Origin of the sequence: Hymenobacter armeniacus, from assembly GCF_014699055.1 — a bacterium.
In the GTDB taxonomy this organism is placed as follows: domain Bacteria; phylum Bacteroidota; class Bacteroidia; order Cytophagales; family Hymenobacteraceae; genus Hymenobacter; species Hymenobacter armeniacus.
In genome coordinates this window covers 515,488-573,158 of the sequence record NZ_JACXAC010000003.1, presented here as the reverse complement: position 1 = coordinate 573,158, position 57,671 = coordinate 515,488, and the positions used below count along the sequence as shown (strand labels likewise).

The following is a 57,671-nucleotide window of genomic DNA, read 5'->3' as shown; positions in this document are numbered from 1 at the left end:
AAGGACGGCTCAAAGGCCGCAGCCCCGAGAGCTAAAGCGCCGGCCGCTGGCTCACTAAGGGGACGCAAAACCTCACTAGCTGACATAACTCAACAGGTGAGCCGTGAAGCTGAGGCACCCTCAATCGAGTTTCCTGCTCCGGACGGTTCGCCTTCGGAATAAAAAGCACTTACCAGCAGCGCTCCTCCCAACCCATCCCATCCGACTACCAGCCATAACCGGCCATACCTGAGCCGAGAAGTACCCATGTCCGACATAGCCAATTTCATTTTTACCGTAGCCAACAAGCTGCGGGGACCTTACCGCCCACCCCAATACCGCAAGGTGATGTTGCCGCTCACGGTACTGCGCCGCCTCGACTGCGTGCTGGAGCCTACCAAGGACGCCGTACTGGCGGAGTTTGCACGCCTGACCGCCAAGAGCATGTCAGAGCCGGCGATGCGGCCGGTACTGGCCCGCGTGGCTGACCCTTCGCGAAAGCAGGCCCCACTGTATAATGTGAGCCCGTTTACGTTCCGGAAACTGCTGGATGACCCGGAGAATATTGCTGCCAACCTGACCAACTACATTCAGGGCTTCTCGCCCAAGGTGCGCGAGATTTTCGAGATGTTCAAGTTTGAGTTAGAGATTGAGGAACTGGATAAGAAGGACCGGCTGTATCTCATCATCAAGGAATTTGCGAACATTGACCTTCATCCGTCGACGCTTGACAATGCCGATATGGGGCAGTTGTTTGAGGAGTTAGTGCGGCGCTTTAATGAGCAGGCCAACGAGGAAGCGGGGGACCATTTCACGCCCCGCGAGGTAATTCGCCTGATTGCAGACTTGGCGTATACCGGTGACGAAGAACTATACCGCCGTGGCATTGCCCGCACCATTTATGACCCTACCTGCGGTACTGGCGGGATGCTTTCTATATCGGAGGAGCACATTAAGGCGCAGAACCCGGATGCGGAACTGACCTTGTTTGGCCAGGAATACAACGAGGAATCATACGCTATTTGCTGCTCGGACCTGCTTATCAAAGATGAGCCGGTGGACAACATCAAGTTCGGCAACACGCTGGGCACGAAGAAGGGCGGCGGCGACTTGTTGGCCGACCAGTTGTTTCATTACATGCTGGCCAACCCGCCTTTTGGTGTGGAGTGGAAGCCCGAGAAAGAGACGGTGGAAGCAGAATACCAGAAGCTAGGATTCTCGGGCCGTTTCGGGCCAGGACTGCCACGTATTTCTGATGGGGCGCTGCTGTTCCTGCTGCACATGCTGAGCAAGCGGCACCCTGGCCCTGATGCGGGGGGACCAGGCTCAAAAATCGCCGTGGTGTTCAACGGCTCGCCGCTGTTTGCGGGGGAACCGGGCTCGGGTGAAAGCAATACGCGCCGCTGGATAATCGAGAATGACTGGCTCGATGCCGTGGTGGCTCTCCCCGACCAGCTGTTTTACAACACGGGCATATATACCTACATCTGGCTGGTGAGTAACCGCAAGCCAGCCGTGCGCCAGGGAAAAGTGCAGCTCATTGATGCAACTGGGCAATACGTGAAGATGAAGAAGAGCCTGGGCAGCAAGCGCAATGAAATTGGCGACGGCACAGAGGGGCGGCCCAATCAGCTGGCGGAAATTACGCGCTTGTATGCCGAAAACAAGGATGGTGGCACCGCAATGGTGGACGGCAAGGAGCGGGTGTGCAGCAAAATATTCGACAACCACGAGTTTGGCTATCTGCGGCTGACGGTGGAACGGCCGCTACGCCTCAACTTCCAGGTAAACGAGGAGCGAATAGCCCAATTGAAAGAGCATAATGAGTTTAAGAAGCTGGCGACAAGCAAGAAGAAACCTGGAACTCATGCCCACGATGAAGAAGTGTTTCATGGCCAGCTACATCAAGAGTACTTACTAAGGGTGCTAGAAAGCTTCGAAGATGGGCGGATATTCCGTAATCAAGCTGACTTTGAGGCTGAGTTGGACGCAGTTGTTGGTCGCATGCATGCGGACAAAAAGAAAAAGATTAAGCTGGACCTTTCAGAAAAGAAGGTGCTTGTGGCCGGCCTTTCGCAACGCGACCCAAAAGCCGATATCATTCGCAGCCGCAACGGGGCACCCGTGGCCGATGCCGAATTGCGCGATTCCGAACTGGTGACATTACCCGCTGGCCTGCCGGCTAAGCTGCCGTTTGATTATGCGAAGGATGCTGACCCAACCGACCTGCTGCATCTGGCACAGTCTCACTGTGAAGCTTACTTCGAGCGTGAAGTAATACCGCATTGGCCTGATGCTTGGGTTGATTATACCAAGACCAAGCTTGGTTATGAAATCCCATTGACCCGCCACTTCTACTCTTATGCGCCTCCCCGGCCACTGCCAAATATTGAAGGCGACATCAAAGGTCTGGAAATGGAGATATTGGGACTGCTACGTGAAATGGTGTAAAAACAAACAGTACTCCTTTGGCTACGCTCTGATTAAAAGCAAATAAGGAGGAACAGACAAAATCATTTACGGCAGCACTTACCGAGTTTATGAATTACCCCTCCTACCAAGAAACAAGGGAAACTGGATTGCCCTGGGTGCCAGTGGTGCCCTCGCACTGGAAAATAAAACGACTGCAATTTTTGGCAACCTGTAATGACGATGTGTTGCCCGAAGATACCAACCCATTACAGGAAGTCGAATACGTTGACATCTCTAGTGTCAATTTAATTGACGGTATAACAGCAACTGACAAATTTATTTTTGATGTAGCACCTTCACGGGCACGTCGGCGTGTACAGAATGGCGACACAATAGTTTCGACAGTTAGAACTTACCTAAAGGCCGTCGCGACAATTAAGAATCCACCGGAAAACTTAATTGTATCAACCGGATTTGCCGTGATTAGGCCAGGGGAAGAATTAGCGCCTGAATTTCTAGGATACTTCTGCAAATCAGAGTTTTTTGTATCGCAAGTTGTTGCCGTCTCCACAGGGGTTAGCTACCCTGCAACAAATGCTTCCGACATTATGAGTTTGCCCATGATGTATCCGTCAATAGCCGAACAAAACTTAATTTCTGTGTTTCTAGACGAAAAAACGGCACACATAGATGCTTTACTAACCCGCCAGAAATGCTTATTGGCATTGCTGACAGAAAAGCGAACGGCTCTCATCACTCAGGCTGTAACTCAGGGGTTGAATGCCAATGCGCCAAAGCGTCAATCGGAGGTGGCATGGCTGGGTGAGGTGCCAGCACACTGGGAGGAGAAACGATTACGCTATTTAAACAAAAAAGTAAAAACAGGAGGTACCCCATCCTCTGATGGCCCTGATTATTTTGAAAATGAAGGTGTAAGCTGGTATACTCCAGGTGATTTTGACGGAGCATTACCACTTAAACCAGGGGCTAAAAAACTCTCAACTGCTGCATTTGCCTCCGGTGATGCTGTGTTGTTTCCGGCCGATAGTGTAATGCTAGTTGGCATTGGAGCTACGCTTGGAAAAGTAAGCGTTAGCGAAAACTCTTGTTCAGCAAACCAACAAATAAATGCTGTAGTACCCATTGCAGAATTAAGTAGCTACTTTCTAGCATACTTTTTAATTGCTAGTAACAGCGAAATAAAATTAATGTCCAATGCAAGCACAATCGGAATTTTAAACCAGGAAAAGACCAAGCAGTTAACAATACTACTCCCTCCTAAACAGGAGCAGGAGGCTATTGTACAATTTTTACAAGTAGCAGACAGGCAAATAACAAAGGCAAGAGAAACAGCGGTTCAAACTATTAAATGGCTTAGAGAGTACCGTACCGCCCTCATCACCGCCGCAGTAACTGGCCAAATAGACGTGCGCGCCGCCGTAACGGCCGAGGCGGCATGATACACCGGGAAATAAGTTTCGAAACAGCTATCGAGCAAGCTCTCGTGCACGATGGCGGAGGCTACGAGGCGGGTACCACCGCTTTCGACGCTGAGCGGGGAATGTTCCCGGAGGATGTGCTCGATTTTCTAGCCAAGAGTCAGGTTCCCCGGTGGGAGTATCTGGGCAGACTGCTGGGTGATACCCGGTCTACCGTAGTACTGGATGCTTTGGGCAAGGAGCTAGAAGCGAAAGGGCTGCTGTACGTGCTGCGCCAAGGCTTCAAGTGCTACGGCAAAACCCTGCGGCTGGCCTTTTTCAAGCCCAATACGCAGCTGAATCCGGATGCACAGAAGCACTACGCCTTCAGCCGCCTGCGCCTGCATCGGCAAGTACATGCAAGTCCGGGCCGGCCAGGCCAGAGCGTGGACGTGGTGCTGGCCCTCAATGGTCTGCCGGTGGCCACCATGGAACTGAAGAACCCGCTGAGTGGCCAGAACTACCAGCACGCCCAACACCAGTACCGCACCGACCGCAATCCGCAGGATGCGCTGTTTCGGTTTAAGTCGGGGGCGCTGGTTCACTTTGCCCTCGACCCGGACCAAGCGTGGATGACCACTCGGCTGGCCGGCGCCGACACATACTTCCTCCCCTTCAACAAAGGCTACCGCAACGGGGCCGGCAACCCACCGTCGGCCGATGGCGACTACCGCACTGCCTACCTGTGGAACGAAGTGCTGCAGCGCGACTCGATGATGGACATCATTGCCCGCTTTGCTCACATTCAAACTACCGAACACCAGGTGCGCGGTGCCGACGAGGTAGTGCGCATCGTGCGGCGGGAAACCCTGATATTTCCGCGCTACCACCAGCTGCAAGCCGTGCGGGCCCTGGTAACGGCGGCTCGCGACCAAGGCGCGGGCCGGCACTACCTGGTGCAGCACTCGGCAGGCTCGGGCAAGAGTAACTCCATTGCCTGGCTTGCTCACCGGCTGGCCAGCCTGCACGATGCGCAGGACGAACGAGTCTTTGACACGGTGGTGGTGATAACCGACCGGCGGGTGCTGGACCGGCAGCTGCAGGACGCCATTTATCAGTTTGAGCACAAACAGGGCGTGGTACAGAAGATTGATGAGGACACGCAGCAGCTGGCCAAGGCGTTGGCTGGGGGCGTGCCCGTCATTATCAGCACCATCCAGAAGTTCCCCTACATCGCGCAGGCACTCAATACCCTGGCAAAGAAGGGACCGGCTGTCCGTATTCAGACGGCGGGGCGACGCTTCGCCGTGATTGTGGACGAGGCCCACAGCAGCCAGAGTGGCGAGGCCGCACAGGAGCTACGCAAGATTCTGAACCAGGACGGCATCGAAGCAGCTCTGGCCGGCCAGCTACTCGACTTAGACGAAGATGAGCTAAGCGAGGAAGCCCGGCAGGCACTGCTGCGCGACCTAATGCGACGGCCGCGCCAGCCCAACATCAGTTACTTCGCATTCACGGCCACGCCCAAGTTCCGGACTCTGGCCGTGTTTGATGAACCGGGCCCCAATGGAAAAGCCCCGTTTCACCACTACTCGATGAAGCAAGCCATTGAGGAAGGCTTCATTCTGGACGTGTTGGCCAACTATACCACGTACCAGACCTATTACGGTCTGGTGAAGCGCACGCAGGACGACCCCGAGCTGCCCCGGCGGGAAGCGGCGCTGGGTCTGGCCCGCTTCATGAGCCTGCACCCCTACAACATTGCCCAAAAGGTAGAAGTGATAGTGGAGCACTTCAAGCGCTATGTCATTCACCGCATCGGAGGCCGGGCCAAGGCCATGGTGGTCACCAGCTCGCGCCTGCACGCTGTGCGCTACAAGCTGGCTTTCGACGCCTACGTGAAAGAAAATGGCTACACTAATATTCGCTCGCTGGTTGCCTTCTCAGGCACTGTGGAAGACCCTGACCTAGCGGGGAGCCGCTACACCGAGCCGGGCATGAATGACGGCCTGCGGGAAAGCGAGTTGCCCGACCGTTTTGCGTCGGATGACTACCAAGTACTACTGGTAGCTGATAAGTATCAGACTGGTTTCGACCAGCCATTGCTGCATACAATGTATGTGGACAAGCGCTTGGCCGGCATCCAGGCCGTGCAGACGCTAAGCCGGCTCAACCGCACGGCGCACGGCAAAACGGACACTTTCGTGCTCGACTTTGTGAATGAGCGGGAGGAGATTTTCAATGCCTTCAAGCCCTACTACGAAACCACCGAACGAGGTGATGAGCCCGACCCGCATCAGCTGTATGCCTTGCAGCATCGACTGGAAGAGGCCCGCGTGTGGGAGCCTGAAGAGGTAACGGCCTTGTGCGAAGTATGGTACCGCCGCGGCCCACTGGAACCTTCAGCACAGGACCACAAGCGCATAAATGCGCTGCTGGACCAGGCAGTAGCGCGGTTTGAAGCCTTGCCACCAGCCGACCAAGTGCTGTTCAAGAGCAACCTCGTTAGCTTCCGCAACCTCTACACCTTTCTGGCTCAGATTATCCCCTATCAGGACTCGGGACTGGAGAAGCTGCACGTGTATGCCCGTTTTCTACTCACGAAGCTGCCGCGCCGCGACAGCGACCCGCGCTACCGCGCAGATGACGACGTAGCGCTGAAATACTACCGCCTCGAAAAGGTGAGCGAAGGCAGCATTCCGCTGGGGGTGGGCGAACCGACCCCACTCTACGGGCCGGGCGCGGTGGGCACTGCCGAGCGGCGCGAACAGGTAGTCAACCTCTCGGAGCTGATTGACCGGCTCAATGAGCGGTTCGGAACTGAGTTTACGCTGGCTGACCAACTGTTTTTCGAGCAAGTAGCCGAAACAGCGGTAGCCAGCAGCCGCCTGCGTGAAGTAGCTCAGGCCAATAACCTCCCTGATTTCACGCAAGTAGTCGAAAAAATGCTCGAATCACTCTTTCTGGAGCGCATGGAGGGTAACGAGGAAGTGTTTAGCAGGGTACTGGGCAGCGGAAAGCTGCGCGGCGTGGCGGTTAAATACATTGCTGCTGAGGTGTATAGAAAGCTGCGAACAGGGGCTAGTTAGGCTTTAGTGGAATAATACTTGAAGACGCTGTAAATTTTTTTGCAACTTTTTAGTTGCATTATCTGTAATTATCGTAGCTTTGATACCGCCAACTAAACCGTCCTCCTCCACTCCTCCTTCATTCGAAGAGGTTCGGGCTTTCTTGCAACAGCTCCACGCCAAAATTGAGTCCTATGGTCTTGTCTTTAAAGAGGATGCCAAGAACAAGAACCGGCGGGCGCTGGTGGGCCTGAATGAAATGGGCATTCGGCCAAGCGACCGACGAGGCTACATAATGCGGCTAACACCCTTTGATTACTGCCAGGGACCATTCAATGACCTGGATAATCCTCCACCCGGCAAGGGCGATTTGTGGGTATTCGGTCAACTTATTGGGAAAACCGATTTTTATATAAAAGTGCAGATAGGAGCTTTTTCACAGACTCCGGTTTGTGTTTCTTTTCACGAGGTCGAAAAGTCGCCATTGCGACGCGCCTTTACTGTTTAATATCATGGCAACTAAAACGATGCCTAGCCCTTTCGCTAATGGGATGGCCGAAGAGATTCAGAAAACTGACATCTTTGAAATGCGGGGTCAGCAGATTCAGGTAACTGTGCCAGTGTTCCGCTGCATCGAAACCGGTGAGCAATTCACAACAGATGAGCAGGACGAGCTTTTCTTAGAATTATTGGAGCAAAAGTGGCGTGAGCACAATCATGTGCCCACCGCGGAACAGTTGACTGCACGGCGCGAGGCACTGGGCCTGAGCGCTCGCGAGGCCTCACGGCTGTTAGGCTTTGGGGTAAATCAGTTTCGTCAGTATGAGAGCGGGGAATTACCTTCTGAGTCAAACGCACTATTACTGGGCATGTTTTGCGACCACTCTATGCTTGGCAAGTTGCTTCAAATGCGATTAGCTGCTTTACCTAGCAAAACGGTTCGCAAGCTGCAGGAGTTGACTCACGTGTCGGCTTTGGGACGTGAGATAACAACGATACACCATTGGCCGAGGCATGCTGCAGTTTCGGCAATGTATGCACCCTCAGTGGGGCGGGTGCATTCGGGTAGCGCCAAGCGTCAGGCCGCTAAGCGGCCCGCCATTGCCGATGCTTGGGCCATGCCAGGACCAGATTTGGTGCAGCCTGCCGCTCTGCCTGGGTGGCAGGCTGCGGCAGTCATCTATGGCAAAGCCCCGCGTGCTGAAAAATCAACTTCCTATCTTCCGATAGTCTCCTAAACACTCCTCCATGTCAGCTCCTGCTGCTCCTTTACTTTCATTTGACCTGAGCCGGTTTCGCATGGCTGAGGCAGGTTTTATTCAATGCTTAATTGATAATGGCGCAACTGATGGCGGCACGGCCACAGCTTCCCATGGCTTAACCCGTGTGCTGCTCGAGCCTGGCTTTGAGATGGAAGCCAAGCGCATCTACTATACTCTTTCCCTGGCTGCCGCTGGGTACGACGAAGCGGGTGCCCCTAGCGGAGCCACCGGTCAATTCCAGCTGCGCTTTGTGTTTGAAGTTGAAAACCTAGAGGAATACTCGACCACGTCAAAAGAGTTTGAAGGGTCTTTCCCAATACGTGATTTGATGATAATGCTGGGCGGGGTGGCCTATTCCACTGCCCGCGGCCTGGTGCTCGGCAAAACTGCAGGGACACCACTAGCCGGGTTTGCTTTGCCCCTACGCAGCCCGCAAGAACTGTTTCAACAATCATTACAGGAGCTGGAGGCTAGAGATGAACCGGCGGTACCTAAAAAACGCGCGTCTGCATCAACCAAGCCTAAACGAGTGACCACGAAACGTAAACCAGCCAAGGATTAACAATCCATGCTGGAGTGGTTACAATATGATGTGCTATCTATAATCCTTCCTTTTTTCTGTCTACCCGGCCTATGAAAGTAATTTCTACTGAGTTTCACAACGGGCATTTCTGGCACCGCGACCAAGTTACAGGGGTTGCCAAACGGCTCGTGTTTCATAATGGTAGCGAGGTGGTCGTTACTGTTAACAGTGACCAAGACCTTTATCCTGAAGACCCTCAGAACATCCCATATGCTGAGTTGGAGAACCCAAGTCAAGCAGATGAGGAGCGAGCTGCCTATTTCGCCTCTCTAACAAAAAAGGCAGAGGAAAAAAAGGGGCAGTATTTCGAGGCACTCCGCATTATGAAGCGGGGTGAAGTGCTGTTTTTTCAAATCTCGGCGGGTACCGTGCACACCAATGGTCGCAAGAAGCGCATTGTGTCGTGGTTTGAGGTAGAGTTGCTGGAAGACCTGTACCTGACACGTAAAACACGCACCGGGGCCGGTACGGTGGCCGACTGCAAGTGCGTGGTGCGTCGCGAGCTGGACCAACGGTTGACATTCTTTGAGCCAGTGTATGCGTACTCGCTCAACGATGCGTACTCCAAAACCTATGTACTGTATTTCAACATCTTTGGCAAGGGCACGACCAATGTCTACACCCATTTCTACCTAGGAAGCCAAGAGGCAGGACCAAGCGAGGAGCTACTCGAAAAGCTCCGCAAGTTTAAAAAACAGGAAGCAGCCAGAGCTGACTCGGCATAAGATGCTTAATGCCATTTAAGCATCATCTGTTTTTATAAACTGAGCGAGTCCTTACCTCATGCACGAAGAATTAGCAGCGCAACTGTCGGCGTATGTCGACGAGCTATGCGCACTGTTTGCCCGAGAACTGGAAGAGTGGTACGAGTTGCGGAGCATGAACTTGTCGCGGTTGGGACTGGCAACCCTTTACCTGCTGCACAAGGCACTGGATGCCAATGAGGGCAAACCCGTGACTGAACGAGTTGATTACCTACTTGTGCTGCCTGACCGGCTATTGGATGAACTGGCTTTGGATGGTGCGCTGCTCGGAGCCATGCTGTTAAAGTATCGGGCCAATTATATAGCAGCTTCTCAGGCACCTACTCGCTATGCCGTAGGTGATGTGATGCTACGGTTAAAGAATGAGGGTGAGAGTGAACTTCGTGAAGTACACGAAGTAGATGCTGCTACTGGTCAGATAGTAAAAACCTTCGACCCAGAGAAGCGCCGGGGACGCAATGCTACCACTTTTTACGGTGGCAACGTGCGCAATGGTGTACGGCTCCTTTCGCGGCAGGAATGCAAGCACCTGGGGCTGGATGGCGTGTACACGCATAAGCAGACCCGGCTAGGCTTGGCTGGCAACTTCCGCTTTATCCGCGATACGCTGCGAATTCAGGACTGGGTATCGGCATTCCCACATCGGCTAGGGGTACTCTGCGATGGGCGACTGACTGAGCGCCTGCATGCCACCGCACCCATGCCGCTTCGCCGCTGGTCGAGCCAGGGTAGGCCGACGCTGCAGCTGCCTGTGCCACCGATGGTAGAAGCAGCCAGCAGCTACGAGCGGTTGAAAACACAAGTGTTCAACATGCACGGAGTGCCAGGCGGTGGGCCAGTGGAGGAACTGCTCATTATGGGCCATGAGCGGTACTGTGACGATAATGGCTTATTTGATGCCATTCGGATGGGCCGAAACTGGGGCTATTATCAAAGCCTGCTGCTGGTTGGCTCACGGCCGCCGCGGGCGGCTCATCCATTTCGGGTATGGGAGTGGACTCCTGAAGAAATGGCTCTGTTGCAAGGGCAGCCGGTGCGCTATCCAGAACTACACGAAGTTTACAACGACTCGTTGCACCAAGCTACTGTAGCGCTACAAGATGCCGTAGAGCTTGTGGAGATTGAATACGGAGTAAATCAAAGGGCGCTACTGCATGTGCTTCCGCTGCTGTGGCGGCTGACATTGCCTCCGATGGGTACCAAAGGAAGTGAGATTGAGCGGCAAACTGCCGGGCTACTTCTTTGGGCTCAGGCGCTATTGGAGGATGATGGGCCTTACCGTGATGCATTGCTAACTCTAAGGCCCGCCGAAATGGTAAGCACGCGGCAACTCCTTAAAAAGTGTTTGACTGAAGTGGCAGACTGCTTGCATCACGCTAATGCTAAGTATACAGCGTTACGCGAGTTGGCTTTAAATCATAATGGGCGGGTAGTATTGGTGGTAGCTAGCCGCGAAGTTGAAAGCACTGCAGCCGCTCTCAAAGCGGATTGGCCGACTCGCAAAGCACCGCTGGTAGTAAGCGGCAAAGAACTGCGCGAGAAGCTGAGTGACGAGAAACTGAACCAAACTACTACCCTGTGGATACTGCCAGCACTACGGATAGGCAAACAGGGCGAAGATGAATTGATGATGTACCGACGCGCGTTGCGTGCACGTGGGCGGGTAATTGTTCTGGCTTACTCTGGCCTAGAAGCTGCTCGCTATGCACAAGTAGAGCTGTACCATCGCCGTCGGGTTGCAAACGCACTACATCATCCCGACCGTCCTCATTTTGGAGTACACATTACGCTTCCAGAACTGGTTGAGTCAGCACAAATAGTGAAGGCAACGCCAACTGCGGACACTACTACAGGGTCAGATTCTGCGGCTGCAGCGGTAATTTATTCTGTTCTAGATGAATTATTTGGCAAGTTGAACATTGAAGAAGCTCAACGCACAACGCTAAACACTTCACTAAGCAGCAAACAGAGACGGCCGACCGATGAAGAACCAGGAGTCGCAGATGAGCGGCTACAACTGCGACTCATATTCACCGACAACACCGAAATGCGCTTGGCGCCTAGCACTCGAGTCTTGACTCAAGGTGTAGACGGAGACTGGCTCCTGCGGCGGCCAGGCGAATTGCTGTCAGGTGACCGAGTAATAATAGTCGAAACCGACCCGGCTCAAGTACGCCGCTACTTATCCCAACGGTTTCCCGCCGAGGCCCAAGCTGTGCAGGAAGCATGGGGATGGTGGCGGAACGCCTTGCGAATGCTGCTGGCCAAGCACTACTATGGTAGTTGGGAGCGGCTCTACTACGTGTTGACGAAAAAGGGACTGGCAGTAAAGTTTGTTCGATTTGAGCAGTGGCTTACCGACGAGAATTTTCGTTTTCCGCGCCTCTGGCAAAACCTAATGGCTTTGCATGACCTGGCGGAAGAAAAGCTCGGGGCCAGTAACCCTCTACGTGGTCGTATGGATGCCGTGTACCAAGCACGGCGGTTTCACAACCGGGAAGTGGCCAGAGTTAATCGCCAAGTCAGCGGTCCGCTTTTGGGGGCTCACTTAAGCGGTGACGACAGCCAGTGTCGTGCGCACCTGGGCGAAGACCTATACCTACTACTCCGCGATAATTCTGCCATTCGAGAACGGACGTTGCTTGAAGTACGGCCCGTGTTCCACAATTAGCACTCATCTTTTCTTATGCCCACTACTACTGTACCAGAACTGCTTAAGGACAACGAAGCACGCAACTCGTTTCGCGACTTTCTGTCCCACACTCTTATTGGCCCTGGTACCGACCTATTAGCGGGTACTGACCCAAATCGGGAGCAATTGGCAGACCTCCCCCTGCGACGCTACTATTCGGGCGTACTTTTTCCAAGGCCGACTGCAACAACCACCAGCCAGATGGAGGGTGTTGACACACAGGATGAAGATGGCAATGATGATGAGGCCGATGAGAATGACCAAAAGGTCGAAGACCAACAATCAGCCGAAGAAACAGCCGATGGTGAAGAGCCAGAAGAAAAGTCTGAAGAGCTAACCGACAACTCGAGCACTACGCAAGAGCAACGTAGCTGGACTCAAAACGCAGTAGAATACCCGGCGGCTAATCAGTTTTTCCCTGATAATATGGGTCTGACGTGTTGTGTGGCTGCGGAAGTGCATGAACTAACCGTCGAACTGGAACTGGGTGTATACATCATGCTCGACCCAACCAATACGGTGGGTGCTGAACAGTTCAGAGTTCCATTTCCAGGCGGCCGAAATGTACTTGATGACCTGTTTGCCGCGGATGGCTTTCCTGACAGCTTGCGTGAGCTGGTGGCTTACGATGAGGAACATCATTACCTCACTTTGACTCGGCCGGTAAGTGGACAGCGAGGAGCTGGCCGCACCGGCGACTATGCTGACCTTGAAACTTTCAAACGAGCTCGGCGAGAAAATCGAAAGCTGGTAGCACTACCACAATTTGAGCGGCTTTTCTACCCGCGCTGGCAACGGCATCAAGTACAGCTAAGCAAAACACTGGTTTTGGCTGATGCCGTGCGAGAGCCTATACCGCTCGGAGCAGCAGATGGATTTCCGGGCCATGCTACTGCGCAACTGCATACAAAAGTGCTACCACGAGGGGCATGCAATTATGTGAAGGTGCTGCTAGCTAACACAAGTTATTTCGAGGGAGAAAAATTAATGGCTTCGAGCCAGCCGCTCAACGAGCTCTGCTTTTTCCAGACAACCCTGCGCTTAAGAGTGCCAGCCGGGACAACACTCTTGTCCCACCAGCCGATTAGCGAGCAAGCATTTGACGAAGAAGCACGCACACTTCGCTACCTGTACCGTGACGTGCATTCTTACGGCCAAGGACATAGCTGCGCGGTGCAGTGGGAGAGCATAGACCAAGGTGCGTTGCCACCAGCACGGCCAACATGGCTAGCTACTACCTGGCTGCCGCAAGTAACGGTGCCCGGCATGAGTAATGACTTGCGTGACCGTGATGAATTGACGGACGCCGTAAAGCAAGCTATGGCTCGGACGTGCGAGTTGAAACGGCTATCAATTTGGAGCGAGTTGACAGCCGAAGAAACCGTTGCCGAGTTGTTGGATTTCGCTGGTCAGTACAAGATATGGCTGGATGCTCAGGCTACGGAAGCGCATGAAGAAGAGAAGCGACGAGACGCAACCTCGATGTCGTTTGCCAATGTGTTGGAGCCAATTATCCAGAAACAGCAGGACACCTATGACCGGCTAGTGCGCAACATTAAGCTGCTCAATGAGCCGGAAGCCATGAGCTGCTTCCAATTGGCCAATACAGCCATGCTCATGCAGATGGTGGTATCGGATGACCCAACGTGGGGCAATACCGAAAAAGAGCCTAATGTGCCCCTGCCGGACGGCGCACCGGTTAATCTATACCGGGAGTTGGACTCGTTTGAGAACCATCCCGGCCGGCGTAGTGGAGATGGCCACGCACCTTTTCAGTACCGCCCTTTTCAACTGGCCTTTTTATTGCTGAATCTGGAAGCTATTGTGGACCCTACCTGTGCCAACCGGCGGGAAGTAGTAGACCTTTTGTGGTTTCCAACGGGAGGTGGCAAGACTGAAGCTTACCTAGCTTTAGCGGCATTTACTATAGCATGGCGACGGCGTTTGAACCCGGCCCAAAGTGGTGGCACCTCGGTGCTCATGCGTTACACGTTGCGACTGCTTGCCTCGCAACAGTTTGAACGGGCAGCGCGCCTTATCTGCGCTTTAGACATGCTCCGTTTAAAGCTGCCCCAAGCACGGCTTGGGAATGAGCGAATTTCTATTGGGCTTTGGGTGGGCGGCAGTAGCACCCCCAACCGATTGGAACCAGGCCCCGACAGCGCCATGAGTTGCCAGAATGAAATGAACCAAGCGCTGGCAAACAACCGGAATCCTCCCACTACTCGATTAGCAGGTGCTAGAGATAAGAATCGGTTTGCTTTATCGGCGTGCCCATGGTGCGGCTCGCGCTTATTTGGCATGCACAATGCAACTGGGCGACCTGTGCACGGCTTTGAAGTAACAGGGGGCAACAATGGGCGCTTTGCTGTGCGCTGCCTCGATGAGCGGTGCTTCTTTCGGGGTAGCCCAATGCTCCCCATTGATGTAGTGGATGATTCGCTGTATCGCAATCCCCCTACCCTGCTTTTTGCTACTGTAGACAAATTTGCACAGCTGGCACACCGGGAAGAAGGGTACCGGTTTTTTGGGCTAAACCAGAATGGACGCACCCCACAACGACCACCTGACCTCATCATTCAGGACGAACTCCACTTGCTGAGTGGCCCACTGGGCTCAGTGGTTGGCTTGTTTGAGGCGGCAGTGGAGCTGCTGGCTACCCGAGACGGAATAGCCCCCAAGATTGTAGCTTCGACCGCAACTACCCGCAACACAGAGCAGCAAATTGCCGCTTTGTACGGAGGCAGGCAGGTTGCGGTGTTCCCTCCAACGGGAATAAGATACGATGATAGTTTCTTCGCAAAGGTTACGGCGGGCCGGCGAGTCCATATTGGCTTTATGCCTACAGGCAAGACCGGAGCCGATACACAGGTACGTGTCCAAACCGGCTTATTGGCACAACGAGCATTGTTGTTGCGACAGTTAGCGCAACAACCGGGCTGGTCCAAACTTTTGGATAACTATTGGACGCTGGTTGTTTATTTCAACAATCTTAAGGACCTAGGCAAGAGCTATAATCAGGTAGGCGCTGAGGTTGCCGATTACCTACGCCTTCTGCATGCGCGCTACGGGCTGGATTCTCAGCAGTATCGTTTTGCTTACCAAGGCTTGTTACAACGTACTAGGGAACTAACAAGCCGCATCGATAGCGCTCGGATTAAAGATGCACTCAAAGCGGTTGAGGTTTCATTTCCAGAAATAAAACCGCAGTACGACCCTGAAACTCGCCAATTAACTCCGCGCTTAGAGACCGTTGACTTGGTTCTGGCCAGCAACATGCTGTCGGTCGGCATCGACGTTGAGCGCTTCAACCTGATGTTAATGGTTGGCCAGCCGAAGGTGGTTGCCGAATATATCCAAGCATCGAGCCGAGTTGCGCGTAAAGTGGCTGGGCTGGTAGTGAATCTACTCAATCCCAACCGGGCAAGAGAAAAGTCTTACTTCGAGAACTACGTAGCGTTCAACCAAGCCTATTACCGCTATGTGGAGCCATTGAGTGTAACGCCGTACACCGACGTAACCCTGGATAAGGCCCTCAGTACCTTACTCGTCGCTTACGTGCGGCAACGTGCTGGGGGCATCCCTGGCAAAGCACAGGCTGGACAGTTCACGCCCGCTCAGGCCGATGGTCTCCGAGATTTCCTTAGCCAGCGCATAACTGAGCCTGAACAGCGAGCCCACGCACAGCAACAGCTGGATAGCCTGGTGTTAGACTGGCAGCAGCAAGCTGCCCAAAACGCTGCTATGACGTATCGCGACGGCCTTATCAAACCGGTGGATTCTGATTCACCATGGGCGTTGATGACTTCCATGCGAGAAATAGATACCACTACCATCATTCAAATGAATCCTGCCTAGCCCTTTTATGCAAGGACCAAGACCACCCCGGCGCCGCTACGAGCAGCAGCCCACCCGCAAAGTAGTGACCGGTGCGGCCGCACCTGGTGCCCTTGTTGAAACTACAGATGGCGCACTGCTTGTGCAGCCTTTTGAGCATTGGCCTTATTATACCCAAGAGCAACATTTACTGGTTGACAATGAGATACTGGATGCTCGTTTCAAGCAGCGGTTGCAACTTCATTATTCACGACTGGAACGCCTCGTTCGTGTGCCGAGCAACGAATTACGGCGCGGCTACCAATTGGCTAATAATGATGGAGTACTTCTAGGAAAATACTTTCCTGAATGGGCCTATTGCCCCATCAGCAACCGATTTCAGAAGGTTGCCGATTGGCGTGCAGCATGGACATCCAATGGTAGAGAGGCTAATCAGTTTAATCCACCCAAAAGCTTGGTACCGCGGACTCGCCAACCAGGCAGCCCGGTACGAATGCAGCGCTTGGAACAAGTACGTTTTGTGCTTGTATCACCAGCAGGCGAAGTTGCTGATATACCCTGGGACCGATGGTTGCTAGCTCGTCAACCAGGACGGGTCAGGGTGCAGGAGCGCCATGGAGAGTTGCAGGCTACCATGCTTGACTTTGAAGCAGCACAACCCGCTGGCTTTAGCTTTATTGAATATAGTGTATTTGACCGATTGGGTGACCTGAGTGGCATTTTCTTAACTGCTAAAAATCAGCAGGGTCAACCTCTACAAGATGCCAACGGTCAGCAAATTCGCACAAGCCTGAATGGGCTTTATAGTCTGCGTGTCCGCCGTTCCGATTTGGTACAGTATGGTTTACTCCCTTTTCAGAACGGCACGAGAGGCCAATCCCGGCCAGGCGACGAGCATATTTTGTTTCGGCCAGTTATTCGGAGCAGTAATAGTATCTATTACGCTAACAAGCTGGAAAGTCTTTATATACCGACAAGACTGACTCAACGAAGCACCGAGCTAATTGATTTGATACGCACTAGTCATGAGGAAGGTGATACGGCGGAAAGAATCAGCAGGGATATTAAACGGCATCAAAGTATTGAAATTAGTGTAGCTTATATCACTGCCCTCATTGATGCGGATTTCGAGCTTACGGATGAAGTACTTGATGCAAGCGAGTTATTATATCGGCAAGCGGAGTACGACTATTTAACCCGGGATGAGCAAGGCGAACACCGAAATGCAACCACCGGTCGACCCGAGTTAGTGTTTACGGCAGTACCTGGCTTACAGCTGCCAGGATTAGCAAGGATATATCACCTCGACCAGTTGAAAATGGTAAGTGTGCAACCTTCCTATAGCCGCTTGGACCCATTGCCCTCCGAACAGGCCCTCCAGCCTGACGTGTATTCACCGACAAGCCCTAATCAACCGGTTAATGAGCGAGAGGGCAGCGCTATTCGAAAACACTACATCAGCATATACGGCAATCAAGCCAGGTTTTTGCCTGCATACGAGAGCTATGGCGAAGGAATATTTTTACAATTTGACCGAGACGAGCTGCAAAAGTGGGAGGATGAACACAACGAAGTGGGTGAGCAAGCTCGGCTGATACAGGCCAATTATCTCCAGTCATGGCAACGACAGGCAGGGCGTGTCATAACTGCGTCAGAAGTGATGATACACACCTTCTCTCATTTGTTACTAAAAGAACTCGAGTTTCAGTGCGGCTATCCGGTCACTTCCCTGCGTGAGCGGCTCTATTGTGGTGACGGTATGGCTGGAGTACTCCTATTCACGGTGGCCGGCGCAGAGGGTAGCTACGGAGGACTGGTAAGCCTTTCGAAGGATGGCAGGTTTGAAGAAATCATCCGCACCGCATTAATGCGCGCTACTGACTGTTCATCTGACCCGGTGTGCTGGCATCCTGGTGAACAAGGACAGGGAGTAGGCGGCTTGAACATGGCAGCCTGTTCTTCATGCTCATTGGTACCTGAAACCTCGTGCGAGGAATTTAATTCCTTTCTGGATAGACGGTTAGTAATAGACCCTAAGTTTGGCTATTTCCGCAAGTTGGTTGCTGCCGGATTATGAGTCAACTCATTGCCAAATAAAAAATACGCTGTTAAGGTCTAAGCTAGACGTTGCAGCCTGTGCTGCTCGGTCGTAATGCCGCAGCCCACATTTAGAGGGTGTTTGGGATTTAGTTGGGGCATATCCGATTGAGACACATGGTTGAATTCGCAATGAGCAGCCACGCTTGATGGCTGGCGGGCGTGAATTCGTAATCGACCGCCAAGCGCCGAAAGCAGGCGAGCCAGGCGAAGGTGCGTTCGACCACCCACCGCTTGGCCACGGGCACAAAGCCGCGCACACTCGGCGGCCGACTGGCCAGTTCGTGGCGCAGGCCCAGCGCCTGCAAGTGGGCGGCAAAGCCGCCGCGGTAGCCGTTATCCGTGAGCACGGTGACCAGGCGCTGGCCCCAGGCAGGCCGTTGCGGCAGTAACCCCTGCGTGGCGGCCGTGCCGTCGTGGCCGTTGGCCGCGTGCACGTAACAGGCGAAAATGCGGCCTTCCACGTCCGTGATTATCTGCCGTTTGCGGCCGTTGACGTGCTTGCCGCCGTCGGTGCCCCGGTGTTCAAAAATGCGCGGGGCCAGCTTGGCGCTTTGGCTGTCCACGCACACGAGCGAGGGCGTTGCGGCCCGGTCGGCCGCTAGCCGGTCGGCCCGGTTCAGCGCTTCATTGAGGCGGGCCCACACGACGGGTTGCCAGCGCCGGAAATAGTAGTACACGGCCGTCCACGCCGGGAAACCGGCCGGCAGGGCGCGCCACTGGCAGCCCGTGCGGCAGACGTAGCGCACGGCGTCGAGCACCTGTCGCAAGCACAGGCGCCGGTTGCCGTGCACGGGCAGCAGTGGCTGCATAACTTGCCACTGCGAGTCAGTAAGGGGTTGATAGCCGTCAACCATTTTGTAGCCGGAGCCTTGGAACTCCTGCTGCAACTTACTGACTCGTTTTTATTTAGCCTGCTTTATAATCCCAAACACCCTCTTACATACAAATGTCCCCGCAGTCGGATACAAAGCAATATGAACAAGACTATTAATTCTGCTACCGAATTAAAGAGAATCGTTGAGGTGCTTCATCAGGGGGGACTAAATATGACTCCAGAGGGCATGGCCTATGCAGCCAAAACTGAGGAATATATCCAGCAGTCTTACGAAGGCCGGAGCCTATTCGAGCTAATTCAAAATGCTCGAGACGCGAACCAACTAGCTGGGAAGGCGGGCGCGGTCTGGTTTGAATTAAAGGAAACGGTGTTGACCGTCGCCAATACTGGCTTACCGTTTTCCGAAGCTGGCATCGTTGCTGTGTCGCGGGTTGGCGAAAGCACCAAGCACAGTGCTGAAACAATTGGATTTAAGGGCATTGGATTCAAATCGGTTCGACAGCTTACCGACCGGCCACGGGTGGTAACACAACATGGCACTTTTTACTTTGATGAGAGCGAAACACGTAGGTCATATGCCAATAGCATAGGCAAGGGCTGTCCACTCTTCTTGCTGCCTTATTACTTGAAAGCCAAACTGAGTAAGGTGGACTTGGCGCAAGGTATCGTTACGCGAGTAGAGCTGCCCTTGCGCGACGAAACTGCCACTCAATGGGTACACCGCAATTTCACGGAGCTGAAAATTGAGCAGCTCTTGCTCCTTGACTGGCTAACTGATGTGAGTTTTACAACTACCCAAGGCCACAACCGGCGCTACCACTTACGCAAAGACCGCAATGGCCGGAGCTTGACAACCAAGGTCGACGACCAGCCAGAGAAGCATTTCCGGTTGTATACTCCTAGAAAACCGGTGAGTATTCCTCTCGAGGTAATGGCCGGACTTGGTGAGAAGGAAAAAGCGTTGGTATCAGCCATGGAGCAGGTTGATATCCGGATAGTTTTAGGAGCCAATACCGACGGCAGCTACCGGCCTATACCAGACGCAGCACTTTACCTGTTTTACCCGCTCGGGCTGAAAACGGGCTTTTCCTTTATTATCCACAGTTATTTTCTGGTTAGCCCTTCACGCACCGAGTTGCGGGCAGATGCCAAGTTGAATACATTTTTGCTAGAAGAAATAGGAAGGTATATCGGCGGCGAGCTATTGCAACGGCTAAAGAAAGTTGGGTGGGATACCAATGAAGTATTGTGCTATAACCGTGAGGAAGAAAAGTTGCGGGTGCTGCACAACAGCGTTAGGGACACTCTCCGAAACCAGTCGTTTATCTATTGCGAGGGCGAGTATCTGCAAGCAGCGGATGTGATGACAATAAGCGCAAGTTTAGCTGACCGTCTCCTGTTGCAACAGTTTGACGGGAAAAGGCTGGTTGTAGCGTCAGAAAAAGTCCGTGACTGGCTTAGCAGTGAATTTGGAGTGCGCGAATTGAATCGCAAGAATTTAGAAGCAGAACTTGAAAAGGAATGTGAGCGCCGTCGACAGACAAAGGACTGGCCTTTCTTCGACCAATTCTACCGCTACCTGAGCGCTAAAGATGCTCCCGATATGTCGGACCGGGCGGTGCTGCTCACGCAACATCAACTGCTGGTATGTGGCAAAAAAGTAAACATCTTTTACATTGCCCGAAGCCAACGTAATACGTTGGACTTGCCTATTGAACTGGCTGACGCAGTGCAGATGCTCCATAAACGCTTCTCATTTCCCAATGAAGGCCTGCGTCTTTTTCAGGGGCGCACCGGTTTGCGTGATTTCGAGCGTGCTTCATTGGCAAGCGCACTGCTGGAGCGGATGGGGCCACAGAAACCGCTGAACTGGGAATTACTTGGCGTGCTCTACAGCATGCGAGACGAAGTCAGCGCCGAAGATTTTCAGAGTGAGGGCGTTGTACCTACGTCTGATGGGCAGTGGGTAAATCCGATTCACACTCCAGTGTATTTAGCCAGCAAGGAGTTGCGGGCACTGTATTCTAAACGTGGAAAGTATCTAGAAAAAACTGTTTTCGAGCGACTTAAAATCGGAGCCAATGAAAAGCAGGAATTCATGCAGTGGGCCGGAATATGGCGGCGACCAGGCATGTACGTACAGCGGAATGAGCGGACGTTACATCCGAATGATTCCCGCCATCCGCGAATTGGTTGGAACCAACAGTTGAGTCGCCGAAATATTGAGCTGCGAAGGGAGCGAACAATTGATGAGCCTGAAAACCTTACTTCTTGGTTTGCCACACAACTATTGCATAATTGGAGTTCGTACCGGTATTTTCTTCAAAAAGATATTGACGGGAAAAATCCAGAGTATTACCAGAACAACAGCTATTACCAGTCAATTCAGTACGACAGCAGGGTGACTCTGAGCGGAGCTGCGGAATGGCTGCGCAAGAAATCTTGGTTGAGAACACAACTGGACGAAGTAGAAGGTACATTCAGCAGTATAGGGGAAGTCGTTTTCGTTGGTGACCAAGACCATACCAACGCTCTAGACCGGGCCGTCGTGCAGTATTTACCGGTTGTGGCGGTTCCTTCAATGCAGTTAAACCAATTGGCACTGGACTTGGGCGCGGTGACATGGCCAAGTACTTCGGGCAGTCAGTTCGTATCGTTGTTAAAGCTATTTTATGCACACAACGAAGCACGGCTGGCTACTTTGAAGGCCAATGAAGCTGAGAAGCTAAAACGAGCCTATAATCATGTACTTACCAGGCTTTACGAAGCAACTCTTGGGCGCGGCGAAGAAGTACCGGATGGGCTTGAGAGTGTACATTTTCTAGCAATCAATGGGCTCACCGGTGAATTAAGTTGGTGCGAAGGCGAAGAAGTCAATTATATTGACGACCCGGCTCTTTACGAGCAACTGCCTCCCGATTGGCAAGCTGTACTCCAACCTCAATTTACCAGAGTAGAAAGCAATCAGTTTGGCAAAATTGCCAAACAAGTAGGGAAACGTCTGACGGAAGCATTGAACCGTAAGGTGGTGTTTGGTGAGCTGCAACGCGAGTTCACACTTGCCAAGCTAATGGGCCATAACTTGGTTGGGCTCCTTGCCCTGATGGAGCAAAAGATGGACGAGGCGCTGACTGACCAAGAAGTCGTCAAACTCACCGACATTAAGGTCCATGAAGTAGAAAGTCTGGAGCGGGTTTTATGGTGGGACAACGATGAACAGAACGAACATCATTTAACGCTCACGCACTTTGTTGGCGAGCCAGAGGATGGCGAAGCCGTGCTGTGGGTAACGACAAATTTTGGGAAGCGGCCAGCAGCAGATATTGCTTCGGCACTGGTGCAGATAGCGCAAGAACGGCTCGACAAAACCGAAGTTAACTGGGTGCATGTACAAGCAACTCTTGAGGACTACCTGGATTTGTCGCATACAACGGAATTCTTAAAACGGCACCACGTGGGCAGAGAGCGGATGCTTGAGCTGGAGCAATTTCTCCAAACTGCTGGTAGTAGCCTAATAGCATTCTGGCGAGCCGTAGGCCAAGCAATAGGTTCTCCAATACCAGAGGAGGCAACTACACTAGACGAGGCAACCCTAAATCTTAGCCTTTCTCGTACTCTACTAGCGCAGCTTGCACCCGAAACCTTTCGTTATAGCAGGCTGTCGGATAGCGGCAACCGAAAGGCACTGCTGGCGCTGCTGAAAGTTTTACGATTGCCATTCAGCACGTTACAAAATGTGTTGGAGGAGCCCATTATCCAAGAAGAACTGTGGGGCAATGAGTGGAAAAAAATGCTGACTAAGTACCAAGCTGCATTTCAAGCGTGGCAGTATGAGCGGCTATCCGAGCCGCCTATAACGAAGGAAAAACGAAAGCGGCAGCAAGGGTTTTCAAAGCAACTAGAGAAATACAAGCTATTACCAGCGCGGCCTTATCCATCCGCATTAACCAATAGCTTAGAAACGCATTTTGAGCGGGTATTGCGTGATAATTTTCATGAGCTAGCTGACATTTCGGTGCTGAAACAACAGGAAGAGAAACCTGCACAGTGGTACAATGACCTATTTCGGCAAGCGTTGCTAGTTCTTCAGAAACAAGTACCGCAGGAGGAGCACGCATGGCTTGACGACTTTCTGTCTGGAAGCCAGTTGCGTGACCTATTGTATTTCGGGCATACTGAACCAATAATGCAGGCTTATGAGATATGGGCGGCCCCTCAACGCGTTATTTCTACAACAACTGGGAACAATGAAGGAGATACAGACGCAGAGCATCCTGACCCCTACCGCAATCCAGCAGGTATTTTTAGAGGAACAGCCAATATGCGGGCTACAGCACCAGCCGAGGAGTCCTCTCCTGATGAACAGTGGCGGAGTAGCGGCGGCGGGGGTGGTGGAATGAGTGGTGCAGCCAACAATGAAAATAATACTCGCGTTGGGCTACGTGCCGAACAACGCGTATTGAGCATGTTAGCTGAGCAACATGAGCAAGTGCGTTGGCTTTCGTACAATGCAAAGGATGTGGGAGCTAATGACAAATGGTATAACCCGGATGGTGATGACCGGCTAGGCTACGACATTAGTTATCGTGACTCCAAAACAAATGAGGAAGTACGCGTGGAAGTAAAAGGCACCACTGGGGAGGGCGGCCGTTTCTTCATCAGTCAAAAGGAAGTGCAAGAAGCAGGTAAGAAGACCAGTCCCTACCGCCTACTGTATGTGACAAACGCAGAAGATGACGACAAAGCCCAAATTCACGACTTGCAAAATCCGTTCAGCAATGGACTAAAGTCACTGCACGAAAATCCTGCCTTTACACCCATGTGGCAGAAGATGCAGATTTCTTTTACCTTATCCACAGATGCGGAGGAGCAATAATTAAGATTAAAGTGTGTTTCCAAAATTCCGATTGGCGGGGCCAAGGTCACTGAATACCCCTCGACGCATTGAACAAGCGGCAATGACTTCATCGGTGGCACCATTCCGGTGTTTTGCGATGTCGAAGAGGACGGTATCAGCGGTTGCGGTGCCGTCCTCGTACTCCGCGATGTTGTAGTACTCGCCGCGCCAGAGGAAGACGATGCAGTCGGCGTCCTGCTCCAGGCTGCCGGACTCGCGCAGGTCCGAGAGCAGCGGGCGCTTCTCTCCTCCCCTTTTCTCCACGTCGCGGCTGAGTTGGGAAAGGGCGATGACGGGGGCGTTGAGCTCTTTGGCCAGCTCCTTGAGGCCGCGGCTGATGCTGCCCACTTCCTGCTCGCGGTTGCCTTTGGTGTCACCGCGCAGGAGCTGGACGTAGTCGACCAGGACCAGGCGCAGCGGGTGCTGGGCGTGCAAGCGGGTGCACTTGGCGCGCAGCTGCTGGACGGTGAGGCCGGGCGTGTCGTCGAGGTGCAAGGTGTGGCCGTGGGTGCGCAGGCGCTGGGCCTGCTGGCGGATGTGGGCGACTTGCTCGAGGCCGCCGGGCAGGTTGCCGCGGCGCAGGTCGGAGTTGGAGTAGCCGGGCACTTCGCTGGCCACCAGGCGCTGCATGAGCTGCAGGATGGGCATTTCGAGGCTGAAAATGGCGGTATGCTGGCCGTGGTCGAGGGCGGCGGTGCGGGCGAAGTGCAGCATGGCGGCCGTTTTGCCCATCGCGGGGCGGGCGGCCAGGATGATGAGGTCGGACGGCTGCCAGCCGCCGGTGAGGCCGTCGAGCTGGGTGAGGCCGGTGGGCACGCCGGTGAGGCCGTGCTGGCCGACGGCCTGGGCCAGGTGGGCGAAGGTAGCTTCCTCGGCCGCGGCGGCGGTTTGGCCGGGGCGGGTTTCGAGGCTGCGGTGCAAGGTGGTGAGGTGGGTTTGGGCGTCGCTGAGCAGCGTGAGCGGGTCGCGGGTGTTGTCGTAGCCGTAGGCGGCCATTTCGGTGCCGGCCTTGATGATGACGCGGCGGGCGTGTTGCTCCTGCAGAGCGCGGCAGTGGGTTTCGAGATGGGCGGCGGAATTGATTTTGCTGGTGAGGCCGGCCACGAAGGCGGGGCCACCAGTGCGGGCCAGGGTGCCGCGACGGCGCAGCTCCTGGGTCACGGTGAGGATGTCGGCATGGTCGCCAACCTGCACCAGGTCGCGGATGGCCCGGTACACCTGCTGGTGGGCGGTGCAGTAGAACACTTCCTCGGTCGTGAGTGTGGCCAGCATGGTGCGTTGGGCATCGGCTTCGAGCAGGGCGGCGCCGAGCACGGCCGCTTCGAGGTCGAGGGCTTGCGGAGGGAGCAGAATGTGGCGGGGAGCGGACGTGGTGGGGCGTAGGTTCATGGGAATGATTGGTTAGCTCCAGCGGGAGGGGTCGGTGGGTTTGGGGGCGGTGCGGGCCCGGCTTGGGGCCGGCAACTGGCCGGCGGCCTGGAACTGGGCGCGGCGGCGCATCCAGTTGCGGAAGGCGGCGCGCCAGTTGGCCATGGGGGTTTTGCCGCTCACGCGCCAGCCGTTGCTTTCGTAGTGGTCGTGGAAGGCGGCGGCTTCGGTTTGGGCGTCGGCGCTGGCGGGGTGCTGCTCGGCGGCGTAGGCCTGCACGTCGGCCAGGGTGGGGCGCGGGGCCCCTGGCTTCGGGTCGGTGGCCGGCTTGGCAACTGACTTTTTGGAAGAGCGGGCGGGCGCGGCGGCGCTAGCCGCTCCCCTCTCTTCTTTTGAAGATGTAATTGAAGGTGAAGATGAAAGTGAAGGGGTTGATTTTTGCTTAACCCCGGTGGTTGGGATTTGCTTATCCTGGGTGGTTGGGTTTTGGTTGGCGGTTTGGTTAAGCAAACTGGGATTTCCGCCCTTTTTGCCCGCTTCAGTGCGTACCTGGCGCAGGTGCTCGTCTTTGACCATGCGGCGGCAATAGAGCGCGCCATCGGACTCGCGGCGGCTGGCCACGCCGTAGGTTAGGAGGGTGGTTAGGATTTGGTTGGCACTTTGGTTATCCAAACCGAGGCGGCGGGCGATGACGGCGTCGGGCATGGGCTGGCCGTTGACGAGGAGCACGCCGCGCTCGTCGCTGTCGTGCATCATCAACAGCAGCTCGAACCAGGCCCCGCGCTGCAGCAGGTCGAGGGCCTGGACGCCCTGGTCCTTGTGCCAGTCGCCGGGGTAGAATTGGATAGCCGGAAGCTTCATGCCTGCGGGGGCGTGGGCACCAAAGTGATGGAATCGGGGGCGGGGGCGTCGAACAGGTCGAGCTGGCGGTAGTCGGTGCACTTGCCGCGCAGGGCGGCTTCGACCTCGGTGAGGACAATGGCCAGGGTGGTTTCGAGCAGGCCGGCGTAGGGGTAGGTGGCCAGCTCGTCGTCGAAGGATTGATAGGGCGTGGTCAGGTTGAGCACCCGGCCGCCGGTGAGCTCGCGCTGGCCGATGAGCGTGGCGCCGCCCTGGTGGCGGGCCAGGGAGAAGCCGGTGACGCGGAAGGTTTCGAACAGCGCGGGCAGCTCTTCGGCGTCGTCGGGCCAGTAATCGGACGTTTCGGCCAGCTGCTCGGTGAGCAGGCACAGGTGCGGCACGAGGCGGCTGAGGGCGTGGAGGAGGTCGGGGTGCACCTACTCGGTGCAGGTAAGGGCGAAGGCGCGCGGGGGGGCGTCGTCGGTGCGCTGCTCGGTGAATTCGCAGGTGAGGCGCTGGTCTTTGACTTTTACCTTCTGGATGGTGATGAGGGAGCGCGCAGGCGCGGGGCCGTCAGTGGTGGCCGGGCCGACGAGGGGCAATAGCTGGGACATGACAAGGCGGGTTTAGGCGGCCACCCGGAGCGGTGACGGCGTGGGGGTTGGGGGCCCGTCGAGGGGCCGGCGGTTGTAGCGGGACAGGTAGCGGTCGAGCTCCGACTGGCGGAAGCCCCACTCCTTCTCGTTGAGGCGCAGGCCGGACAGGCGACCGGCGCGGCGGGCATTGCGGACGCCTTCGGGCTTGAGGCGCATGTAGTGGGCAGCCTCGCGCACGGTCAGGATACGGTCGGGCGCGGGCGGTGGAGTTGGCGGGGCGGCCGGGGTGGCGGCCTCGGTGGCTTTGAGGCGCTGCACGTCGGCCAGCAGCTGCCGCCACTCCTGTTCGGGGACTAGCAGGGCGACTTGCATGGCTACGCGGGAACTTGGGGGCTCAAGGCCACGGACTGACCGTTAGCCAAGGTTTCGAGGTCGGCGCGGCGCTTTATTTCCGCGGCCAGCTCTTCGAAGAAGGCCTCGGCCACGTCCATGTTGAAGTAGCGGCCGGACACGACATTGTAGACCTGCTGGCGCGTAAATGCCTTGCCCTTAGCCTCTAAGTTGGCGATGATGCGGGCCGTGTAGTTGCTGCGCTTGCCGAAAAGGTGACGCTGCTCTGAAATTTTCTTTGCTATGTGTTCCATTTTGTTTGCCGATTGTTTAACTTTGATTCCGAAGCAGGACAATTTTACAACAACAAATTTGAACTGCCAAATTAGTTTTAACACTTGTGTAAAACAAAATGGAACAACAAAAGCAGATTGGCGACCGCCTTGCAGCTATAATTGAGCACTATGGAGACTCTGTTTATGGTGCTGCCAAGAAACTTGGACACGACCGGCCGACGAAATTGTACAACTTTATTGGCCACAAGTTCAAGCCTGGCTTTGACACGCTGGTGGAAGTGCTGCAGACTTACCCGGAGGTAAACCCGGGTTGGCTGCTGCTGGGCAATGGGGAAATGCTGACCCCGGCCAAAGCTGCTGAAGAACCCAAAACGACAAAAAAGCCTGCTAATGAGCAGGCACATGTGCACTATGGTGGGATGCACGCTCCAGCGGTCATTACGCTCAACATGGCGGGCGACGAAGGCATCATGCTGGTGCCAACACCGGCGCAGGCCGGCTACCAGTTGGCGCGAGAGAAACCCCAACTGTTAAAAGAAATGGACCTGGAGCTGCTGGCGCTGCCGCAGTTCTCGGGCAAATCGCACCGGGCCTTTGAGGTGGAAGGCTCCAGCATGGAGCCGACGCTGTGGACCAGCGACGTGGTAATTGCGCGCTGCGTGGACGACTGGCGCATGGTGAAGCCCCGCCACGTGTACGTGGTGGTGACCGACGAAACCATGATGGTGAAGCGCATTCCCAAACCCATTCAGAACGGCGACGAGGAAGTAGAGCTGCTGTCGGATAACTCCTACTTCTCCCCTCACTTCATTCCCCGTGAAACAATCTGGGAAATCTGGGAGGTGCGCGGCATCCTGACCACGCGGGTACCGGCCAACAAGGAAGAAGCCTTTGAGCGGGTGGCGGGCCTGCTGGAAATCATGGCGCGGGACTCCTCGGATATGCGCGGCCGGCTGCTGGAAATGATGGAGCGGATTACGGGCCGCAACGAGCAGCTGCGGCTGGTGTAGCCACCTGGAAAAGCAGTTCAGGTGGTTACGCGCCCTGCTACGCCACCTGTTTATTTTCACGACTAATTAATTTTCACACTACCGGAAGTCAATCAAGGAGTTAGCGTCTCGTTTTTGAGGCTGGGCGCTACCCCGGCTCCGGGTACTAGGTAATCGAAAGCCGGCCCCTCTCACGGATGAGAGGGGCCGGCTTTTTTGTTCTATTCGGAGCCGGAGTCGAACCGGCACACTTTAAGCCAGCTCAATAAAAAAGGTGGAGCCTTGCTTTTCGCGGCTTTCGAGCCAGATGTGGCCGCCGTGCAGCTCCACGATTTGCCTGGCGATGAACAGGCCCAGGCCGGTGGTGGTTTCTCCGCTGAGGCCGGCCCGGCGGGTGGGGTTGAATTTGTCGAACAGGTTGTTGTGCAGCTTGCCGGGGATGCCGATGCCGGTGTCCTGCACCGAGAGGCGGGCCCGGCCGTCGTGCTCGCGCACGCCCACCGTGACGGTGCCGCCGGCCGGCGTAAACTTCAAGGCGTTGTGCAACAGGTTGTCCAGCACGCGGCCGAATTTTTCGGGGTGCAGGCTCGCTTGCAAGGAGGCCGGGGGCAGGTCCAGGGCCAGCGCGATGCCCTTTTCCTGGGCCGCGAGGCGGTGCAAGTCCAGCTGCGCGGCGAGGTAAGTGGGCAGGTCGGTGGGGCGTTTCTGCAGGCCGTTTTGGTCGAGGTCGCCGACGTAGAGCACGTCGCGAAGCAAGGCGTTGGCGTGGGCGCACGCGGCCTGAATGAGGCCGAGGTAGTGCACCATTTCGGGCGGCGGCGGGGCCTGGCCGGCGCGGCTGGCCACCTCGCGCTGCAGCAGGTCGGTGAGCAACTCGATGTGGGCCACAGGGCCTTTAAGGTCGTGGGTGGCCAGCTGCAGGATGGTTTCCTGGGCGTCGTAGAGGCGCCGGAGCTTGGCTTCGAGGGTTTTGCGGGCCGAAATGTCTTCGAGGATGGTGTAGCCCAGCTCGCCGCCTTCGTCGGGAAAAAGCACCGAATGCACCCGGCACCAAAACGAGGACCCATCGGCGCGCACCATGCAGGTTTCGAGGGTGAAGGCGGGCATTTTGTGCTCCCACAGGCGCTTTTGCAATTCCTGCCAGTCGGCGCGGTGGTCGGGGTGCGAAAACTCCAGGATTTTGCGCCCCACCAGGTCGTCCACGCCGGCGCAGCCCAGCATTTCCACCACGGCGCGGTTGGCTTGCTGAATCACCAGGTCCGGGGTGATGATTTTTTGCCCCAGCGGCGCATTCTCGAACACCGTGCGGAACCGGACTTGGCTCTGCTCGTAGCGGTCGGGGGCCGCCGCCTCCTGGCGCAAGGCTGCGGCGTCAGCCGCTGCCGAAGCCGCGGGCTGGTGGTGAGCGGGTTCTTGCGGCATGGGGATAAAGGCTGGTGCGCGGGGTATACGCGCGCCGCCGGCAAAGAACCGGACCAATGAGTGGAGCCTCCGCAAGGGGCCAGCAGCGGAGCCTCGTTAAGCCGCCGGCGTTGGGCGGCCGGTTGGCAGTCTATCGAACCGTTCCAGCACCAACGGAAAGGTAATCAGCTTTCCAAATACGGCGTCGGCGATTTTCGTTGCTTACTCCGGCGTGAGGGCTGGGCGCCCCGTTGGCGAGGCCAGGCACGCCGCCACGGCCAACGTCAAAGCCGCCGTGCTGGCCAGCGTCCGCACGGTGTGCCAGCGGTTCCAGGGCGATGCAAACTGCACGCGGGCGGCTTCGGCCGCGGCGGGCGTAGCCGTGGCTAGCGGAAAAGCGGCCAGCGCGTCGTTCAGGGGAATGTTGCCGCCCACCGTGACGCCTAGGCTGCCCACCAGAAAGAGCCCGGAAGCCGCCACCAGCAGCCGAAACCGTTGGGAATGCGGCCGCCCGGCGTGCAACACGGTGGCCAGCGGCAGCAGCAGCGGCGCGCCGAAAAAGCTCGCCGCAAACAAGGGGTTTACAATGACCTCGTTGATGGCCTGCATGGCTGCGATGTAGGCCGGCGCGGGCAACCGCGCCAAGCCAGGGTTGACGGCCACGGAGAAGCCGTAATACACACCGGCAATCAGGCCCGTCGTCGCGGTGGCCAGGCCCAGCACAATGGTTCTGCCTTGCATGGAATGGAATTGGGGATGGGGCAAAAGATTAATAAGATAGGCTGGCCGCCTGCCGCAGGTAAGTGGACTCGTGAAGCTGGCGGAGCATGAAGTCGGCCACGTCGGCCCGCGAAATCTTGATTTTCAGGCCGGACTCGGTGGCCGGGAAGCCGTGCCGGTACTGGCCGGTGTGCGGGCCGTTGGTGAGGGTGGCGGGGCGGGCAATGGTCCACTCCACCCCGCTGTCGCGGATAAAAGCTTCCTGAATTTCCGAATCGGCGAAGGCGCTGCGCAGGAACAGAGGCACTATCAGGTATTTGTAGGCGAAAGGCAGCGCCGGCCGGCTGTCGCCCATGCCCAGGGTGGTGAGGCACACCAAGCGGCGCACGCCGGCTTGCGCCATGGCCTCCAAGATGTGGCGTGTGCCGGCTGAGCGCACGGGTGCCTTGTGCCCGGCCGGGGCGCCGAGGGCCGACAGCACGGCATCGTGCCCGGTCACGGCGGCCCGCACGGCGGCGGCGTCGAGAACGTCGCCGGGCACCACGCGCAGGCGGGGGTGCTGCACGGCCAGCTTGGCGGGGTTGCGGGCAAATGCCGTGACGGTGTGGCCCTGAGCGAGGGCTTGCTCGACGAGCTGGCGGCCGGTGCCGCCGGTGGCTCCAAATACGAGTAGGTTCATTGTCTGTTGTTTTTTTTAACAAAGGACCGAGTCACCCACCCCCAGAAAATAGAATGAATCCGACAGGCTAGCGCAACAGCGCCGGAAAATCAGACAGGCCGGGCTGCGCCTGCTGCCGAAACCGCAGCGGCGACGCGCCCGCGAATTCCTGAAAAGCCCGAATGTGGTGCGACTGGTCGGCGTATTCCTGCTCAAACGCCAGGTCGGACAGCTTCTCGAACCGACTGGCGCGCAGCTGCGTCAGCGAAGCCTGGAAGCGGCAGATGCGCGCAAACAATTGCGGCGAAATGCCCACATGGTGCTTGAATTTCCGTTGCAGGCTCCGTTCCGACATGCCCACTTCGTGGAGCAGGGCGGGCAGTGAAACCCGGCCGCCGCTGGCTTGCAGCTGCGCTAGCGACTGGCGCACGCGGGCATCGACCGGCGCGTGGTGCCGCGCGAAGCAGCTGCGCAGAAAGTCGGCCAGCTGCGCCAGCCGTTCGGCCACGGTTGGGCGGGCGGCCAGTTCTTCGGCCAAGCCACGGGCCCGCGGCGCATCGAGCAGGGCCAGGTCGAGGCAGGTATTGGTGAGTTCCTCGGCATTGAGCCCAAAAACGGCCGCCAGCGCGCTAGGCTCAAAGCACACGCCGAGCGTTTGGAACGGACCGTGCGCCACGATTTCGGTGGCGCTGGTGGTTTGGCCGTAGAGAAAGCTGCGCGGCCAGGGCTTGTTGGCGCGGCCCTGCAGCGGCGCGTCGGGGGTGAGTTGGGTGATGAGGCCCGGGCAGCCGTCGGCCAGCGTCGTGAAGGTTTGGGGTGCCGCAGGGGCTTCGCCCGTGGTTTCCAAGGTCCAGAAGTAGCGCACGTAGCCGCGCAGGTCGTCGGGAGGAGCTAGCTGGTGGAAGTGCATTGCGCAGGAATAGGGCCGGTGTGCCGCCGAACCGTTGGAGCATTGGCTGATAAATATACGCAAGCCGGCGCCCTTGCATTGCCCGCCGTAAACCGCGGGCGGCTCGGTTCAGGGCAGTGCGGTTGTTGACAGCGGTGTGCCGCTGGGCGCACTGGCTTCGGGCGGGTGCACGGCGTGTCGGCCGAATTGTTGCACTTTTGCAGCCACACCCCGCCACTTCCTTGCATGACGTTCCCTAACCGTTTCCGCTTCGCTCTGCCTATTGTTGGGCTTGGTTTGTTTGCTGCCGCGTTTCTGGCCGGGTGTGCGCGGCCCGCGGCCGGCACTGCTTCCCGCGACTACCTCGTGTACATCGGAACCAACGTGAGCTCGGAGCAGGAAAACTCGATTTACCTCTACCGTCTCGCGCCCGCTACGGGCATCCTGACGCCCATCAGCGCGCACCGGGGCGGCGCCAGCCCCACTTACCTGACCATGCCCGCCGGGCGCCGGTTTATGTACGCAGTGAGCGAGACGCAGACGTTTCGGGGCGCGAAGAGCGGCGGCGTGAGCGCCCTGGCCGTCGACCCGCGCACCGGCGGGCTCACGCTGCTCAATCAGCAGCCGTCGGCTGGCGCCTCGCCCTGCTACATCAGCCTCGACCGTTCCGAAAAGGCGGCCCTGGTGGCCAACTACGTGGGCGGCAACGTGGCCCTGCTGCCCCTGAGCCCCAACGGGCAGCTGGCCGCCCCCACCGCCACCGACCATCACCAGGGCTCCGGCCCGCACAAAAACCAGAACGGCCCGCACGCGCACTGCATCCTGCCCGACCCGGCCAACACCTACGCCTACGCCGTGGACCTGGGGACCGACCAAGTGGTGGGCTACCGCCTCAACGCCGCCCAGGGCCAGCTGGCCCGCCTGCCCGAGCCCGCCTTCGTGGCCAAGCCCGGCGCGGGGCCGCGACACCTCATTTTCCATCCCAATGGCAAGCGGGCGTATTTGATTAACGAGCTGAATTCCACCGTGACGGCGCTGGCGTATGATGCCGCGGCGGGCAAGTTTCAGGAGCTGCAAACGGTGAGCACGCTGCCCAAGAGCTTCACTGGTCAGAATTCCTGCGCCGACATTCACGTCTCGCCCGACGGCCTGTTTCTCTACGCCTCCAACCGGGGCCACAACAGCATCGCCGTGTTCGCCATCGACACTTCCAATGGCACGCTGGCGCCCATTCAGCACGTGAGCACCCAGGGCAACACCCCGCGCAATTTCAGCCTCACGCCCTCAGGGCGCCTGCTGCTGGTGGCCAACCAGAACTCCAACAACGTGGTCACGTTCCGCGTCGACCCGCAAAACGGCCTGCTGGCGCCCACCGGCCAAACCGTGGAAGTGCCTTCGCCCATGTTTGTGCAGGTGGTGGAAGATTTCACGCGCTGAGAAACGGGGCGGGCCACGCCGGCAACGCGCCGTATCCTGCCCCGTAAGCGGCGCTTAGCTGACGGCCTTTCGCCGCGTGGCCACATGCTCCTTCATATGTCCGACTTCGACGAACGTCCCCGCGAGCTGCAATTTCCGCTTTATGTGAAACTGCCGCTCATCTTGCTGGGCCTGGCCCTGGCCGTGTTCACCATTCACACGGCCAGCGAAATCATTTTCCCGCTGTTTTTCGCGGCCATCTTCGCCATCATGCTGCACCCCGTGGAGCAGTGGCTGCTGCGGCACCGGGTGCCCAAGCTGCTGGCCATCACCCTCACGGTGGTGCTGGGTGTGAGCGCGCTAGTGGGCCTGCTCTACTTCATCTACCTCGAAGCCTCCCAGCTGTCGAGCCAGATGCCGCTGTTTAAGAAGAAATTTGCCGAAACCTCCGCCCAGGTGCACCAATGGCTGCAATCGCGCTTTGGCGTGAGCGACCAAAAGCTGCAGGGCTACCTCAGCGAGGCCGGCAACCGGGCGTCGGCGCTGCTGGGCGGCACGCTCTCGGCGGTGTCGGGGCTGGCGGTGGTGGTCACGCTCATTCCGGTTTACATCTTTTTGCTGTTTCTGTACCAGCGGCGGCTGATAGATTTTCTGACCCAGGTGTTTTCGGGCCGGCGGCAAGACCAAAACGTGGCCGACGTGCTGCACGAAAGCAAGGCCACCATCCAGAGCTACATGGTGGGCCTGCTCATCGAAGCCAGCATTGTGGCCACGCTGAACACCACGGCGCTGCTCATCATCGGGGTGCCGTACGGGCTGCTGCTGGGCGTGCTGGGCGCGCTGCTGAACTTCATTCCTTACATCGGCGGGCTCATCGCCATTGCGTTGCCGGTGCTCATGGCCTTTGTGACCAAGCCCGGCTACGGGCACGCCGTGGCGGTGGTGGCCGCCTACATGGTCATTCAGTTCATCGACAACCACTACCTCATCCCGCGCATCGTGGCCTCCAAAATCAAGGTCAACGCGCTGGTGGCCATCGTGGGCGTGCTGGTGGGCAACGCCATCGGCGGCGTGGCGGGCATGTTTCTGGCCCTGCCGGTCATCGCCATCCTCAAAATCGTGTTCGACCGCATTCCGTCCCTCAAGCCCTGGGGCATGCTGCTGGGCGACGAGGAAACCCCGCGCGGCCGCAAAATCAACCCGCCCAGCAAGGAAGCCGAACGCGCGGAGGAAGTGGTATCAAGCTGAAAGTACGGCCCACTCCTCTCCTACCAAGGAGGAGCCGTTTCAAGCTCAACTGAAACGGGGGCGGTGGTGGGCCGTGGTTATTGAAACAAGTTCCGCACCACGCCCACCGCATCGTCGGCGCTGGCGGCCCAGCCATCGGCCCCGGTGCGCTCCCACAGGTCGGCGTCGTACACGAAGGGGCGGCCTCCCACCACCACGCGCACGTGGCGCGTGGCCGGGTCGCGCCGCAGGGTGGCCACCAGGTCGCCCAGCAGCGGCACGTGGTGGGGCATCGAGGCCGACGTGAGCAGCAATTGCACGCCTTGGTCGGCTATCATGCGGCGAATACTGTCCGGCGGCGTGCTGGCGCCGAGGTAGCTCACGTCCCAGCCGTCGTGCTCCAGAAAATCGGCCACCATCTGCAGGCCGATGGTGTGCAGGTCGCCGGCCACGCAGGCGGCCAGCAGGCGCCGGCCGTTGCGCGGCGTGCGCTGAAAATACGGCTGCAGCTGCGCCATAACGCCGGCCGTGGCGGCCGTGCAGTAGTGCTCCTCGGCCACGCTGATTTCGCCGCGGTGCCAGCGGTTGCCCACCTCGCGCTGGGCCGGCTGCAGCACGTGCAGGTACAGGTCGCGCACGTCGGTGCCCGCTTCGGCTTCGGCCACCAGCAGGCGCTGGGCGGCGGTGCGGTCGGCGGCGAGCAGCAGCGATACATAATTGGCGGCCAGGGCGGCAAAGCGGACGGTTTCGGGCGAGTCCGTTGGCTCTTCGGCCACCGGCTCCAGGGTGGCGGCCAGCGGGGCGGCCAGGGCAATGAGCCCGGCGCTCAAGATGCCGGCCATGAGCACGTATTCGCCCACCGGAAAGCGCAGGAGCAAAGTTTGACGCAGGGCGGCCACTTGCTCGGTGGCCGCCGCGGGGCCCAGCTGCTGGCTGAACTGCAGCACGTGGCCCTCAAACAAGGCCGGGCTGTTCATGAGCACGGCGTTGGCCAGGGCCACGAGGTGTTGCTCGAACGCTTCCAGGGGTGCGTCGGCTGTGGTGGCCCCGGCGGCGGGCACGGGCAGCTGTTTGGCGGCAGCCTCGGCCAGCGCCCCCAACTCCTGGTAAAGCCGATGGGCAATCTGCTCGCGCAGCGCTTGGTTGGTGGGCAAAGGCGTGGTATCGGTTTTGGGTAACGAAAATTAATTCCGGATTTACCCTGGAATTAACTTCGCCCCTACGCAAGTTGCCCCCGGCGGGATGCCCTCTGCTACCGTCCCGGCCCGCAAGGCCGTGAGAAAGAGGGAGATTTTTTTAGTCGCCACGCCGCGCCGCCCGCACGGGAGGCAGCCCGACAGGGCTTAGGCGGATACGCCGGCCAGCCAGGCTTCGGCCGCCTCGACGTTGGAAAAGCGTTGAAAAACGAAGCCCGACGGCGACGCCGACACCACCGACTGCGTGGAGAGGCGGTGCAGCGGGTCGGCCCCTTCCACAATGGCGCAGTGCCGGGTGCGGGCCTGCGCCATGGCGCGCGGAATCCAGTTTTCGATGAGCCAGGCCTGCGCCGGGCCCGAGAGCGGCGCGCGCTGCCCGTGGTCGGAGAGGATTTTGCGCGCGCCCGAATTCAGCAGCAAGGCCAGCACCTGCTCATAATACGCTTTCACCACCTCGATGGAAGTACGCTCAGCGCCCCAGCCCAGCCGCACAAAGCCGCTGGCATGATGGTATATCTTTCCCGCGGCGTTCTGAAAGTAGAGCTTTTCCTGAGCCCGGGGCAGCAAATTCATAAGTAAGGAGGTAGAGATGCCCGAACGAACGCCGCTGGAAGCCAAGTAAAAAGCCGCGACAAAACTACGCGGCACGGCGCAATTTGTCGGTTTTTATTTCTCAACGAAACGGACCAGCTTTCGTAAATAGGCTCGGCCATTGGGTGTTATTTTACAAGCCCATGCTATATCTTTATCTATTTATTTATCAACCGCTTTACCGCGCTCTGCTGCATAATGCGTTTATATTTTGAGAATCCCGTGGGGCGCCTGCTCGAACACCCCGACGGCTATGCCCTGGTGCAATACGCGGCCGGGCCCCGGGACTTTCCCACCTTTCAAGCTTTTCTTACCCACACCAGCCAGCTGCTGCGCCGCCACAGTTGGCACAAGATGCTGGCCGACCAGCGCCAGATGTCGCCGTTTACCGACGAGGAACGCAACTGGATTCGCGAGTATTGGCTGGCCAGCAGCGAAACCGACGGCTACGAACTCTTTGGAGCCATCATCATTCCGGCCGATGTGTTTGCCCGTCTCTCGCTGAACCTTGTGATGACCGACTCGCAACAGTCGGCCCTCACCTATCGCCTCTTCGACGCCGAGCCTGAAGCGGTGGAATGGCTTCAGCAACTGCCCTGAGCGGAATTTTGCATTAATCCAGTTCGATTTCGGCCACCACGGCGGTGCTGCCGCCGGCGTCGTCGTCGGTCACGAGCAGCAATTCCCAGTGGCGCTCGTCCACGGCGCGGCGCACCGCCAGGCCCTCCACCTTGCCAAGGTAGGCGCGCCCGTCGTGCCAGGCCAAGCGGGCAAACGCGGCGCGCGGCGCGTCGAGGTTGACCAGCCCAATGAAGGAGCCCAGCACGTCGCCGTCGAGCACGGCATCGGCGGTGTTTTCTACGGAGGCGGTCACAAAAAGCAGGTCGTCGACCAAGGTGGCGCCCGAAAACCCGGCCGGGCAACCCGCAATGGCTGGCAATTCAAATTGCAAAATGCGCACCGCCGGAGCCCCGGCTGCGCCGCTCAAAAAGGCCAGCGTGGCCGCCAGCGGCAGCCGGAACAGCAGCGCCGCGTCGGCCCGCCCCACCGTGCGCTGAAACAGCAGCAGCTCGGTTTCGGAAGTGGCCGCGGCTTCTAGGTTGAGCACGGCCGCGGCGGGCAGGTGCGGCGCCAGCAGCGCGTAGAGTGGGGCCAAATCGAGCGGCTCGGGGGCAGCCTCGGGGGCGTCGGTGGGCACAAACCAGCCCCTTTGGCGGTTGGGGCGGCTGCCCGAACCCAGCAGCAGCAGGCCAGCGCGGCCGTCGGGCCAGCGCAGGGCGGCCATGCACTCCAGGTCGGGCTTGTCGGGCTTGGGGATGCGAAACGGGCCATCGGCCGGGTGGTCGAACAGCTGGCGGCGGCCGGTGGGCGCCAACGTCACCGCATCGAGGCAATGCAGGGCAGCCGAGTCGTCGCCAATGACATAGACCGTGGGCCCGATGATTTCGACACCGGAGGCCGAGGGCAGGCCGGGAATGGTAACTTCAGAAAGGATGGTGGCGGTCATGAGCGGGGCCGTGGCGGGGAGTGTGCGGGCAACTACCCCGTGTACGCACGAAGCCAAAGTTGGCTGTGCTGCGCGGGCTGCACAAGGCGCAAGCGCAGGCGGAAATGCCAGCACAAATTTTCTGGCGCCTCACGTAAATATAATATTCAATTTATTGATTATACTACGTACATTTACTTCCCTCCTTTCCTCGCGCCACGCTTCTTCCTGTCACCTTTTTCCTGCTACGCATGGCTACCCCCTGCCCGGTATGGTTTCTACCGTTTACGCGCCAGAATTCCCGCCTCGCCGAAATCATCATTCAGCTGGAGAAAGCGGGACTGGACCTGCAGCCCCTGCGCGCCAACACGCCCGCCAGCGGCGCCGGCATTCTGTTTCTCGACGCGGATGCCTCGCTGCCCGCCGTGCTGGAGGCCGTGGCCGAGCTGCGCACCGCCCCCGATGCCAACCTGCTGGCTGTGAGTGTGGGTGCCCTGCCCAGCCCCAGCACCTGGGCCCTGCTGCGCGGGGGCGTGTCCGACGTTTTTTCCTGGTTCGACGTGGACCGGCCGGTCGACATCGTGACCTCGCGCCTGCGCTACTGGCAGCACCTCAACGCGACCGTGGCCGACTTGCAGCGCCGCCTGGTGGGCCGCAGCCAACGCTGGCGCGACACCCTGCGCCAGGTGGTCGACATGGCCCTCTCGAACTGCCAGGTGCTGATAACCGGCGAAAGCGGCACCGGCAAAGAGCTGGTGGCCCAGGAAATCCATCGGCTGGACCCGCGGCCCGGCAAGCGCGACTGCGTGGTGGTGGACTGCACCAACCTGATTCCGGGCCTGTCGGGCAGCGAGTTATTTGGCCACGAAAAGGGCGCCTTCACCAACGCCATCAGCGCCCGCGACGGGGCCGTGGCGCTGGCCCACGAGGGCACGCTGTTTCTGGACGAGCTGGGCGAACTGCCCCTGCCGCTGCAGGCCGAGTTTCTGCGGGCCTTGCAGGAAGGCACCTACAAGCGCGTGGGCAGCAACACCTGGCGGCAGGCCCGCTTCCGGCTGGTGAGCGCCACCAACCGCGACCTGCTGGCCGAGGTGCAGAAGGGCACCTTCCGGCAGGATTTGTACTACCGCGTGTCGGGCTGGACCTGCCACCTGCCGCCCCTGCGCGAGCGCAAAGAGGACATTGTGCCGCTGGCCGAGCACTTCTTCACGCAGCAGCACGGCGTTCGGCAGCCCGTCGACCGGCAGGTGTACGATTTCCTGCAGCTGCGCGACTACCCCGGCAACGTGCGCGAATTGCAGCAGCTCATCACCCGCATTGCCAGCAAGCACGTGGGCGAAGGGCCCATTACCATCGGCGACATTCCCCGCTCCGACTGGCCCGATTTTGCCCACCTCGGAGCCGCCGCGCCCACCGCCGACGAGCTCGAAGCCGGCGTGACCACCCTGCTCTACCAGGGCCTCGGGCTGAAGGAAATCAAGGACCAGGTGACGGAAATCGCCAAAAAAGTGGCCATCACCCACGAAAGCGGCAACCTAAAAATGGCCGCCCTGCGCCTGCGCTGCAGCGAGCGAATTCTGCAGATGCACCGGCGCGACGAACCCGAAACGCAGCTGCGGCTGGCATAATAGGGATAAATCATAAACGTCTGTCATCCTGAGCGCAGCGAAGGACCTTCTTACGTATGAACACTGGTTGTTCGAACGTGAGAAGGCCTTCGCTGCCCTCAGGATGACAGACGATAATAAGCTCAGCGTTTTCCCCTCACTCTTTCCCAATCAGCCAGGGGTCGCGCCAGGCGTTGCTCAGCGGCTCGGCTACTACCGCCACGCGGTGGCGCGCGCCTTCGCCCACGTCCGGCCGCACCCGGCCGATGAGCCGCAACAGGTTGCCAGCCAGCACTTGCCGGGCATCTTCGGGCCCCAGGTGCAGGGCGCTGATTTTGCTTAATTCCACGCCGGGGTGCAGCCAGGGGCCATCGGAGCCGAAGAGGAATTTGGCGGGGCCGGCCCGCTCCACGGCGCGCTGCAGGATGTCGAAGCGGCGCACGCCGGAGGTGTCGGTGTAGATATTCGGGCAGCGCACGAGGTAATCGATGAGGGCGGTTTGGGCGCGCCAGTCGTCGGAAAACGAGCCCAGGTGCGGGATGATGAAGTTGACGTCGGGGTATTGGGTGGCCAGCAGGTCGACCACCGAGGTTTCGCCCACCACGTCGTAGAGCACCGGCAGGCGGAAGGCGCGGGCCACATCGCACACCTCGCGGCTGATGCGGGCGTCGTAGCGGTGCAGCTTGATGCCCACGAACCCGTATTCCTCCACGGCGGTGCGCACCATGGCCAGCACCCGGCCACGGTCGCGCTGGGCGTGCACGAAGGCAAAGCCGTAGAACCGCTCCGGGTGCTGGTGCACCAGCCGGGCCACCTGGCGGTTGGCCACGGCGTAGTCGGAATGAAACGCGGCAAAGAGCACCGTGCGCGCAATGCCGGCTTCGTCGGCCCAGGCCAGGTAGGGCCGCAGCGGCGCGTCGGTGTCCCAGGGGCCGGTGAGGCCGTCGCCGCGCCCGGCGTGGCAGTGGCAGTCGATGATGAGCATGACAGAGGGTGAAAAAAGGCCGCGGTTATTCCGGCTTAGCTGTTGAAGGCGCTGAAAAACAGGTCGACGCCGCGCAGGGGCACGCGGCTTTTGCTGCGCACGGTGCTGGTGCCGCCCGAGTTGCCATCGATGGTGTCCATGGTGCCGTCAGGGTACACTTCGCGCACCAGGAAGTGGTGGCGGAAGGGCTGCTTTGTGGCCGGGTCGAGGTTGTAGTAGCCGATGTCGCCCTTCTTCACCCGCGCCGCCGGAATGCTGCGGAAGGCCGGATTAGCGCTGATGCCCTTGCCGATTTTCCAGGTGCCCACGTTCAGGCCGGCCGCGCGGTGGGCCCACAGCGCAAAAATGCCGCACCAGTGTGGAATGCCCGCCGTGTTGCTCACGCTGGTGCTGCGCTTGAGGTTGTTTTCTTCCCAGCCGGGCCGCACGTAGTCGGGCGCGGCGGTTTCAAACATCACCTTCAGCTTCTGCCAGCCCTTGCGGAAGCCGTCGGTCCCGCGCAGCTTGGCCTCGATGGTGGGCTCGGCCAGCATGCCCAGCGCATTGGCCACAATGGCCTCGCGCATCGCCGCTTCGGAGCCGCCCGTGGCCGGCTTAGGACCCGGCCCCACACTGCCGGGCTGGGTGCCGGGGCTTGGCCCCACGGGCGCCGGTGCGGTGCCCAGGGTGGCGAAAATCTGCTGCACGCGCTGCACAAACAGGGTGGTGTAGCTCTTCGAGCACATCACGTCGCAGGCCACCATGCGCACGCTTTCCCAGTCGCCGACGCGGACTTTGTTGATGCTGTTGGTTTTCTTGCCGAAGAAAATCTTGAGCGCGCCGAGGGCAAACTCCGGGCTTTGCATGAACAGCGCCTGCCAGTCGGCGTTGCTGGAGCGGGTGGCCACGGAGTCGAGGCTCAGGCCCTGCCACTGGGCTTTTTTCTGCAGAATGACGGGGTCGGAGCCGGAGTAGCTCTGCACCGACGGGATGAGCCATTGGTAGGCGTTGCGCCAGGTAATCTGGATGTAGCCGCGGCCCCGAAACTTGTAGAAATCCGCCTCCTGCACAAAGCCGGTGATGGCCGGGTCGGTGCTGGTCGAGGCCGCATCTGTGGGGTAGGCCTCGCCGCCCCAGCGCGCGTCCTTGGTGTTGGCCAGCTGAGCGCCCAAAGGCTTCTGGCCGTGCGCTTCCAGGAATTCCCGGTTGTTGAACAGCTCCAGCGCCCGCTTATTCGAGCCGGTATTGTACGACACCTTGAGGCCGGGAATGCGGTTGAAGGCGTAGGCCAGGCCGGGGTGGCCGGGCAGGCCCACCTTTTCGGCAATGGGCCGCATGGTGCCGCCGGTTTCGTTCACAATCACGCTTTGCAGGGCCGCAAACTGCGCAAAGTTGACGTCGGCAGAATTGAACACGCGCGGAATGCCGTCCCAGAACTGTTGAAAGCCCGCTTTGACGTCGGCGGTGGCGGGCATGGTCACGGGGTAGGTTTTGCCGGCGTGGGTGCGCACCCACGCGCCGCGTCCGCCCACTTTGCTTCGGAACCAGTCCACGAAATCTTGCCCGGTGTGGGCCAGAAAGAAGTTGTTGATGTCGGCGGCGTTGCGGAAACGCACGGTATTTACGTCGGTGCCGCCGGTGGGCGGGGCGCCGCCGGGCTGCGTTTTGGGCGGCACCGTGGGCACCACCGCGCCGCCGGCGTCGAGCTGGCCCCAGGTGAGCGGGCCCACCACGGCATCGACCACCAAGCCCCGCCCCTGCTGGAATGCGCGCACGGCGGCCTGGGTTTTGGGGCCCCACACGCCATCGTTCACCAGCGGCTGGGCCAGGTTGACTTTGTGAAAGTTGAGCCGGCACTGCAGGTAGCGCACGTACTCGCCGCGCGCGCCCAGGCGCAGGGTGGGCCGGGCGCTGCCCGGGCTGGCGCAGCCGGGCGCCACGTCGGCAAACTCGTAGCCCATTTCCTGCTCGTAGCCCAGCTCCTGCTGGCCGGGCGGGCGGCGGGCCGGCAATTGGGCCGCTTCCACGGTGCGCTGCATCTTGTTGCGCTTTTCGTAGGCGCCGGCCACGGCTTTGGCAACGTCGTACACGGGCTTGAAGGCGCCCTGCGGGCCCAGCGCCAGGGCGCCGGTCAGCGCCGCGGCTTGGCCCAATTGCTTCAGGCGACTCCACCAGCCCTCGTCTTCCAGCTCCGAGTCGGAAATGAAATCGTCCTGCAGCAGCGCGTTCAGCAAGCGCGCATGTTGACCATTATTTGCTTCATCACCAGCACTTTGCCCACAATGCCCGCAACCGCAGCTGCAGGGCGCAGCAGTGGCAGCGCGGGCGCCGGCTGTGCCGCCCACCAAAGGGCGCAGCTGCAGCTTATCGGCTAGGTAGAAGCGGCTCAGGAAGCGGGCCAGGCTGAGGTGGCAGGTTTGGCACAGCGGCTCGGCGGTAACCAGCAGGATGCGCCGAACCTGAAGCGGAAACCCCGGCCGGGCGCCCGCCATGCGGTTGAACCAGGTGATGAGCTGGCGCTCGGGGTGCTGCGCGTGGTCCTGGGGGCTGCCGGTAGGGGTGCGCCGCAGCGGCACGCGCAGCACGGTGCCCACTTTGGGGTAGATGATGGCCACGGCCGCCGGCGCGCTGGCGCGGCGGCTACGGGGCGAACGGGTCAGGGTTGGGTTCATGGCGAAGGGCAACGGAAGGAGGTGAGGAAAACCAGTCAGTGCCGCGGGCCGCGCGGGCCAGGGCAGCAGCGGCGTGGTCGATATCGGCCGCCGAATGGTCGGCCCGCAGGCAGAAAGCCACTTCGGGCACGCCGGGCCGGGTTTCGCCGGCCAGCAGCAGGGTATTGAGGCCGGCCTGGCGCAGCTGTTGGTGCAGGCCCAGGGCGGCCGTGGTGCGGGCCAGCACCAGTTTCTGAACCGGGAAGTCGCCGCCCAGCGGCCGGATGCCCAGCCCGGCCAGCGCCCGCCGAAACTGGGCGATGCGCAAGCCCAACCGGCGCCGGGCTGCGTGGCCGTGGCGGGCGTCGTGGCGCAGGGCCTGCTCGGCGGCCCAGGCGTGCCAGCCCGATACCGGGCTGGTGTGCACCCGCGTTTCGGCCCGGCGGCGGAACTGCGCCAGCCGGGCGGCGCGGCCCGCCAGCACGGCCACCGGCACGCCCAAGCCCTTGGCCAGCGAGGTAATGGTGAGCAGCTCGGGGCCCGGCGGCGGTGGCCCAAGGCCGACCCAGGGAAGCAGGCCGCCCCCGCCCTGCCCCAGCGGACGGCTTTTGCCGGGCCGGGCACCCAGCACCCCAAATGCCTGGGTATCATCGATGAGCAGCGTGGCGCCGGGGTGCGGGGCCAGCAGGCGGAGGTATTTCGCCAGGGGCGCCGGGCCGTGGCCGGGGTGCCAGCCGTCGGTCACGAGCCAGGGCGTGCGGCCCTGCTGCTGGTAGGCATGCAGCAGCCGCGCCAGCCCGGGTAGGTCATCGGCCCGAAACGTGGCCACCGGCAGGCCCCGGGCGCGGGCCCGCAGGCTGCCCCACCGCCCCACCGGGTAGAGGCGCCGCTCCAGCAGCACCACGCCGCGGGCCGGCACCAGCCCAAACACGTCCCAGAACAAATGAAGGGAGGACGGAGCCAGCTCCCCGGCTTCCAGGCCTTGGCGCCGGGCCACGGCGTGGGCCACCCATTGGGCCCGGCCGTGGTGGTCTAGCACGGCCGGGCGCCCGGTGGTGAGGGCCAGCCCTGGGGGCGGGGGCGGCAAGGCTTGCGGGCCCAAATACAGCGCCGAGGTGAAATCGAGCATGGGCGGGTGATTCAAAAGGTACGCTTGGTTGCGGCGCTAGCGGGCGCCTCACCCCCCGGCTCCTCTCCTCTTCAGAGAGGGGGTCAGAGAGTGAGGCGCCCAAGAGCCTCCCTATTCGCCCAAGGCCTTACGCCGGGGGACGGGCACGGCAAACGGTCGGCGTCCCTGGGCCAGCGGGCCGTTGAGCTGGCGGCTGCGACGGAGCTGGCCCTGCTGCAGCGCGTTCTGGCGCTCGATGAGCTGGGCCGGCTGCAGGTACCGCTCCTCGTTCTCGGGCAGGTTCTGACGGATATCGCCGAGGTCGGTGGCCAGGTCGATGCCGGTCACGGCCTTGTAGGCGTGGATGTAGCGCTGAATTTCCTCCCGCCAGTAGTGGGCCCAGTTGGCGGCGCTGGTGGCGCCCACGGTGGGGCTGTTCCAGGAGCCGTAGCGAATGCTGAGCAGCAGCTGCTCGCCAAACGCGCCCAGGTCGCGGAAGTGCGTGATGTTGGTCGGGTTCCAGCCCTGCAGGCTCTTCATGTTGTCGACGCGGTCCATCCAGGGCTCGGAATACGGCACCATGACGCGGCCGCCCAGGAACTCGCGCACCTCGGGCCGGGCCAGAATCCACTGCTGGGTCATCATCTCGGCGCGGGCCGTCCAGGGCAGGTCGCCGTACTGGTTGTGGGCGCCTTCGGCCAGCGTCAGGTGCACTTCGCGCAGGTGGTTGAGGATGGGGAAGCCGTCGGGAATCACCGTGGTGAAGTTGGCCTGCTGGTAGAACTCGGTGCAGGCGCGTAGCAGGCTGTGGAAGCCCCGCAGGAAGAAGGTGCGGTGCTCGGCCACGGCGATGTTCTGCACGCCGCGCCCAATCAGTCCAAAGCCGTACTCGTACTGGTATTCCAGGTTGCGGCGGTTCATGGTCAGGCGGTTACGCTCGTCCTCGATGTAGCCCCAAATGATGTTGTTCAGGGGCCGCAGCGGGTCGATGGCCAGGTTGGCCAGCGGGTCGGGGCCGGGGCCGGGCCGGCGCACGTTCTGGAAGCGCAGGCTCAGGGCGTTCATGGTTTGCACCAGGCCGCCTTCCTCGTGCCAATACGACCAAATCAGCTCCATGAGCGGAGGCGCCTCCACCCGCGACTTGAGGATGCCGTAGGTGAGCTGCCCGCTCTTGATGATGTCATCGGGCTCCTTCAGCGGCACTTCCTTCAGCCGCTCCCGAATGATGTCGAGGTAAGGCACCACCAGCGCCTTGCCTTCTTCGTCGCCGAGGTTTTTGAGGTATTCCTCGCGCATACGGTTCAGGTCGAAGGGCTTGCCGCCGGTGCGCTGCAGCTCGCTGGCGGCCCAGTGGGGGTCGGCGTCGCCGGGGGCGGCCACGGGCGCCAGGCCCACTTCCTGCATCAGGTAATACTCGGTGGCGTACTTGAGCACGGCGTAGGACGCGGCGCGGCTAAAGGGCAGCTGCCGCGACGACACATAGGCCCGCGCCTGCGCTCCCAGGGCCGAGCTGCGGTCGGTGAGCACGTTGTCGATGAAGTTGCAGTACCGGCTGAAGTTCAGCGTGCGGCGCCGGATGAGGCCCCACAGGTCCTGGTCGTCGCTGGCCTCGCGCTGGGCCTGAAACAACGTGACCGGCAGCGGCAAGGGCAGCGGCGTCACGGTGGGGCCGGGGTCGGGCGTGGGGGTCGTGTCAATCACCGTCACGTCGCCCACCGCCAGCCGGATGTCGTCGATTTCCAGCCCCGTCGGATACTCCTCGCCTTTCATGGGCTTGGCGCTCAGCAGGCGCCCGCGCACCGAGTAGCGGCCCGCGTCGCGCCAGTTGTTGAGCCGCCACATCGGGGCCACCACGTTGTTGGTGATGCTGAGCTTGCTGCGCACCGTTTGCAGGGGCGAGCAGAAGGGCAGCGGCGGGTCGTTGGGCTCGGGCGAGAGCGTGAGCTGCCGGTTGCTGACGGTGTAGTTGTAGCTCTGCTCCAGGCGTTCGCCGGGGTCGGCTTCCGACCAGAATTCCAGGGTGATGCTGCCGGCATTGGTCAGCAGCGTGGCCAGCGCGATATCACCCTCGGCCGACAAGGTCAATTCGAGTTCGGTGTCGTCGCCCACCCGGATTTTGGGCTTGGTGAACGACAGTTCGCCCCGCAGCGGAAACGCCGATTTGGAGGTTGAAGTAGTGGCTTCCATGATAAATTAAACAGTTTGAAGTGAAGGCGTTGGCACGGGCGCCGGGGCTACCGGCGCGGTGCAGTAGTTGCGGGCCCGGTTCAGGGCCCAGCGGTTGAGCATGTGCGAAAGCACGCGGGCCTCCTCGTTGGTGCTGATGCGGCCGTCGGCCTTGGCCTGGCCCACCACCGCAAACACCAGCGACGGGGCCACGTGCTCGCGCAGGTGGGGCTGCTGCTGCCAGGCTTCGAACAGGGCCCGCAGCTGGTCGGGCTGGCGCTCGGCCACCGGAAAAATGTCGGCCACCCGCTGCCCGCGCAGCGACTTGGGCCGGTGGTTGAGCACCAGCGCGGCAAACTCCGGCAGCGCGGTTTCGAGGCGGTGAATCAGGTCGCGCTTGTCGGCGCTCAGCTCGTCGGTGGGGTACAGCTCTTCCCACTGCCGGCCCAGGGCCGCCCACTGCGGGTGCGGAAACAGCACTTCCCCCAGCGCCAGGCTGATTTTCACCCGAATCCAGGGGAACGGGTGCGGGCCGTCGGTGCCGATGCGGAACACGAAGTAGCTCGGCAAACTCACCACGCTCAGCAACCCGTAGGTGGCCGTGATGCCCAGGTGACCCATGGCCCAGCAGTCCGACAAAATCTCGTTCAGCCAGCGGCTGAACAGCTGCCACGGCAGGGCGTTTTCGCGGTCGCCCGCGGCGATGCGCTGCTCAATGGCCTGCTTGAGCGAGGTGGTCAGGTCCAGCAGCTCGGAGCCCTGGTGGCCCACTTCGTGAATGAGCGAGGACGCAATGCCCGACCCAATGAGGCGCTCCCGCGGAATCTGAATCACGCCCACCGGGCTCAGGTCGCCGCCCGGCAGACGGGTGCGCGCCCGCCGGATGGCCGCCCCGTGCCCGCGCTCCAGGTAGCACACCAGCGGCGGGGCCGCGTAGTAGTTACCGGGCAGGCACAGGGCGTCCTCGGCCAGCACGTCGAGCCCGGCCACCCAGGTGCCGGTGCCGTGCTCGGAGCGCTGACCCAGCACGTCGGCAAAGATGTCGACCTGGTCGAGCAGGTTGTTGAAGCGCATCTTCAGCAGCACGTAGCGGGCCTGGGTGTTGGCGGCGCTTAGCCGGCGGCTTTCGGGGCTGCGCAGCCAGCGCACAAACTCCCGCAGCCGGCGGCGCAGGTCGAAAGCGACGTGCGCCAGGTGCGCGTTGATGGCCGCCTGCGCCGGTGCCGACACGGCCGCCGCCAGCACCATGGGCGTGCTCAGCGAGAACGAGCGCACCGTTTGGAGGCGCCCGAACAGGGCCAGCGTTTCATTCACCAGAAACCGGGTATCGGCGGCGGTTCGCATGAGCAGTTGCGGTTAGAAAAACGGTAGAGGACAAGGGCGTTGATTCCCACTGGCTTTGCTTACAGCTGAATGATGAGCGTGCTGCCGCGGCGCGTCCACGTGCCGCGCGTGGTGCCTTGCTCGCCCATGCCGTTGGCATCGGGCCCGTCGTAGCCCGAGGGGTCGTAGCCGTTGGTGGCCGGAGCCGGGCCAAAGCCATTGCCTTGGCCGTAGTCGTTGGAGGCGAAGCCGGGGCCCGGCACGCCGGGGCGACGGAAACCGCCGGCCCCCGGGCGCTGGAAGCCCGGCTGGGGCCGACGGCTGCCAGCGCGCTGGCCGGGCCGGGCGCCCATGGAGCGGAACGTGCCGTTGGGGTTGCGGGGCCGCAGCAGGCCGGGGGCGTGCTGGCGGGCCGCGCCCGAGAGGGCTTGCCGCACCACGGCCGCCATGGGCGCCCCGCGGCGCTGGGCGTGCAGGCTAGCCGCCCGGTTGGCCGCCGAATTGGCGAAGCGCACGTAGGCGCGGGCCACTTCAAACTCCTGGTCTTCGGGGCTCAGGCCTTCCAGCTCCAGTTCGAAGAGGTTGCTGGCGGCCGAGCCCAGCTTGTTGCCAATCATGCCCCCCAGCGGCCCGCCAAAGAAGGTGCCCAGCGCGCCGCCCGCAATGGGCAGGGCCTTCTTGGCCACGGTTTTGAGCACGCCGCCGATGGCGCGGCCCACGCCCGACTTGGCAAAGTTGCCAATGGCCTTGCCCGCGCCTTTGATGAGCTTACCGAGGAACTGGTTCAGCTCCTGCTCGTTGCTCACTTCCAGCAGCTCGTGGGCCAGCTCCATTTCCATGGTTTCGTTCAGCTCGCCGCTGTACTCGTGGCTGTATTCGTTGCTGAACTCCTGGCTGTACTCGTTGGCGTATTCGCCGCTCATTTCGAACGACTCACCCTGAGTCTCACCGCTGGTTTCGCCCAGGTATTCGGGGTTGAACTCAAAGGTTTCCATGGAGTGCCCGCCGGCTTCCAGTTCCTGGCCGATGGCTTGCTCAAATTCCTGAGAAAATTCGTTGTTGTACATGACATTGGGGGTAAAGTGAAGGGTGTGAGAATTAGTGGGGGAGATAGGGAGGTAGGGAGGCGGGTGAGATGGGGAGGTGGGGAGGAGGGCGGGCATTTCCAGATTCTTCACTCCCCTGCTCCCTACCTCCCCCACTTCCCTTTCCCCTTGGCTTACAGGCCGTAGAGGACCACCACGCCGTCGCGGCGCTCCCAGCGGCCGCAGTTGGCGCGCCGGGCGGGCCCGCTGAGCTGCAGGCTGCCGTTGAGCAGGCCGGGGGCGTAGTAGGGCGCGGTGGCGGTGAGCACCTGCCGGCCCAGGGCGCCGGGGCGCAGGCGGGGGTTGCGGCGCAGGGCGCGGTTGGCGCGCCGGGCCACATCGGAGGCAAAGCGCACGTAGGCGCGGGCTATTTCCTGCTCCTGGCTTTCGGGGCTGAGGGCTTCGAGCTCCAGGCCGAACACCTTTTTGGCGTTGTCGGCCAGGAAATTGCCGGCCTGGGTGCCCACCCAATTGCCGGCCGCCGAGCCCGCGTAGCCGCCGGCCTTGCTGCCGGCCCACTGCCCGGCCCGGGCGCCCACGGGCCCCAGCCGGCCGCCCAGCGCCGCACCGGCCCGCCCGCCCAGGGCAGCGCCGGCCTGCCCGCCGTACTGGCCGGCCAGCTGCGGCAGGGTTTTCTTGCCGAAATCGACGAGGTAGCGGCCCACGCTCTGCCCGGCCGGCGACTGCGCCAGCTGCGAGGCCGCGCCCGCCACCTTGCTCACCAGGCTGCCTAGAAACTGGTTCAGCTCCTGCTCGTTGCTCACTTCCAGCAGTTCGCCCACCAGCTCTTCTTCCAGGTTTACCTCGAAGTTCTCGTTGCTGAATTCGCCGCTGAATTCGCCGCTGAACTCGTGGCCGAACTCGCCTTCAAACTCCTGGTTCGCTTCCTGTTCGTATTCGAATTCCTGGCCCAGCTCATGGCCGTACTCGCCAGTGGTTTCGTAGTTCTCGTATTCGCTGTTGGTGGCTACCCCGGACTCAAATTCCTGCAGGGTGCGGTCGATGTTGTGCATGGTTGACAAGGGAAAGAATTGAGAGATGCCTCCCCTGTTTTCAATCCCGGTGCCAAGTGTGCCAGGGCCGTTTCCAGCCCCTGGGGCGGGGTGCGCCCGAAATAAATTTCGCCAACACGCAAAAGGCCGGGATTTCGCGAAAACGATTTCGCGAAATCCTGGCCGCTACAACCGATGCCTTTCCGGCGCGGCCTTGCCGCCCGCAAGCAGCTTGCCAGCCGCCGGCGCCTACTTCACAATCACCAGCTCCACGCGCCGATTGAGGCGGCGGGTTTCTTCGCGGTCGTTGCTGTATTTGGGGCGCGAGCCGCCGTAGCCCACCGTGCTGATGCGCTTCTCATCCACGCCCCGGCCCACGAGGTAGCGCTTCACCTCGGCCACCCGGTCTTCGGAAAGCTGCTGGTTTTTGTCGGCCGGGGGCTCGTTGGAGGTGTGGCCTTCGAGGCGGATTTCGGTGCCGGGGCTGGCCTGCAAGGCAATGGCCAGGCGGTTGAGCTCGGCGTAGGCGGTGCCCAGCAGCGTGGCTTTGCCCTGGGCAAACAAGATGGTGGTCAGGTCCAGCTTCGAGCCCACGGCGGCGGGCAGCAGCAGCAAGTCGCGCCGCGGCGAGCCGCTGATGCTCACTGTGTCGCCCACCGTCAGGAAGCCGCCGCCCGTGGCCGTGAGGTAGTAGCGGCCCGGCAGCAACGACAGCTGGTAGCCGCCCGTGTTGTCGGATTTGTGGGTGGCGTTGTATTGCACACCCGCCTTGTTGGCCAGCAGGTTGGCTTTCACGATGGCGCCCGGCACGGGCTGCTTGGTGCGGGCATCCAGCACGCGCCCGCTCAGGTAGGCCCGCACCGAGGGGTCGGGCGCGGCGGCTACCGGCGCGGCGGGCACCGAGTCGGCAGGCGTGGCGCGGCCCGTGCGCCAGATGTCGCTGGTGGCGTTGGGCGCGGGCGACGACGAATAGTAGGCCGTTTTGCCGTCGGGCGTAAGGCTGAAGTAGGCATTGAAGCCGGGGCCGTTCAGGGCCGGGCCCAGGTTGCGGGGCTCGCTCCACTTGGCCCAGCTGTCGTCGAGGCGCTGGCTCACGAAAATGTCGGCCGAGCCGTAGCCCATGTGGCCGTACGACGCGAAATACAGCGTTTTGCCATCGGGCGCCAGCCAGGGCGCGAAGTCGAAACCCGGCGAGTTCAGCACCGGCCCCAGGCTGGTGGGCTCGGTGAAGCCGCCCTTGCCGTCGGACCGGCTCACGTAAAGGTCATTGCCGCCTTCGGAGTCGCCGCGCTCCAGCGACAGCAGCAGGATGTTGCCGTCGCTGCTCACGAAATAGCCCGCCCCGGGCACGGCGGTGTAGAAATTGGCAATGGGCGCCGGCGTGGGCCGGTTGCCTTTGCTGGCCCCGCCGGTGGCCGCGCCGCGCGCAATCTGGCTCAAGCCCTCGTCCCGAAACCCGTTGGCATCGTAGGTGCCGCGCACGTAGAGCGTGCCGCCATCGGGGCCCACGGTGGCTACGATTTCGTTGTTTTGGGCCGTGTTGATGGCGTCGAGGCGAGTGGCCGCGCCCCACGTTCGGCCGTTGTCGGCACTCTGGCTCAGCCAGGCGTCGCCCGAATCGGTGTTGCCTTCGGTGTTGCCGGCAAACTTGGTGCGGGCAAAGTACAGGGTCTTGCCGTCGGGGCTCAGCAGCGGGTGCAGCTCGTTGCCGGGCGTGTTCAAGCCCCCGCCCAAGGGCTTGGGCGCGCCAAACGGCGAGGGGCCCTCCAGCACGTTCAGGCGCAGCCGAAACAGGCGCCACTGCTGGCTGGCCCGGCCGTTGCCTTTTTGGGCCACCACGGGCGTGCCGTTGAACTTGTCGGAAGCCGCAAGCGCCGCCACGCGGCTTTCGCTGCGGTTTTCGAGCTGGAAGCTGCCGGCGGGGCCGGCCGGTACCAGGCGCCACTGCTGCTGCTCGCCCCCCTGAAACGGGCGCTGCACCAGGGCCATGTTTTCGCCGGGCTTGTCGGCCGTCAGGCAGAGGTTGCTGTGGCGCGCCTCAATGCGGTAGTACTCGCTGCCCGTGCGGATGGGCACAAAGCGCCACTGCTGGCTGCTGGCGTGGGTGAACTCCCACTGCACGGCGGCCGCGCCGCTGCTGGTGCTGGCGCTGGCAATGTCGAGGCAGCGGCCGCTGCCGCGGTCTATCAGGCCGTAGTAAGCCCGCTCATCGGGCACGAAAGAGGTTTGGGCGTGGGCAAAAACAGGCAGCAGCAATAACAACGACAGCAATCGAAACATCAGCGGGGGCGCCGAAAGGGGCGCGTGGGTGCATAACGCAAAAGAACGCCTAAATGATGGGATGGGCGGAAAATGAGAGCAGCGGAATGGCCGGCACGGTATCCGGCTGCTCCCCCGCTTACCGCGCCCTCCCCTCACGCCAGCAGCTTGTGCTTGATGGCGTATTGAATCAACCCGATAACCGATTTGCAGCTGGTTTTGGTGAGGATGTTTTTGCGGTGGGTTTCCACGGTGCGCTCCGAGATGAAGAGGGCACGGGCAATGTCCTGGTTGGTGTTTTCCTCGGCCACCAGGCGCAGAATTTCCCGCTCGCGGGCGGTGAGTTCGGCCACCGGGGCAGCATTGGGCCGCTGGTCCGGCACGTCCAGGTGCTGCAGCAGGGTCTGGCCCACTTCCTGGCTGAAGTGGGTGCGCCCAGCGGCCACGTTGGCAATGGCGGCGCTGAGCTCGGCCTTGGTGGTGTTTTTCAGGAGGTAGCCCGCGCCGCCGGCTGCGAGCACTTCCATCACCGAGGCGTGGTCGTGAAACATGCTCAGGGCCAGCACCCGCACCGCCGGAAACGCCGCCCGAATATGCCGCGTAAGCTCGACGCCGCTCATTTGCGGCATGTTGAGGTCCACGAGGGCCACCTCAATGCCGGGGTGCTCGCGCAGGCGGCGCAACGCTTCCAATCCGGAGCTGGCCTGGGCCACCACGCGCACGGCGGCGTCGGCTTTGAGCAGAGTTTTGAGGCCTTCAATCACCATTTGGTGGTCGTCGACCAGTAGCACGGCGGTGCGGGACGGGGCGGCGGGGGCGTGGCTCATAGTCGGTTCCTTGCAGAGAATGAGAGAAAGTGACGATGGTACTGCGCGACGGCGATTTCAGCATGGTCCGCCCTCCTTACCCAATTCGAGTGGACAGGCCTGAATATACAGATTCAAACATACTCAAACATTGACCCGGTATGCAACAATTTGGTCTAAGAATTTTACCAAACTACACATGACCAGTGGCAATCCCTGGGCCACGGCAGTGCCTTGCCTGGGAGCGACGTCGAAATCGGCCCGGCCCACCAGATAAGCCATGCGGCTTTCGAGGTTTTTGAGCCTGCTGCCTTCTTCGCCCAGCGCGACCGGGTCGAAGCCCACGCCGTTGTCTTCCACCGGCACGGGTTGAAGTGCGTGAGGCGCCTCTTCATCCTGGGCCGAAGTAACCAGCTTGTGCCCATCCTCCTTACTTCAAGAGACACAAGCCAAAATGCTCCGCTACCCAAAAGGCCCAACATAACAGAGCCGCTAGGTAAAGCAATTATGCCCTGCTTAGCGGCTCCTATTTCTGACTTACAGAAAGCCTTTCGTTCTATGCTTTAGCTAATGCTACTGCCCGTACTTGCTGCGGAATTTCTTTTCCAGATAGGTTTGCTTGCTGTCGAGCGAAATGCTGCGGCCGTCGATGAAGGCGCGCGACACGGCGTTGGTGCGCATGTCGAGCAGGTCGCCCTTGCTGAGCACCAGCGTGGCGCTCTTGCCGGTTTCCAGCGTGCCGTAGTCTTTGTCGACGCCCATAATCTGGGCCGGCGTGAGGGTGACGGCCGTCAGGGCCTGCTCTTTGGTCAGGCCGAAGTTGACGGCCGTGCCGGCAATGAACGCCAGGTTGCGCGAGCCCGCGGTTTCCTGGTCGCCCTGGTAATCAAGGCAAAAGCGCACGCCGGCGGCTTGCAGCTGCGCCGGCAGCTTGTAGGGCTGGTCGTAGTCGTCGGCGTCGCGCCGGGGCAGGGCGTGTATGCGCGACACCACCACGCTCACGTCGTTCTGCTTCAGAAAGTCGAGCACCATCCAGGCGTCGCGGGCCCCCACCACGGCCACTTTCTGCGCCCCCAGGCGCTTGGCAAAGCGCACGGCTTCGATGATTTCCTTGCCGTAGTCGGCGTGCAGGTATAAGGTCTTGGACCCGTCAAAAATCCCAGCCAGCGACGCCAGGCGCAGGTTTTCCTTGCGGCCGGCGGGCAGTTGGCGGTAGGCGTTGGCTTCGCCAAAGAGCTGCTCCAGGTCGCGCAGCTGCGTTTCGCGGGCCTTCTGGCGCTTGTCCAGCGCGGCGGCGTCTTCGTTGGGATTGTTGCGAAACACCATGGCGGGCCAGGTCAGGTGCTGGCCGTCGTCGGCGCGTACCACAGCATCCTGCCAGTTCCAGGCGTCGAGCTGCACCACACTGCTTTGGCCGGCCAGCAGGCCGCCGCGGGGCGTGGGCTGGGCCAGCAGCACGCCGTTGATGCGCACGGTGGGCAGAATGTCGGAGTCGGTGTTGTAGGCGATGAGGGCGCGCACGTTGGGGTTCAGCATACCCACTTCTTCCTCGTCCACGGTGGCCCGAATGGATTCTACTTCGGTGAGGCCCAGGGTGGTATTGGGCAAAATCAGCCCCGGATACAGCTGCTGCCCGGTGGCGTCGATGGTCTCGTAGCCGCCTTTGTCTGCGGTGAAGCCGGCAGCCGGGCCGGCGTAGGTCAGGCGGCCTTTGTCGAAAGCCACCGCGGCGTTGGGCACCACGGTGCCGTTGCCCACGTGCAGCGTGGCCCCGGTGATGAGCACGGGCTTGCTCTGCGGCGGCGTGGGCATGGGCACCTGGGCCAGGGTGGCACAGGCGGTGCTAACTAAAGCAAGCGTGAGTAAAATGCGCATGGGTTCTTATTTAGCCAGTTCTTTTTCTTCGCCTATTGTGTCGCAGTGCCACAGACCCCGGGCTTTGCCCGGGGCGGCCTGGGTGGGGGCGCCGCCTTGCTTGGCGGTCAGCATGGCTTGCACCAGCCGCTGCCGCTCCTTCTGCATGTCGGCGCGCAGGGCGGCGTCGGCCGCCAGGCTGAACATTTCGCGGCCGTCGACGAAGGTGTACTCCGGGTGGGCGTAGATGCTGAGCGGGTTGTCGGACCACAGCACCACGTCGGCGTCCTTGCCTTCCTTGATGGAGCCCATCCGGGCGTCGAGGTGCAGCATTTTGGCCGGGTTGATGGTGACCAGGCGCAGGGCTTCTTCCTCGGTGAGGCCGCCGTATTTCACCGTTTTGGCGGCTTCCTGGTTGAGGCGACGGCTCATTTCGGCGTCGTCGGAATTGATGGCCACGTTCAGGCCGGCCCGCGTCATGATGGCGGCGTTGTACGGGATGGCGTCCTTCACCTCGTTCTTGTAGGCCCACCAGTCCGAAAACGTGCTGGCGTTGGCGCCGTGGGCTTTCATCTTGTCGGCCACCTTGTAGCCCTCCAGAATGTGCGTGAAGGTGTTCACCTTGAAGCCCAGGCGGTCGGCCACGTTCAGCAGCATGTTGATTTCGCTTTGCACGTAGCTGTGGCAGGTGATGAAGCGCTGCCGGTTCAGGATTTCGACCAGCGCCTCCAGTTCCAGGTCGCGGCGCGGCGCTTCGCCCTTCTTTTGCTTGCCTTTGCCGAGCTTGTTCCAGGCTTTCCACTCCTGCTCGTATTCCTTGGCCCGGGTGAAGGCATCCACAAACACCTGCTCGGTGCCCATGCGGGTTTGCGGGAAGCGCAGCACGTTCAGCTCGCCCCAGTTGCTTTGCTTCACGTTTTCGCCCAGGGCAAACTTGATGAAGCCCGGCGCCTCGCCGATTTTCATGTCTTCGGGCGTGGCGCCCCAGCGCATTTTCACCAGCGCCGACTGCCCGCCGATGGGGTTGGCCGAGCCGTGCAGCAACTGCGCGGCCACCACCCCGCCGGCCAGGTCGCGGTAAATGCCCACGTCTTCGTTATCAACGACATCGCCGATGCGCACCTCGCTGGTCACGGCCTGCGTGCCCTCGTTCACGCCGCCCGAAATGGCCAGGTGCGAGTGCTCGTCGATGATGCCCGGCGCCAGGTGCTTGCCCGTGCCGTCGATGCTGCGGCCGCCCTTGGGCAGGCTCAGGTTTTTGCCAATCTTCGTGATTTTGCCGTTTTCCAGCAGCACGTCGGTGTTTTCCAGCTTGCCAGCGGCTTCGCTGGTCCACACCGTGGCGTTCTTGATGAGCGTGGGCTGCTGGCTGGGCACGGCCGCGCGGCCATAGGCGGCAAAGGGGAAAATGACGTTGCCGAGCACCGGCGGCGGCACCACCTTGGCCGAGTCGCGCTTGGCGGCGCGGGTAGCTTCTTCCAGCCGGGCGGCCCGCCACTTCACCGGGGTGCCGTCGGCCAGCAGGCCGTCGCCCTGAAACACGCGGCCTTCCTGCGTGTAGTAGCCGCTCAGACGCACGGAGCCTTCGGCGGCGGGGGCGGCGCCGGCTTCGGGCTTTTTCTTGCTCTTAGGGCCGAACACCACCGTGGCCAGGTCGCTGGTGACCGTGAGGTTGCCGCGCAGGGTGTCGCCGGCCGTGGGCACAATTTTCAGCTCCGGCGCTTCGGGCTTGCCCTGAATCAGGAAGCGGCCCTCGGGCTGGCTCCCGATGTTGAGGCTGTACACGCCGCGGTAGTCGGCGGGCACGGTGCTGAGCTGGTACCGCTCGCCCTGCACCCAGTTGTCGAGCAGCACGTTGTCGTCGGCCAGCAAATGAGCCGAGCACACGATGAAATTGGCTTCCATGCCCGGCTTAAGGGCGCCGATGCGGTCCTGGGCGCGCAGCAGGCGCGCGGGGGTGTCGGTCAGGGCCTGCAGGGCGGCGGTTTCGCTCAGGCCGTACTGGCCTGCTTTGCGCAGGTTGGGCAGGAATTTCTTTTTGTCCTTGAGGTCGGCCGTGGTGAGCACGAAGGGCACACCGGCCTGGCTGAGGCGGGCGGCGTTGGCGGGCGCCAGCTCCCAGTGCTTCAGGTCTTCGAGCGGAATGCGCAAGGCGTCGTACACGTCGGCCACGTCGTAGGCATCCGGGAAGTTGAGCGGCAGCACGAAGGCCGCGCCCGTCTTTTTCAGGTCGTCGAGGCGCTGGTATTCATCGCCCCGCCCCTTGATGATGTACTGCTGGCCGGCCTCGTCGCCCAGCTTGTCGGCCCGCAGCGCCGAAAGCTTGTCGCTCACCTGGAAAATGGCCGGCAGGGCCTTTTGCTGGCTCAGCGCCTGCAGCGACAGGTTGCGCTCGCGCCCAGGGCTGCGCTGGTTCCATTGGGCGTCGAGGTAGGTTTGGCGCAGCAGCGCGATGCTGCCCATGAGCGAGCCCGGGTAGTCTTGGGTGCTGCTGCCCTTGTCAAAGGATAAGCCCGACGCCGCACGTTCGAGCAGCATCACCTCCTGCTCGCGCCGATTGGTGTTCAAACTCACCAGCGCCGCCGTGCCGCGCATGATGCCGTCGGCCTGCTGCGTGAGCACCGCCCCGAAGCCCAGCGCCCGGTAGGCGGTGGCCTGGTCGTTGTTGATTTTGAACTGCTCGGCGGCGTTTACTTCCGGGTGAATGGCCTGGTTCCAGCTGTAGGCCCCGGTTTTCTGGCTGTCGAACTGCGGCCCCGCGCGCCGGCCCTGGCGCGGCGCGGCGGGTATTTCGGGCACGCCGTAGCTCGTGTACACATCCACAAAGCCGGGGTAGATGAACTTGCCGCGCACGTCCTGCACCACGGCCCCGGCCGGAATTTTCACCGCACCAGCCGGGCCGGCGGCCACCACTTTCCCGTCCCGAATCAGCAGCGTGGCGTCGCTGATTTTGGTTTTGTAATCGGTAAAAAGCGTGGCGTGGGTAAAGGCGAATACCCCCGGCCG

Annotated in this window: 43 protein-coding genes (2 of these 43 only partly in view); 17 read left to right on the top strand and 26 right to left on the bottom strand. The window is 60.5% G+C overall.

Annotation, left to right across the window (positions count from 1 at the left end):
• The 11 genes from IC234_RS10665 to IC234_RS10615 form a co-directional block, all read left to right on the top strand.
• On the top strand, positions 1–162 hold the final stretch of the coding sequence (locus IC234_RS10665) for a hypothetical protein (protein ID WP_190924307.1). The gene continues 1,491 nt to the left of window position 1, outside the view; the window shows 162 of its 1,653 coding nt (coding positions 1,492–1,653); its start codon lies off the left edge, out of view; its stop codon occupies positions 160–162.
• An 84-nt stretch (positions 163–246) separates the two neighbouring features.
• Complete coding sequence (locus IC234_RS10660; RefSeq protein WP_190924305.1) at positions 247–2,430, top strand: type I restriction-modification system subunit M; 2,184 nt, start codon at positions 247–249, stop codon at positions 2,428–2,430.
• 89 nt (positions 2,431–2,519) lie between these two features.
• A complete protein-coding gene (locus tag IC234_RS10655) occupies positions 2,520–3,851 on the top strand; it encodes a restriction endonuclease subunit S (protein WP_190924303.1) in 1,332 nt (443 codons plus the stop codon).
• A gap of 209 nt (positions 3,852–4,060) precedes the next feature.
• Complete coding sequence (locus tag IC234_RS10650; RefSeq protein ID WP_223827604.1) at positions 4,061–6,898, top strand: type I restriction endonuclease subunit R; 2,838 nt, start codon at positions 4,061–4,063, stop codon at positions 6,896–6,898.
• A gap of 142 nt (positions 6,899–7,040) precedes the next feature.
• Positions 7,041–7,385 (top strand): hypothetical protein, encoded by a 345-nt coding sequence (locus IC234_RS10645; protein WP_190924300.1) that lies wholly within the window; start codon positions 7,041–7,043, stop codon positions 7,383–7,385.
• Between the two features lie 4 nt (positions 7,386–7,389).
• Positions 7,390–8,115 carry a type II TA system antitoxin MqsA family protein gene (locus IC234_RS10640; protein WP_190924298.1) on the top strand — a complete coding sequence of 242 codons (726 nt, stop codon included), beginning with the start codon at positions 7,390–7,392 and terminating at the stop codon, positions 8,113–8,115.
• A 10-nt stretch (positions 8,116–8,125) separates the two neighbouring features.
• Positions 8,126–8,701: a hypothetical protein gene (locus IC234_RS10635; RefSeq protein WP_190924295.1), complete on the top strand. Its 576-nt coding sequence runs from the start codon at positions 8,126–8,128 to the stop codon at positions 8,699–8,701.
• Between the two features lie 71 nt (positions 8,702–8,772).
• Positions 8,773–9,447 carry a hypothetical protein gene (locus tag IC234_RS10630; protein ID WP_190924293.1) on the top strand — a complete coding sequence of 225 codons (675 nt, stop codon included), beginning with the start codon at positions 8,773–8,775 and terminating at the stop codon, positions 9,445–9,447.
• A 58-nt stretch (positions 9,448–9,505) separates the two neighbouring features.
• Positions 9,506–12,157, top strand: coding sequence for a hypothetical protein (locus IC234_RS10625; RefSeq protein WP_190924291.1), 2,652 nt, complete (start codon positions 9,506–9,508; stop codon positions 12,155–12,157).
• A 15-nt stretch (positions 12,158–12,172) separates the two neighbouring features.
• Positions 12,173–16,036, top strand: a complete 3,864-nt coding sequence (locus IC234_RS10620; protein ID WP_190924289.1) for a helicase-related protein — start codon at positions 12,173–12,175, stop codon at positions 16,034–16,036.
• A 7-nt stretch (positions 16,037–16,043) separates the two neighbouring features.
• On the top strand, positions 16,044–18,092 hold the full coding sequence (locus tag IC234_RS10615; RefSeq protein ID WP_190924287.1) for a DUF1998 domain-containing protein: 2,049 nt from the start codon (positions 16,044–16,046) through the stop codon (positions 18,090–18,092).
• A 109-nt stretch (positions 18,093–18,201) separates the two neighbouring features.
• On the opposite strand, the gene IC234_RS10610 is transcribed toward IC234_RS10615, so the two are convergent.
• Positions 18,202–18,969: an IS5 family transposase gene (locus IC234_RS10610; RefSeq protein ID WP_223827603.1), complete on the bottom strand. Its 768-nt coding sequence runs from the start codon at positions 18,967–18,969 to the stop codon at positions 18,202–18,204.
• 15 nt (positions 18,970–18,984) lie between these two features.
• On the opposite strand from IC234_RS10610, the gene IC234_RS10605 reads away from it, so the two are divergent.
• Positions 18,985–23,826 (top strand): DUF3883 domain-containing protein, encoded by a 4,842-nt coding sequence (locus tag IC234_RS10605; RefSeq protein ID WP_190924283.1) that lies wholly within the window; start codon positions 18,985–18,987, stop codon positions 23,824–23,826.
• Positions 23,827–23,832: 6 nt separating this feature from the next.
• Here the strand turns inward: IC234_RS10605 and dnaB are convergent, their stop codons facing one another.
• The 6 genes from dnaB to IC234_RS10580 are packed head-to-tail and all read right to left on the bottom strand — an operon-like array spanning position 23,833 to position 27,379.
• Positions 23,833–25,236 carry a replicative DNA helicase gene (gene dnaB / locus IC234_RS10600; protein ID WP_190924281.1) on the bottom strand — a complete coding sequence of 468 codons (1,404 nt, stop codon included), beginning with the start codon at positions 25,234–25,236 and terminating at the stop codon, positions 23,833–23,835.
• Between the two features lie 12 nt (positions 25,237–25,248).
• The gene (locus tag IC234_RS10595) at positions 25,249–26,076 is read right to left on the bottom strand and encodes a hypothetical protein (RefSeq protein ID WP_190924279.1); all 828 of its coding nucleotides are present in this window, start codon (positions 26,074–26,076) and stop codon (positions 25,249–25,251) included.
• On the bottom strand, positions 26,073–26,492 hold the full coding sequence (locus tag IC234_RS10590) for a hypothetical protein (protein WP_223827602.1): 420 nt from the start codon (positions 26,490–26,492) through the stop codon (positions 26,073–26,075). Before IC234_RS10590 ends, IC234_RS10595 begins: the two co-directional genes overlap by 4 nt.
• Complete coding sequence (locus IC234_RS21795; RefSeq protein ID WP_223827601.1) at positions 26,493–26,669, bottom strand: hypothetical protein; 177 nt, start codon at positions 26,667–26,669, stop codon at positions 26,493–26,495.
• A gap of 12 nt (positions 26,670–26,681) precedes the next feature.
• Complete coding sequence (locus IC234_RS10585; protein ID WP_190924277.1) at positions 26,682–27,023, bottom strand: helix-turn-helix domain-containing protein; 342 nt, start codon at positions 27,021–27,023, stop codon at positions 26,682–26,684.
• 2 nt (positions 27,024–27,025) lie between these two features.
• Entirely contained in the window at positions 27,026–27,379 is a 354-nt protein-coding gene (locus IC234_RS10580; RefSeq protein WP_190924275.1) for a hypothetical protein, read from the bottom strand.
• A gap of 122 nt (positions 27,380–27,501) precedes the next feature.
• Between IC234_RS10580 and IC234_RS10575 the strand changes: the two genes are divergently transcribed.
• Complete coding sequence (locus IC234_RS10575) at positions 27,502–28,287, top strand: S24 family peptidase (protein WP_190924273.1); 786 nt, start codon at positions 27,502–27,504, stop codon at positions 28,285–28,287.
• A 231-nt stretch (positions 28,288–28,518) separates the two neighbouring features.
• Here the strand turns inward: IC234_RS10575 and IC234_RS10570 are convergent, their stop codons facing one another.
• The 4 genes from IC234_RS10570 to IC234_RS10555 all read right to left on the bottom strand — a co-directional run bounded on the left by IC234_RS10570 (position 28,519) and on the right by IC234_RS10555 (position 31,955).
• On the bottom strand, positions 28,519–29,688 hold the full coding sequence (locus IC234_RS10570) for a PAS domain-containing sensor histidine kinase (RefSeq protein WP_190924271.1): 1,170 nt from the start codon (positions 29,686–29,688) through the stop codon (positions 28,519–28,521).
• A gap of 201 nt (positions 29,689–29,889) precedes the next feature.
• Positions 29,890–30,408 (bottom strand): anthrone oxygenase family protein, encoded by a 519-nt coding sequence (locus IC234_RS10565; protein WP_190924269.1) that lies wholly within the window; start codon positions 30,406–30,408, stop codon positions 29,890–29,892.
• A 28-nt stretch (positions 30,409–30,436) separates the two neighbouring features.
• Complete coding sequence (locus tag IC234_RS10560) at positions 30,437–31,066, bottom strand: NAD(P)-dependent oxidoreductase (RefSeq protein WP_190924266.1); 630 nt, start codon at positions 31,064–31,066, stop codon at positions 30,437–30,439.
• A gap of 67 nt (positions 31,067–31,133) precedes the next feature.
• Positions 31,134–31,955, bottom strand: a complete 822-nt coding sequence (locus IC234_RS10555) for a DUF6597 domain-containing transcriptional factor (protein ID WP_190924264.1) — start codon at positions 31,953–31,955, stop codon at positions 31,134–31,136.
• A 225-nt stretch (positions 31,956–32,180) separates the two neighbouring features.
• Here IC234_RS10555 and IC234_RS10550 point away from each other — a divergent pair, with 225 nt between their 5' ends.
• Both IC234_RS10550 and IC234_RS10545 read left to right on the top strand, forming a co-directional pair.
• Entirely contained in the window at positions 32,181–33,371 is a 1,191-nt protein-coding gene (locus tag IC234_RS10550) for a lactonase family protein (protein ID WP_190924262.1), read from the top strand.
• 96 nt (positions 33,372–33,467) lie between these two features.
• Positions 33,468–34,598, top strand: coding sequence for an AI-2E family transporter (locus IC234_RS10545; RefSeq protein ID WP_190924259.1), 1,131 nt, complete (start codon positions 33,468–33,470; stop codon positions 34,596–34,598).
• Positions 34,599–34,675: 77 nt separating this feature from the next.
• Here the strand turns inward: IC234_RS10545 and IC234_RS10540 are convergent, their stop codons facing one another.
• Positions 34,676–35,731 (bottom strand): cobalamin B12-binding domain-containing protein, encoded by a 1,056-nt coding sequence (locus IC234_RS10540; protein WP_190924257.1) that lies wholly within the window; start codon positions 35,729–35,731, stop codon positions 34,676–34,678.
• 189 nt (positions 35,732–35,920) lie between these two features.
• The gene (locus tag IC234_RS10535; RefSeq protein WP_190924255.1) at positions 35,921–36,346 is read right to left on the bottom strand and encodes a hypothetical protein; all 426 of its coding nucleotides are present in this window, start codon (positions 36,344–36,346) and stop codon (positions 35,921–35,923) included.
• 216 nt (positions 36,347–36,562) lie between these two features.
• Here IC234_RS10535 and IC234_RS10530 point away from each other — a divergent pair, with 216 nt between their 5' ends.
• The gene (locus tag IC234_RS10530) at positions 36,563–36,964 is read left to right on the top strand and encodes a hypothetical protein (RefSeq protein WP_190924253.1); all 402 of its coding nucleotides are present in this window, start codon (positions 36,563–36,565) and stop codon (positions 36,962–36,964) included.
• 13 nt (positions 36,965–36,977) lie between these two features.
• On the opposite strand, the gene IC234_RS10525 is transcribed toward IC234_RS10530, so the two are convergent.
• Positions 36,978–37,871, bottom strand: coding sequence for a DUF6929 family protein (locus tag IC234_RS10525; RefSeq protein ID WP_190924251.1), 894 nt, complete (start codon positions 37,869–37,871; stop codon positions 36,978–36,980).
• Between the two features lie 230 nt (positions 37,872–38,101).
• Here IC234_RS10525 and IC234_RS10520 point away from each other — a divergent pair, with 230 nt between their 5' ends.
• Positions 38,102–39,478 (top strand): sigma 54-interacting transcriptional regulator, encoded by a 1,377-nt coding sequence (locus IC234_RS10520; protein WP_190924249.1) that lies wholly within the window; start codon positions 38,102–38,104, stop codon positions 39,476–39,478.
• Positions 39,479–39,614: 136 nt separating this feature from the next.
• On the opposite strand, the gene IC234_RS10515 is transcribed toward IC234_RS10520, so the two are convergent.
• From IC234_RS10515 to IC234_RS10460, 12 genes are all read right to left on the bottom strand, one after another.
• A complete protein-coding gene (locus tag IC234_RS10515; protein ID WP_190924247.1) occupies positions 39,615–40,442 on the bottom strand; it encodes an amidohydrolase family protein in 828 nt (275 codons plus the stop codon).
• 35 nt (positions 40,443–40,477) lie between these two features.
• Positions 40,478–43,093, bottom strand: coding sequence for a peptidoglycan-binding domain-containing protein (locus IC234_RS10510; RefSeq protein ID WP_223827600.1), 2,616 nt, complete (start codon positions 43,091–43,093; stop codon positions 40,478–40,480).
• Positions 43,062–44,201, bottom strand: a complete 1,140-nt coding sequence (locus IC234_RS10505; protein WP_190924245.1) for an aminotransferase class I/II-fold pyridoxal phosphate-dependent enzyme — start codon at positions 44,199–44,201, stop codon at positions 43,062–43,064. Before IC234_RS10505 ends, IC234_RS10510 begins: the two co-directional genes overlap by 32 nt.
• A gap of 111 nt (positions 44,202–44,312) precedes the next feature.
• Positions 44,313–46,367: a hypothetical protein gene (locus IC234_RS10500; protein WP_190924243.1), complete on the bottom strand. Its 2,055-nt coding sequence runs from the start codon at positions 46,365–46,367 to the stop codon at positions 44,313–44,315.
• Between the two features lie 6 nt (positions 46,368–46,373).
• Entirely contained in the window at positions 46,374–47,690 is a 1,317-nt protein-coding gene (locus IC234_RS10495; protein WP_190924240.1) for a hypothetical protein, read from the bottom strand.
• A 59-nt stretch (positions 47,691–47,749) separates the two neighbouring features.
• Positions 47,750–48,736, bottom strand: a complete 987-nt coding sequence (locus IC234_RS10490) for a hypothetical protein (RefSeq protein ID WP_190924238.1) — start codon at positions 48,734–48,736, stop codon at positions 47,750–47,752.
• 152 nt (positions 48,737–48,888) lie between these two features.
• Positions 48,889–49,767 (bottom strand): hypothetical protein, encoded by an 879-nt coding sequence (locus IC234_RS10485; protein WP_190924236.1) that lies wholly within the window; start codon positions 49,765–49,767, stop codon positions 48,889–48,891.
• Between the two features lie 228 nt (positions 49,768–49,995).
• Positions 49,996–52,026 (bottom strand): RICIN domain-containing protein, encoded by a 2,031-nt coding sequence (locus IC234_RS10480; protein WP_190924233.1) that lies wholly within the window; start codon positions 52,024–52,026, stop codon positions 49,996–49,998.
• Positions 52,027–52,160: 134 nt separating this feature from the next.
• Positions 52,161–52,832, bottom strand: coding sequence for a response regulator (locus IC234_RS10475; RefSeq protein ID WP_190924232.1), 672 nt, complete (start codon positions 52,830–52,832; stop codon positions 52,161–52,163).
• Positions 52,833–52,955: 123 nt separating this feature from the next.
• On the bottom strand, positions 52,956–53,177 hold the full coding sequence (locus IC234_RS10470) for a hypothetical protein (protein WP_190924229.1): 222 nt from the start codon (positions 53,175–53,177) through the stop codon (positions 52,956–52,958).
• Positions 53,178–53,384: 207 nt separating this feature from the next.
• Positions 53,385–54,686, bottom strand: a complete 1,302-nt coding sequence (locus IC234_RS10465; protein WP_190924227.1) for an amidohydrolase family protein — start codon at positions 54,684–54,686, stop codon at positions 53,385–53,387.
• 6 nt (positions 54,687–54,692) lie between these two features.
• Positions 54,693–57,671, bottom strand: the 3' portion of a protein-coding gene (locus IC234_RS10460; protein WP_223827599.1) for an amidohydrolase family protein. 108 nt of this gene lie beyond the right edge of the window; the window shows 2,979 of its 3,087 coding nt (coding positions 109–3,087); the start codon falls outside the window, past its right edge; it ends in the stop codon at positions 54,693–54,695.

What these genes read in the sequence shown, in the direction of transcription:
- IC234_RS10610 (WP_223827603.1), bottom strand. Translation starts at nt 18,969, where the DNA reads ATGGTTGACGGCTATCAACCCCTTACTGACTCGCAGTGGCAAGTTATG.
- IC234_RS10585 (WP_190924277.1), bottom strand. Translation starts at nt 27,023, where the DNA reads ATGCAAGTCGCCCTGCTAGTCCCCGAACAGGAGTGGCGGCAGCTGCTG.
- IC234_RS10655 (WP_190924303.1), top strand. Translation starts at nt 2,520, where the DNA reads ATGAATTACCCCTCCTACCAAGAAACAAGGGAAACTGGATTGCCCTGG.
- IC234_RS10520 (WP_190924249.1), top strand. Translation starts at nt 38,102, where the DNA reads ATGGCTACCCCCTGCCCGGTATGGTTTCTACCGTTTACGCGCCAGAAT.
- IC234_RS10630 (WP_190924293.1), top strand. Translation starts at nt 8,773, where the DNA reads ATGAAAGTAATTTCTACTGAGTTTCACAACGGGCATTTCTGGCACCGC.
- IC234_RS10635 (WP_190924295.1), top strand. Translation starts at nt 8,126, where the DNA reads ATGTCAGCTCCTGCTGCTCCTTTACTTTCATTTGACCTGAGCCGGTTT.
- IC234_RS10625 (WP_190924291.1), top strand. Translation starts at nt 9,506, where the DNA reads ATGCACGAAGAATTAGCAGCGCAACTGTCGGCGTATGTCGACGAGCTA.
- IC234_RS10615 (WP_190924287.1), top strand. Translation starts at nt 16,044, where the DNA reads ATGCAAGGACCAAGACCACCCCGGCGCCGCTACGAGCAGCAGCCCACC.
- IC234_RS10480 (WP_190924233.1), bottom strand. Translation starts at nt 52,026, where the DNA reads ATGTTTCGATTGCTGTCGTTGTTATTGCTGCTGCCTGTTTTTGCCCAC.
- IC234_RS10525 (WP_190924251.1), bottom strand. Translation starts at nt 37,871, where the DNA reads ATGACCGCCACCATCCTTTCTGAAGTTACCATTCCCGGCCTGCCCTCG.
- IC234_RS10620 (WP_190924289.1), top strand. Translation starts at nt 12,173, where the DNA reads ATGCCCACTACTACTGTACCAGAACTGCTTAAGGACAACGAAGCACGC.
- IC234_RS10495 (WP_190924240.1), bottom strand. Translation starts at nt 47,690, where the DNA reads ATGCGAACCGCCGCCGATACCCGGTTTCTGGTGAATGAAACGCTGGCC.
- IC234_RS10535 (WP_190924255.1), bottom strand. Translation starts at nt 36,346, where the DNA reads ATGAATTTGCTGCCCCGGGCTCAGGAAAAGCTCTACTTTCAGAACGCC.
- IC234_RS10475 (WP_190924232.1), bottom strand. Translation starts at nt 52,832, where the DNA reads ATGAGCCACGCCCCCGCCGCCCCGTCCCGCACCGCCGTGCTACTGGTC.
- IC234_RS10565 (WP_190924269.1), bottom strand. Translation starts at nt 30,408, where the DNA reads ATGCAAGGCAGAACCATTGTGCTGGGCCTGGCCACCGCGACGACGGGC.
- IC234_RS10640 (WP_190924298.1), top strand. Translation starts at nt 7,390, where the DNA reads ATGGCAACTAAAACGATGCCTAGCCCTTTCGCTAATGGGATGGCCGAA.
- IC234_RS10510 (WP_223827600.1), bottom strand. Translation starts at nt 43,093, where the DNA reads ATGAACCCAACCCTGACCCGTTCGCCCCGTAGCCGCCGCGCCAGCGCG.
- IC234_RS10555 (WP_190924264.1), bottom strand. Translation starts at nt 31,955, where the DNA reads ATGCACTTCCACCAGCTAGCTCCTCCCGACGACCTGCGCGGCTACGTG.
- IC234_RS10465 (WP_190924227.1), bottom strand. Translation starts at nt 54,686, where the DNA reads ATGCGCATTTTACTCACGCTTGCTTTAGTTAGCACCGCCTGTGCCACC.
- IC234_RS10550 (WP_190924262.1), top strand. Translation starts at nt 32,181, where the DNA reads ATGACGTTCCCTAACCGTTTCCGCTTCGCTCTGCCTATTGTTGGGCTT.
- IC234_RS10530 (WP_190924253.1), top strand. Translation starts at nt 36,563, where the DNA reads ATGCGTTTATATTTTGAGAATCCCGTGGGGCGCCTGCTCGAACACCCC.
- IC234_RS10505 (WP_190924245.1), bottom strand. Translation starts at nt 44,201, where the DNA reads ATGCTCGATTTCACCTCGGCGCTGTATTTGGGCCCGCAAGCCTTGCCG.
- IC234_RS10595 (WP_190924279.1), bottom strand. Translation starts at nt 26,076, where the DNA reads ATGAAGCTTCCGGCTATCCAATTCTACCCCGGCGACTGGCACAAGGAC.
- IC234_RS10515 (WP_190924247.1), bottom strand. Translation starts at nt 40,442, where the DNA reads ATGCTCATCATCGACTGCCACTGCCACGCCGGGCGCGGCGACGGCCTC.
- IC234_RS10570 (WP_190924271.1), bottom strand. Translation starts at nt 29,688, where the DNA reads ATGCCGCAAGAACCCGCTCACCACCAGCCCGCGGCTTCGGCAGCGGCT.
- IC234_RS10660 (WP_190924305.1), top strand. Translation starts at nt 247, where the DNA reads ATGTCCGACATAGCCAATTTCATTTTTACCGTAGCCAACAAGCTGCGG.
- IC234_RS10500 (WP_190924243.1), bottom strand. Translation starts at nt 46,367, where the DNA reads ATGGAAGCCACTACTTCAACCTCCAAATCGGCGTTTCCGCTGCGGGGC.
- IC234_RS10490 (WP_190924238.1), bottom strand. Translation starts at nt 48,736, where the DNA reads ATGTACAACAACGAATTTTCTCAGGAATTTGAGCAAGCCATCGGCCAG.
- dnaB (WP_190924281.1), bottom strand. Translation starts at nt 25,236, where the DNA reads ATGAACCTACGCCCCACCACGTCCGCTCCCCGCCACATTCTGCTCCCT.
- IC234_RS10485 (WP_190924236.1), bottom strand. Translation starts at nt 49,767, where the DNA reads ATGCACAACATCGACCGCACCCTGCAGGAATTTGAGTCCGGGGTAGCC.
- IC234_RS10545 (WP_190924259.1), top strand. Translation starts at nt 33,468, where the DNA reads ATGTCCGACTTCGACGAACGTCCCCGCGAGCTGCAATTTCCGCTTTAT.
- IC234_RS10560 (WP_190924266.1), bottom strand. Translation starts at nt 31,066, where the DNA reads ATGAACCTACTCGTATTTGGAGCCACCGGCGGCACCGGCCGCCAGCTC.
- IC234_RS21795 (WP_223827601.1), bottom strand. Translation starts at nt 26,669, where the DNA reads ATGTCCCAGCTATTGCCCCTCGTCGGCCCGGCCACCACTGACGGCCCC.